The organism is Anoxybacteroides voinovskiense (assembly GCF_014196205.1).
Taxonomy (GTDB): domain Bacteria; phylum Bacillota; class Bacilli; order Bacillales; family Anoxybacillaceae; genus Anoxybacteroides; species Anoxybacteroides voinovskiense.
Window position 1 is genome coordinate 112,959 of record NZ_JACIDE010000007.1, and the last position, 46,090, is coordinate 159,048.

The window sequence follows — 46,090 nt, forward strand, 5'->3', positions numbered from 1 at the left end:
AACGCTTCATGACGTTCCATACAACCTCTTCCCCTCAATGTACTGCCGGACGCGTTCCGGAACTAAATAACGAATGCTTTTCCCTTGTTTTACCCGCTCGCGAATAAGCGATGACGATACAGCAAACTCAGGAATTTCGACTTCGATAATCGGATACAATGTGCGTAAAGAAAAGCCTGGACGCTTCACTCCGACAAACGTGACGAGCTGAACAAGTTCGTCAATACAATACCAATGCGGTAAATATTCTACCATGTCTGCACCGATGATAAAATAAAATTGATCGTTCGGATACATCTCTTTCAATTGCCGCATCGTATCATACGTATACGATGGTCCTTGGCGCATTAACTCAATCGTTTCCATTTTGAATTGCGGATGGTCAGCGATAGCTAGTTGTAACATCCGCAACCGATCGCTGCTGTTTGTCACTTGTTCGTGCTGCTTATGTGGCGGGATATGATTCGGCATAAACCAAATTTCCGATAACGTTAATGCGTGCAGCACTTCGTTTGCCATTAGTAAATGGCCGTTATGCGGCGGGTCAAATGTCCCGCCAAAAACACCAATTTTTCTCATTTTCCTTTCTCCTTATGAGCAGGAGTGTTACCGCGGCAATACAATTTGTTTGTTTTCTTTAGACTCTTTGTACAACACGATCGTGTTGCCAATCGTTTGAACAAGTTCGGCGCCTGCGCCACTTGCCAGCTGTTCGGCAACTACTTCGCGCGCTTCTTCGCAGTTTTGCAGCACACTTACTTTAATTAGCTCGCGCGCTTCTAGCGCATCGGCAATTTGTTTCACCATATTGGCATTGACCCCACCTTTTCCCACTTGGAAAATCGGTTTTAAATGATGAGCCATTGCCCGCAAAAACCGTTTTTGTTTTCCTGTTAACATGTTTTTCCTCCTAACTGTTGAATGACGACTTGTTTCATTCGTTCGACATTTGGAAATACTCCCGTCCATTTTTCAAACGCAAGCGCTCCTTGATAGACAAACATGCCGACGCCATTTTGCACAATTGCCCCTTTTTTCCGCGCTTCTTTTAGCCATTTCGTTTCGAGCGGATTATAGATAATGTCGCTGACGATCGTTCGTTCGTTTACATGTTCTAGCGACAACGGCATCGCGTCTACGTTTGGCGAAAGCCCGACCGATGTCGTATTAATAATAATATCATATTGCGAAAGCCGTTCTTCTGCTTCTGTCAACGAATAGGCGCGTCCGTTCACCGAAATATCGCTTTCTTCGAGCAGCCGCTCCGCTTTTTCTTTCGTGCGGTTGCAAATATCAATCTGCTCTGCCTGTGCAGTTGCCAACGAAAAATAAATGCCCCTCGCTGCACCGCCAGCTCCGATTAATAAAATGCGTTTTCCTTGAATCGTTGTATTTGTTTCTTCGACAAGTGCCCGAACAAATCCTTGGCCATCTGTATTATAGCCGATGAGGCGGTCATTTTCACGAACAATCGTATTCACCGCCCCGATGCGCTTTGCCATTTCATCCACTTCATCCAACAGCGGAATAACGGCGGTTTTATGTGGAATCGTGACATTGATCCCAGCAACTCCAAGTGCTTTCATTCCCCTAATCGCGTCCGCAAGCGCCTCTTTTTCGACATGAAACGCATGGTAATACGCATCGATACCAAGCGTTTGAAACGCATCGTTATGCATCAGTGGCGATAACGAATGGTGAATCGGACAGCCGATGACCCCGTAAAGTTGCTTCACTTCTCCTCTCCCCCTTAGCATTAAATAAGCGACTTACGCAATAATACGTTTACCCCTTTTGGAACGTACGCAATCACTTGCGCCCCTGGCTCATTGCACGTCACCCAGCCAAGCCCAGAAAAGACGATATCCGTTTTCGCTTCTTTAATCGTAAACGAATGGGCGACAAGCGGCGGAAACGTGTCCGCATCGCTTTTTTTCGGCGGCTGAAGCAACTCTCCAAGCTGTTTTTCATACAGTTCGTCGGCGTGTTCGCGCTTCGTCCGGTGAATAAGCAAGTCGTTGGCGAAATAGCAAACAAACGAACGACGACCACCTTTGACATAGTCAAGCCGCGCCAATCCGCCAAAAAATAGCGTTTGTTGTTCGTTTAGTTGGTACACTTTCGGATGAATTTCCCGCTTTGGCGTAATCGTTTTTAAATCTTTCTTATCGACAAAATGCGCCATTTGCTGATGGTTAATAATCCCTGGCGTATCATAAATAGCCGCTCCATCGTCGAGCGGAATTTCAATCATATCAAGCGTCGTCCCCGGAAAGTACGACGTCGTAATGACATTCCCTTCCCCGGTCACTTCGCGAATCATCCGGTTAATAAACGTCGATTTGCCAACGTTCGTACAGCCGACGACGTAGACGTTTTTCCCATCGCGGTATTGCTCAATCGCTTCCATCACCCGCTGCATACCAATTCCTTTCGCCGCACTAATTAAGCAAACATCGATTGGTTTCAGTCCTAGTTCTTTCGCCGACTGCTTCATCCATTGAATCAACTTCGGATACTTGACCGACTTTGGCAATAAATCGACTTTGTTGCCAACAAGTAAAATCGGATTGTTGCCGACAAAGCGATGTAACCCCGGTAGCCAACTTCCGTTGAAATCAAAAATGTCAACAAGTTTGACAACAAGCGCTTCCGATTGGCCGATTTCGTGCAATATTTTTAAAAAATCGTCGTCTGTTAACGAGACGTCTTGAATCTCATTGTAATGCTTTAAACGAAAACAGCGCTGGCAAATAATTTCTTCTTTCTCCAATGCTGAAGGAGGCGCGTAGCCAAGTTTTGTTTCGTCTTCCGTCTGAATGTGTACTCCGCATCCGATGCAGCGCATTGTTTCACTCCTCCCAATAAATCATTCCGCGTCGTTTCATGACGTGCAATAGTTGCCGTTCAATTTTTCGGTTAAATTTTGTCCAAAACCCGTCCGTCTGCGCCACCGGAACAACTAAAATCGTATGCAGCCCAAGCCGGTTGCCACCTAGTACGTCCGTCAACAGCTGGTCGCCGATAACGACGACTTCTTCTTTCGCTAGCTTCATCGTTTGTAGTGCCTCGCTAAAGGCGCGCGTCAACGGCTTTCTCGCTTCAAAAATAAACGGAATGCCGAGCGGTTCGGCAAATGATTGAACGCGTTTTTTATTATTGTTCGACACGATGACAACTTGAATGCCGCTCTCTTTCATCGCCCGAAACCATTCGACTAATTGTGGTGTCGCTGACGGTCTGTCCCATTCGACAAGCGTATTATCTAAATCGGTAATAATCCCTTTAATTCCTTTTTTCTTTAGTTCGTTTGGCGTAATCGCGAATACGCTTTTCGCGTATTCGTTCGGCAAAAAATAATGAAGCACCGACTGTTCCACCTCTCATTTCCATGTTTCGCCTTTTCCCATCATACATAATTTTCGACAACGTTTCAAAACAAAGTTTGACACATTTATACAAAATAGAAAAACTTTTCGACAAAATTCTTCATTCCCACAACTTGTGGATAACTATACCCACATCACCCACAAGCTTTTTATCTCGTTCTTTTACGTTTATAAACACTATTTCCACACGTTATCCACTTTTTACTGTGGATAACAGAACGGTTGTTCTCTCCTTACAGTCATGGTAAAGTAAAAGTAACTTACCATTATATGTATCGCATACGATTTTTATTCCACTGTTAAAGGAGGGTTCTTGCCATGAAACATTTATCGGACGATTTGCTCATTGAATCTTATTTTAAGGCAGTCGAGTTAAAGCTGAACCCTGAATTTATTGAGTTAATCGAAAGAGAAATTCACCGCCGCTCGCTAGGACATAAAATTAAACTTTCTTCATAACGGAGCTTTTAGCTCCTTTTTGTTTTTTCCGTCCAAAAACCGAGCCGCTCGCCTACTTTCACATCCATCGGCGGAACGATCCGTTCGTCAAGGATCATGCTCCCTTTTTCAAATAAAAGCACAACGGTTGAGCCAAACGAAAAGTACGCCATTTCTTCCCCTTTGACTAAATGCTCATTCGGATGGGTCCATTCAATGCTGTTGACAAACATAGCCCCTACTTTCACGACCGCGACATGTTTGCCGCCCGCGCCAATTTCCGTAATGACCCGATAATTTTTCGCCAGCGGTTTTCTCCCGTATTTCAATCCGAGACGATTCACCGGATACGAACGGTTGCCGAGCTCCCATTGTTTCGTCACCGTCCCGGAAATCGGGCTATGAATGCGATGATAATGGCTTGGGCTTAAATATAAAACAATAAATAGCCCGTTTAAATATTTTTCCGCCGCGGCTTCGCTACCAAGCATTTCAGCGATGGAATACGTTTTTCCTTTGACGACGATTTCTTTTTGCTCACTAATCACACCAATATCTTCAATCACCGCATCAACCGGGCTGACGACACTATTTGGCATAGGGTCAATCGGGCGTACGCCTGCTTTTAGCTTTCGGATAAACAGTTGCTGCAACGTTTTATAATGACACAAATTTTTCTCCATTTCTTCTTGATTAATTTGATACACTTTTGCATAAGATGGAATGAGCCATGCACTTACGCGCGACTGGGTAAATCGCGACAGCAATTTCGCAGAAAGCGCATGGTTTGTCAATTCAATCATCAGACGGTACAACCATTTGAACAAACGATATTCCCTCCAATTTATTCTAGAATGAACTTTTACTACTTCCCATATTATAAATAAAATGAGTATAATGGAAGTATATCTTGTTGTTTCGTGCGATAGAAGGAGCGTGAAAACATGTTTTTATCCGATTATATTGATCATACGTTAAAAAAGCTAAAAGCGAACACGGCAAACATCTTAACCTTGACAAATTTGACGTTAGGCGGCTTTTCTGTTTTATTCACGTTAAAAGGGCAATTAAACGCGAGCTTGCTGTTCATTTTTCTTGCGGCACTCGCTGACCGATTTGATGGGACGGTGGCACGAAAGCTCGGAATTGAGTCCGAACTTGGAAAACAATTGGACTCAATGAGTGATATTATATCATTTGGAGTGGCACCTGCACTATTGCTTTATCAAAGTTTAATGCAAGATTTTGGCGTACCAGGGGCGTTTTTCACGATTTTATATATCGGCTGCGGGGCGTTTCGCTTGGCACGCTTTAACATTACGGAAAATAACGGCTATTTTTCCGGGTTGCCGATTACTGCTGCTGGAGTGTTATTAACGTTTAGCTATTTCGGTGTTCATTATTTTCCACCGCAATTTTTCTTTTTTCTTCTGATCACATTATCGTTTTTAATGGTGGGAACATTTAAGCTGAAAAAAGTATAAGCTGCCAATGGGCAGCTTTTTCTATTTATAGAAATTTTATTATTCGTACCTTTTTCCCTTTTCAATCTTCCGTATTAATTATATGATAAATTTGAACAATGGCGCGATTGTTCTAGGGATATGCTTGAATGTGGTGATGAATTAACGGGGGGATCGTTTTTGGACAAAACATCGATTATCGGAATTATTCTCGGAATTATTGCCGTCGGGGTTGGGATGTATTTTAAAGGGGTTAGCCCTGTCGTCTTGATTAACCCTGCTGCGTTTTTAATTATCATCGTCGGAACAGCGGCATCGGTCTCGATTGCCTTTCCTACTCGCGATATTAAGCGGTTGCCGAAATTATTTGGCGTCATTTTTAAAGAACAAAAAATCCCAACAGTAGAAGAGCTTATTCCGTTGTTTGTCGAATGGGCAAATATCGCTCGCCGGGAAGGATTGTTGGCGTTAGAAGCGAAAGTGGCAGAAATTGAAGATCCGTTTTTGCGCAACGGGCTTAGTTTAGCGATTGACGGACAGACGCAAGATTTTATTCGTGACGTCATGTCGGAAGAAATTGCGGCAATGGAAGAACGCCATCAAGCGAACGCCGCCATTTTTACCCAAGCCGGGACGTACGCACCGACGCTCGGGGTATTAGGGGCGGTTGTCGGGCTTATCGCTGCGTTAGGACATATGGATAACGTCGGCGAACTTGGACACGCGATTAGTGCCGCGTTCGTTGCGACGTTAATGGGGATTTTCACCGGATACGTCTTATGGCACCCGTTTGCGAACAAGCTGAAGCGAAAATCGAAGGAAGAAGTAAAAGTAAAAGAAATTATGATTGAAGGGGTGCTGTCGATTCTAGAAGGACAAGCGCCGCGCGCAATTGAGCAAAAGCTTGCTTCCTATCTCCCAGAAAGCGAACGGAAAAAAATATTAGGACAGGGAGAGGCAAAAAATGAGTAAAAAAAAGAAGCATCACCACGAGGAACATATTGACGAAACGTGGCTCATTCCGTACGCCGACCTTTTAACGCTGCTGCTGGCGCTCTTTATCGTCTTGTTCGCCAGTAGCCAATTAGACCAAAAAAAATTCCAAGAAATCGCCCGCTCGTTTAGTAGCGCGTTAGCGGGCGGTCTTGGCGTCTTTGATTTCCCAAGCCCGGTCGAACAAAACAACCCGCAAACATCTGTTCCGAATAAAGAGCGCTTAACGAAAAACGAGCAAGAAAACCTCGTGGAACAAGAAGGATTGCGGGAACTGCAAGCAAATATTAATAAATACATTGAAGAGAAGCATTTACAAGCCAATTTAAAAACAGCGTTGACCGAAGAAGGGCTGCTCGTGACGATTTCTAACGACGTCTTATTTGACTCTGGTAGTGCAGACGTAAAACCGCAATATCGCCAAGTGGCGCAAGAAATTTCCCGTCTGCTCGTCATGAATCCACCGCGCAATATTATTATTAGCGGCCATACGGATAACGTTCCAATTCGCAACTCAAAATTTGCTTCCAACTGGGAACTAAGCGTCATGCGGGCGGTGAATTTTATGAAACTATTATTGGAAAACAAACAGCTCGATCCGCGCATGTTTAGCGCCAAAGGATACGGGGAGTTTAAACCAATTGCCTCTAATGCGACTCCTGAAGGAAGAATGAAAAACCGCCGCGTCGAAATTTTAATTGCGCCAAATACCGCTTCTTCCAGCGCACGTTAAAAAGCTGACATTTTTGTCAGCTTTTTTACATATCGCTAAAAGAAGTTCGACTTCAAGCAGCGCGAAGCAGAAGCAGTTGGCAAGCGAATCGCTTGCCAACTACGGCAGAAAAGTTAGGAATAGAGCGCTATCAAATGGTTTTGTTAATCAACACACCTGAGTTTAAAGTTTAAATGAAAATTTAATCACCCCTGCTTTTACCATCGCTTCAATGACAATGACGATCGCTGGACCGATAAATAGTCCAAGGAAGCCAAGCAGGCGAAAACCTAAATAGACGCTCACTAACGCAGCAAGCGGGCTAATGCCTAGGTTCGACGAGAAAATTTTTGGCTCAATCGTCCGACGAATGACGGTAATAACGACAAATAGCACAATTAACCCAATGCCGGTTGCGCCATGCCCGTTGGCGAGATTAAAAATGCCCCACGGCACTAATACCGACCCTGTCCCTAAAATCGGCAAAATATCGACAATGACGATTAACAGCGAAAAGAGAAGCGGATAATCGACCCGCAACATAAGCAAGCCGCCTAACGCAAGCAAAAACGTAATGACGCTTAATAAAAACTGCGCTTTAATAAACCCAACGCCGGCACGGCTTAATTGGGTCATAATAATCGTCAAGCGCTGTTTTGTGCGCTCGGACAAATGGTTTTCCAGCGCTTTTTTTAAACGAGGCCAATCTAGGCTAATAAGAAAAAGCGCGACTAAGTAAACGAGAAAATGAATCAAAAATTCCGGAATCATCGTCACGTAACGAATCATCGATTGCGTCAAATTCGTCGCAAACGACAAAAGCATATTTTTCAACGTCTCGACGCTATTTTCGAGCGAAACAATAATTTCGCGCGGAATTGAGCTAGAGTATGATTGCCATTTGCGGATCAGTTGATTGACAACCGTTGTCATCTCTGATAAAAGTGATGGCATCTTTTGTGAAAACATAATTGTCTGCTCGACGAGAATCGCGATGATAAAGTAAGAAAGCCCTCCAATCGCAAGCAAAAAAAGCGAAAAGACGAGCGCGACGGCATGAACCCGCTTTAAACGGCCTTTTTGCAGCTTTTGCACTGCTGGTTCTAAGAGAAAGGCAGTAATAAACGCAAAAAGGAGCGGCAAACTATACGGTAATAAAAAGAAAGCGAGTGCCACTAGTATTGCAACGACAAGCCATTTTTTCATCATGCTTCATTCAACCCATTTCTTTGTTCAACTTTTCCTACTCATTACTATAACGAAAGGAAGGCGGACAATCAATAAAAAACGGTCGCCATCGACCGCTTCAAAATTTCCCTGTCCATTGGAACGCTAACACGAGCAAGCCAAGCGCCCATACATAAATAGCAAACATTTTTAGCGAATGTTTTTGTAAATAACGAATCATCCAACGCACCGCGATATACCCAAAAAACGCAGAGGAAACCGTTCCGACAACTAACGCACTGAGCGAAATCGTTTCCGCCTGTCCTTCTAATAAATCGATCGACTGAAGCACAATCGCCCCAGCAATCGCTGGAATCGATAATAAGAAAGAAAAGTACGCCGCCGTTTCCCGATCGAGCTTGCGAAAAAGCCCTCCAACAATCGTCAGCCCAGAGCGAGAAATCGCTGGGAAAATAGCTGCTGCTTGAAACGTACCGATCACAAACGCATCCGTATATGTAATATCTTCCATCCGCTTATAGCCGTGCTTTATTCCATCCGAGAACCAAAGAAACATACCGGTAATTAAAAACTCCCAGCCGATTGTCACTCCTGTTTTCGAAATCTCTTCAAAATAATCTTTAAACAACAACCCAACAACGACCGCTGGCACTGTACCAACGATTAACAAAAACGTAAGCTTGCTGAACGGTTTGCGAAGCATATAAAGCAGTTCCTCTTTATAAATGACAAACACAGCGAGCAAGGTGCCAATATGAAGCATTGTATCAAGGAATAGTCCAGCTTCGTCCAATCCAAATAAATGCCGCCCTAAGTACAAATGACCGGTGCTGCTAATCGGCAAAAACTCTGTCATTCCTTGGATAAATCCTAAAATCAATGCTTCTAGTTTGGTCATCCTCTTCTCTCCTATCCGTTATTTTTTCGCCGGCGATAAAGCTGAACGACAATGTATAGCGCCATCACGATGAGCGCACCAAACGCTACCGGTCGCAAATACGGCTGCGCAATTTCATCAATTTTTTGCCAATTGCTACCTAACTTTTCCCCTAGAAAAATGAAAAAAATCGACCATGGAATAATTGCACCGATCGTATAGATAGTAAACCTTGTCGCCGACATGTTCGCAATCCCTGCTGGAATCGAAATCGCGTGGCGAACGACTGGAATGAATCTTGCTGTAAAAATAACGCCAGGACCGTATTTGCGGAACCATTCTTCCGATAAATCAAGATGCGCTTTCTTAATCAACAAATACTTCCCATATTTATCTAAAAACGGACGCCCTCCGTATAACCCCATCCAATAAAGGAATAGCTGGGCAATCGTTCCGCCGATTGTACCAGCAATCACGGCGCCAACAAACGACACTTCTCCCCGCGACACTAAATAGCCAGCATAGGCTAATACGATTTCGCTCGGAATGACTTCAATCATTAACGCAAGAGCAATTCCGATATAGCCAAGGTCGATAAGAAACGTAAAAATAGACTGTATGAACTCGTGCATCGTTTTTCCTCCTATGTATAAGCCAAGCTCTTATTACACCATATTCAACAGTAAATTATACTATACGGCCAACCGGAAAAAAATAAAAAATTCGGCCACCTCATTCATGAGGTAGCCTCGTTTTCATTTATGCGCTTTTCACGACTTCGTTCACGTATTGCGTCGCTTTTTCTTCGTTATACTGCCCTTCCCATTTCGACATGACGACAGCTGCCAATGAGTTGCCAACGACATTTACCGCTGTCCGCGCCATATCTAAAATCCGGTCGATACCTGCGATAAACGCTAACCCTTCGACAGGAATACCAACTGTCCCTAGCGTCGCCAATAATACAACGAACGAAACGCCTGGCACGCCCGCAATCCCTTTCGAAGTGACCATCAAAACTAATAAAAGCGAAATTTGCTGCGAAATTGGCATATCAATACCATACAGCTGCGCAATAAAAATTGCCGCTAGCGCTTGATAAAGCGTCGATCCGTCTAGGTTGAACGAATAGCCGGTCGGAATGACAAACGAAGTAATTGCTTTCGGACAGCCGAACTTCTCCATTTTCTCCATAATTTTCGGCAATACCGTTTCTGAGCTTGCCGTGCTGTACGCTAATACAAGCTCGTCTTTTAAAATTTTAATCATATGCCATAAGTTTACTTTTACTAGTTTAGCAACAATGCCAAGTACGACAACAACAAAAAAGACCATCGTTCCATACACAACAAGCACGAGTTTACTTAACGGAATAAGCGATTGTATCCCAAATTTGGAAACCGTCACACCGATTAAGGCAAATACACCAAACGGCGCAAATTTCATAATTTGATTTGTGACGTAAAACATCGCGTCGGCTACACCTTGGAAAAACTGTAGCACCACTTTTCCTTTCTCACCAATTGCCGCAACCCCTAATCCAAACATGACGGAAAAGAAAATAATTGCGAGCATATTTCCAGTCGAAAGCGCCTCAAAAATGTTTTTCGGCACGATGTTAACGACCGTGTCAATCATCGAGTGGCTTTGTACTTCATGTGTTGTATCGACATACGCTTGAATGTCTGTTTTTTCAAGCGTCTTCATGTTCACGCCCGTACCTGGATGGAAGAGGTTTGCCGCAAGCAACCCGACAACGATTGCTATTGTCGTAATAATTTCAAAATACAAAATTGTTTTTCCACCCAATTTTCCAAGTTTTTTAATATCGCCAACGTTAGCAACACCAACGATTAAACTTGATACAACAATTGGAATAACAATCATTTTAATTAAACGAAGGAAAATATCGCCGATCGGCTGCAAGTACGTCGCAACCTCTGGATTCCCATAGAAAACTGCTCCTACCGCAATCCCAAGAAGCAGGCCAATAAAAATTTGCCATGCCAATCCTATTTTTTTCATTTGTCTACCCCCTTTTGGACATAAAATAACAAAGCTATTCTAATATGTTCATTTTGTTATGTCAAGAATATTCATATAATACTGTAATTTATTTCCTTTTATTTTTAAAAAGTGGTCAAACACGAACAACTTCATGCGTTCATATATATAACTAACGGCCTTGTGCCTAATTTGAGGAGGGTGGGGTGGAAAGATGTCGGGCATTTTGTCTGCACTAGCGTATGTCATTAAAGAGATAATGTTTTTCGTTTCTTATATTAAAAACAACGCATTTCCCCAACCGTTAAGCGCGCAAGAAGAAGAGATGTATTTGCAGCGAATGGCAGAAGGCGATGAAGAAGCTCGCAATCTCCTAATCGAGCACAATTTGCGGCTTGTTGCCCATATCGTAAAAAAGTTTGAAAATACCGGTGAAGAGGCGGAAGATTTAATCTCGATCGGGACGATCGGGTTAATTAAAGCGATTGAAAGCTACTCACAAGGAAAAGGAACGAAACTAGCCACATACGCAGCGCGGTGTATTGAAAATGAAATAATTATGACAATAGTATGCGTTATAAAATGTAAAAAGAACGCTGTTTAAGCGTTCTAAAATAAGTGAATTTCGATATTTTCTTTGTCAATGACGCGGATTTCTTTGACAACTTTGCGGATCAATGTCTGTTTGATTTCAAAGTCAATTTCTTCTTTGTGATTCAAGAAAAAGTCAATTGCTTCTTGCAAAATGTGTTCGTTCGGCTTGCTTTCTTGCATTTCTTTGAGTTGTTGTTCCAGCTGGTTGTATTGTTCAATCAGCTCTTTTTCTCGTTGCTGCAAGTTGCGTATTTCTTCTTTCACTTCTTCAAGGTCGAATTCGTCGTCATCAGACATTGTGACAAGCGACAGCAGGCGTTTGCGTCCTTTCCGCGCTCGGTCAATCTCTTTTTCTAGCCTTTCTAGTTCTTTCTTTTCATAGCTATTTTCAACGTCAGCGACCGGTTGGAATTCTTGTATTCGTTCTGGATGGTTGAATAGATCAAGAAGGTAGTTCCATACTTCTTGTTCGATTTCGTCCGCGCGAACGACCATTCCGCAACCACGGTGTTTTGCGCCAGCTGTGTTTTTTCTGTCCGTGTATTCGCGATGATATTTCCCCCAGTTTTTCATCAATCGCCCGGTCATTGTGTTCCCGCATTGTGTGCAACGTAACAGCCCTGAAAGCAAATATTGACGTTTCGATGCTTTCGTATAGCGCCTTCGCGCTTGATCTAGCAGCATTTGCGCTTGCTGAAATTGCTCTTCTGAAACAATTGCCGGAACATCCACATAGATCCATTCATCTTTGCTCCGCAAGCGCATCGGCACTTTTTCATTGCGATACTTATTCGCCAGCATGCCTTCTGTATTCCACTTGTTTTGCGGTTTTCTCCCTGCATACGTTTCATTCATCAATATTTGCCGTACCACTTGCCGATGCCACACCGTTTTTCCCGTTTTTGTCGGTATTTTTCTCTCAGTCAAATGCAATGCAATGCCGTTTACGCCTTTGAAACGCTCTTGAACGAAACTGTCAAATATGAAGCGAACGATTTCAGCTTCACTTTCATTTATTTTGAGTTGTCCCGTCTGTTTATCATAATCATATCCATATATTCGGTCATTCTTCACAACTTTTCCTTGTTTCGCTTTTCTTTTCCGCCCTGCCATCGTCCTCTCACGAATTTTCGCTTTTTCAAATTCGGAAATAGCGCCGCGCATCGCAAAAAATAACTTTCCCTCAGGAGTATTTGCATACTCGCCGTTCACAAAAAGCAATTCGACATTATGCTTTCTAAACTCATCATCTAGCAGCAGCTGGTGCATGAGATTACGCGCCAGCCGGTCGGGATCGTACACAATGACGGTATCGATCATTCTGTTTCGTATATCGTTGCGCAAGCGTTCCAGCCCTGGACGCTCAAGAAATTCGCCGGAAAAGCCTTCATCGGTGTATATCATTACATCGTCCGTTTTCGCCTTTTTCTTCGCTTCTTCGATCTGATGAGCGATTGAATATCCTTTCTGTGCCGATTCTTCCGTCGATACTCTTGCGTAGATAGCTTTCATTTCTCTTTGCTATCTCCCTTCTATATATCTTCACTAAATAATGATAGCAGGCTTGAATATTGTTGTCAGTATGCTTTCCCTTTATAACCCGTACATTCATCGCGCATACCTCCCTTGTTTGAAGATATGCTGGCGCTGGTTGTACGAATGAAAAAAACAGATAGCATGTGCAAGCATGCTATCTGTTTAATCTAAAACGATTCCGTATTTCTTATAGCAAAGATTCTTGATTCGGCTGACTTCCCGTTTATAGTGTTCAATTAGAATCGTGCTATTTTTTTTGTATCCTTGTCTAAGCAAAAAACACTTTCGATTGTATTCCTTCACAAGCGCGTATAGTTCGTCAGGATGAACGTTGTACTTGTCCAAGTTCGCGCGCCTCCTTCAGCGCTTCTTCGAAATAGTACGTCACTTCACGGGCAAATTTGCCGATAAAAAAGCCGATTGCTACAAACATTCCGAATACCGCCGTCAGCTCTCGATTCGTGAAAGCTGCAATCATTCCAGTTGGATTGACTGTTAGGACGATGACAAAAACAGCTGGGATTGAAAGGATCGTATAAAACAAGCTCCACAACAAGTCTTTTTTCTTCATGCTGCACACCCTTCCTCGACTTTTCGCAGCACCGATTCAAGCAGTTGCAACGTTTCGTTTTCTTTGTAGTCGATGTTTTCGCGTTCAGCTTGTCGTTTTAGTTCTTGCGTATAGAACGATAGAAAAGAATGCAGCATAGTAGCTTGTTCATCGTTGAATTCGATGTTGTATGAATCACATTCCCCTTTTTGCTCTAATTGCTCGCTAAGCGCAGCTGTAATCGAATCATAGCAAGCAACTTTCCTTTTTCCCTCGAAAAGCCCGTAATTTCGCTTGAGCGCTTTTTTAATCTCTTTTCGCATGATATTCATATGCAAAAGCAGCATAGCAAATTCTTTGTTTGTGAGATTCATTTCATTTCCCCCTATCGTTTTTTCGTATTTCGTCTAAGTATTCTTGTAGCTTCCGATTTTCCGTTTCCGTCAGTTCGTCCGGCTTCATCATGAAAAATGAGTTTCGGCCGATCCTAATTCGTCGGTCAGCAAATTGTTTCACTCGTTCCCAGTGCATACAGACGGACGGAAGTAAAATATAGCCCATGCGATTTACGATGTCTTGCGCGATTTCAAGCTGCTTGAAAAAATAGAATTTCTGCGTGATTTTTGCGAACTTCACGACTGGAATAGACGGAAAATGATACAACAATGTACGCGGATCTTTTTCTTTATAGTGCTGCGGCACCAGTGAGTAGTTCATGGGCAGCCCTCCTAACTGTTCCACGCGCTTTGTCGTGTATTTCCTCTAAAGTTTGAAAAAATTCGTTCCCCTCTCGTTCTTTTTCTGGAAGAGGAAAGCCTAGCACCATTGTGTCGGTGTCATATAGACCGAGCTTAAAAATCTTTTTCGCTTTCCACATCGGCAAAAACTGTTTGTGCATAAATTCGCCCGTCTGATAGTCGGTGAAGTGAATCGCAAACCCACGGTCGCCGATTTTTCGAACGTTGATAAGCACTTCAACAATTTGCCGAATACGGCTGTCCACGTTGTTAATTGACGGCGAACAGTAAATTTGCACGCTTTTCATTTTGCGTGTAAACATCATGACTTCTGTTGCGATCGTCGCGCCGTATTTCGACCATTTGCGGTTTGAAAACGCCATTTGCGCTTCGTCCCAGCAACAAATGCTGCCTTGCGCTTCTGCTACCTTATACCAGTCTGTATAGTGTTCAAGAGGAATCGAATCTTTCAAGCCGTAGTTTGAAAAAAGTTGAATATCACCGCCACGCGCACGCACTTTTTCTCGCCAATGATGCGCCAAAAGCGACATCATCAACGTTTTCCCAGCGCCGAGAGGACCTTGGATAAAGAAATGATGTGCCATTACCGTTTTCCTCCCTTCTCAACGCCATTCGGCGCGACAATGACCGGCTTTGGCGGTTTCGGAATAAGCGCTTCGATTGTATCAATGTAATACTGCGGATCAGCGACAAGCACTTTTCCTTGCATGATAAAGTTGATAATTTCTCGATACGGATCGCTATTTCCGTGTAAATATTCATTTTTCGATAGACTTTCAAGTAATAAAATCGCTTTAATTTGCCATTCTTGCAGCTCTTGCGCTTTTGTCGTCATTTCTTCAAGTACTTGTTTTACGTCTGATATGTGCTGCACTTGCGGAAACAAGTCATCGGAAATGACACTTTGTAGTTTTTCAGCATTGCTTGTTCCTTGCATATGCGATCACCCCTTTACAAGTTCGACAAGCTCATTGACCTTCTTTTGAAGACGCTCGATGCAAGGATAATTCCATTGCTCATCTATGCTCGCCATTTCTTCGATCGTGTCGATCATGCCTTTCAATTCAAAAATGAGAAATGCAACTTGATTCGACATGATTACTTCCCTCCAGCGCAGCTTGAAATACCAAGGATGATGAATGCAAAGAACACAAGCCCGAATAGAAGTATTTTCGTTAAGTCGAATTGACTTTGCGGCTCTGGCTGGCGATACGACGTTATTTGCCGTAATACAATGCTTTTCTCCAGCTCAGCAAGCCGTTTTGTTTCCTGGACGGAACGTGACGGTGCGCGATAGAAAAAATGTCGTCCTTCGATTCCTGTCGTTACCTCGCAATCGTGAATCGGAACGCAATACTTTCCTGTGACATATATCGCATTGTCGCGAATTTCATCGATGCGTTGAATGTCGCTTGTTTTTTGTTCGTCGTCGAACACTATGAGAATGTCGTTTGTTTCCGGAAAAAACTCATCTTTTTCTTTTCGTTTGAAGAATGCCATTAGATGACCGCCTTTCTTTGTTGTTTTTTCTTTCTATTTGAAAACTGGACAACCTTCCAACCGAAAAATGCGACAACGCCAACGCCACTTGCTGCTCCAGCGCCTAGCGTAAACATGTAGAAAAACGCATCTACCACCATTTCACACCTTCTTTCAGAGAATAATAGAGCCGCATAACAGAACGGAAAATAAGCAACGAGCCGAGAATAACCACTGACATAAGCGCCGACGAAATAACGAGCTGCCACGCTGTCGGCAAGTCTCCAAACACAGAAAGATACTTTCCGACATTCAGCCCTTGCGCCGTTATTTGTCCGACCGCCCGCAATTTGTCTATCGCCATATCTAAAAACGTGATAGGAGGATTAAAGATTTTATCAATGAAACTATGAATCGAATCTTTAATATTCATTGTTACTCCCCTCCTACCCGAATGGACGATAGCAATTTAATCGCTGCAACGGCGGTAAACATCCATAGAATAAAAAGCAATATATACGCGATCGGTTCAAGTTTGAGTGGCTGCATTGCGGTAAAAATTTTTCCAAGCATGTCTGAATAGCCATTTCCGCTTCCGCCGCGCGGAACATATACAAGGCTGGCAAGCGTTTTGGCAAAACCGACGAATAATGAAACAATCATTTTTGCCAGCTCAAAAAAGAGCAAAAACAGTTTGACCGCCAGCACGCCAATTTTGTAGAGAAAATACAACAAGCCATCAATCAGCGCATAAATAACCTCGAAAAAGCCGACGAACAAGTCAACAATCCCTTGAAAAAGCTTTTTCAACAATCGCCCGATCCATTTAATCCCTGACCATATCACGTCGAATAACTTGCCGAACGCGTCGCCTAAAATTCCGCCTATCGCAAAAGGAAGAAAATAAATCATCGTATCACCTGCGGATTACGTTATATAAAAAGCTGATAAGTCGTTCGCCAAACATGATGACAATGAAAAGAAATAAAACGGGCGTGAGATACACCATGTAGCGTTGAAAGACTATTTCTAATACAGCTTGCAAAATATCAAAATTCATTGTTTCACACGCCCTCCTTTAGCATTCGCAAGCATTTTTTTGATAAATTCGACGAGCGGTCGCCAAAAGACTAAGACAAATGACAATAAAATCAACGGCGCTGCCCATGCAAGGATATTAATCACCGTCTGTATAAAATCATTGAACGAAAACGGAAAGTCGATTTTCGTTTCCCCCACGGTCGGCACTTGTACCGCCTTGCCTTCTGTACCAAACTCTCCGATCGGCACTAATTTTGCATCATAGCCGCCGAAAAAGTTCAGCTTCATATCTTTTTTCGGAATGATGACTTTCTGCGTCGCTGCGTCGACTACTGTATATTCTTGTCCATTTATCAGCACTTTCACTGTCCCTTTTGTCGGGCTTGTCCATGTGACGACATAGTCGCCGTTTTCGTTTTGCGTTGTCGCCACGCCAGTTAAGACCGGAACAGGCTCGGACGGTGTTGTCGTTTCAATCGTTACCCCTTGCGACTCATTTCCAGCTGTATTGACCGATGTCACCTTATACGAATATGTCGTGTCTGGTGTGACGGTCAAGTCCGTCCAGTACGTTCCGTTCGTTTCAAACATCGGCGTATAGCCGTCCGATGTCGTCGCGGCGGAAACAGCTGTCGCGCCAAAGAGTTGATCCCAGAACGATTGCTGCTCTATTTTTTTTCGATAGATTTTTACATGATGAAAAAACTCGCTTTCCGGCGATGTCCATGACAATTTCACACGATCATATTTTGCATCGGCTTGGAGGTCGGTGACATCTTCCGTCGGAATTGTTGTTTTTGCTGTTGCTGTTTGTCCTGACGATGAATATCCTCCATTGTATTTCGATACAATTTTTACTTCGTATGAAGTGTTTGGATTCAGATTAGTAAATGTATAAGACGTTGCGTTTTTGTCTAAAGAAGTAATAAAATTTCCGTCTAAATAAAGATCATTTCCGATAAATCCTGAATCGGTAGGGTTTATCCATTGTGCTAAAATTGAATAAGCAGAAGGGAATAATTTTAATTCTGTAACATCTGGTGGTGGTAGGGTTTTAACTGTTATTGTTACACCATTTGATTCATTTCCTGCTGTGTCATATGTCTTAATTTTTATTTCATACTCTCTGTTTGGTTGCAAGTTTGAAAAAGTATATGTTCTATATTGTTTGGATACAGAACTTTGAAAAACTCCATCTATATACAGCTTTACTCCATCAAAATCTTCATCAGAAGGATTTTCCCAAGTTAAAATAGCACTGTCTGTTGTTGTATATACTGATACATTTTTTATCTCTGACGGGGGAGTTTTATCAATTTGTTTTCCAAAAACATCAAATTCTTGAACTTGATATGTTTGGTTGTAAGCCGATCCTTCTACTGCTACATATCTAGCACGTACTGGGTTTGAAAGATTTACGATATTTCCTTTTTTATCAGCAGGATACACAGTCATTATGTTTTGTCCTGCCTCGTTTATAAAATATATTTCCATGTTTGCATATGAATTTGCTTTAAGATAGTACGATACGATAGTTTCCTCTTTTCCAAAGTCATAAAAAAGCAAAGAGGTTGGACTATCTCTTTTATCAAGAAAAACATTTGTAGATATATTTCCATCTGTAGCTTCTTTCGCAGTATAATACCACTGATTAATTTCCTTTCCAACATACATAGCTTTACCGTTTAGTATTCCTCCCTCGTATGCATACGCAAAATTAGGGAAGAAAAAAAGAATAGAGGCGATAGCGATAAGCAACTTTCGCAAAATTATCCACTCCCATCCGGATCATCAGGGTGTTTTTTGTAGTATTGAGTTCCTTGCCAGTCGCTTTGGTTTGGTATTGGCGCGTTGCCGCCATTGTCGCCTGGGCTTGGCGGTGTGTCGTTGTTTTGGCTTGGTATTGGCGCATTGCCGGTGTCCGGTGTGCCGCTTTGGTCTTTTGGGATCGGCATTGGCTGGTCATCCGGCTGTTGCGGGTGTCCCGCGTCCCATCCTCCTGCGTCGGTGTTCCCCGGCTCTGGCATTTTGTCGGGCAATGACGGCAAGGTGTCGATTGGATTCACGATGTCAAAACCGCCTGAGTCGTCGTTTCGAAACGGAATTTCCGGCGCTTGATTTTCGATATTTTGTTTCGTGAATCCTGACGTATCAAGCCCAGAATCAGGCATGCTTGACACTTGATTTTCAATCCCGCCTGTATCGACTCCCGACAAGTCCGCAGGCTCTGCCGGTGGCGACGGCGCTGTCCCCAACATCGTCTGCATGTCCGTCACAAGTCGTGGCACAATCGTGTCGCGAAACGTCGCGGCGACTTGATCCCAATTCGGCGCTGGAGGAATTGCACTTTTTATTTCATCTAACTTCCCCATGTATTGACTCCATCCAGGACAATTGAACAGGTCGCAGCCGATGCAGTTGTTTCCTGCTGAATCAGCCCCTAAAAAAACGGTATGATACGCAAGAGGGTTGTTCGACCATGCCTCTAAAGCATGAAACTCCCCCACAGAAGCCACAATTTTAAACCCTTTTGCGCCACTTGGAAAATTATAATCAGAATATCCAGCAAGTGCCGATTGTCCTAATAGATTTCCCTGCGCGTCAAACCATTGTAAAACACCTTGTCCCGATCCTTGGATTTTTACGCGCGTAAAATCGTCATCGTGATAAATATTGTCCGCCCATAAAATTGCGTCTGGTGTTTGTGAGCCGTAATATCCATATACGCACTCGCCGTTTGAGCATGCAGCATCCGCAGCCTCCGCCTGAATCGGCGCTAGCGCGATAAACAACGCGAACAGAAGTCCCCAGTTGATTATTTTCTTAATCATTTAATACATCACACGCCTTCCATACTAAAAAAGGAGGATTGCTCCTCCCTTTTTAGTGTTACTTCGCTGTTGCGCGACCAAAAAGCCCTTTAATAAATCCAATAATTTTTGGAGCAAAGCCTAATGCAATCGCCAACAATACAAATGGTCCGACCCAGCCGATAATTGAATTAACGCTGGTCAAAAGATCAGAAATAGAAAATGGTAAAGAAAGACCTGAAAGATCAATAGCTGCACCTAAAGTCATTATAAATTCCTCCCTCAATTTAGTTTTTATATTTCACTAGCAAATGCTAGTTGAAAACTTTAGTAACGTCGGATTTCATAGTCATCGTCTTTTTCTTGCTTCCCGACTTGGTCGGTATTTGCAAAAGATTTTTTCATGATTACGACCAACAGGGAAATCGCCCCAGCTGCCGTCATAATCATAATCATTGGAGCAACGTAAAAAAGTAACCATTTCACGTAATACCAAAATTCATCTAAACGCGCTGGAGTGAAAAATGTTTGGAATTCCGGCATATCATCACGACCTCGATCTGATCGCCACGATCACGCCGTGAAGTAGCATTCCAACAGCAACAATCGCGACAACTAACATGATGAAGGGAGCAACTGTTTTTAATAGAAATCCAAAAACGCCCCAAAAGAACGCCCAGTCAAAAACATTTCCAATACTTGACACTGTTACTCCCTCCTTATCGCGCAGATTTATAGATTGCTATCGAGATGAAAAGAAGCGTTAGAAAAATAGCCCATGCGCTGAGCGCAGTGAGAATGTCGCCATTTCCGAATACGACTTTAAACGCATACGCTACAAGTGTTCCTGTGCTTACCATCGCCGTTTTACCCCTTTCACTGTTTCAACAAGAAACATCGTGACTGGGAAAGCGACGAGGCAGGAAGCCATCAGCACGAGGTAGGTCGCCAGTATCTCTTTTGGACTTGCCGCAAATAGAAGGCTATACATGTCTACCTCCTCATAAATCGTTCCAGCACCATGAAGATCATCATGGCAGCAAGAAGAACGGAAATGATGACATCACCTAAGGTGATCTCATGAATGATGACAATATTGCCTTCTTTCGTTTCAATCAACGTATGTTCGCGCATTTCCACATAATTGATATTCGATGTCGGCTCATTCATGCTTATCACCCCCACAATTCAAATGTACAGAGAATTTTGTCGTTTTCATATCACCAAAAAAATTTGGTCATATGATGACAAAAATCGAGTGAAAAATAGCTTCACTCGATTTTATTCGTCAAATGTAAATTTTTCATCTTATGCGAAAAAATATTTTCAAAAATATAGAAAGGTGACGTGAATTTTTGTAGATGTTATATACATCTTTAAGACGTTGCACGTATTTTGGGGAATTTTCTGCCCGTTTTTGTAATTCCCGTTTCAAGCGTCTGAATCCATTCTTCAAGTTCTTTCATGCCGCAGCCGAGATCGAGAAGCTCGCGCGGAAACTCAGAAAATTTTCTTTTCCAGCGTTTCATGCGAATAAGCGCTTTCTTTGATTCTCCGAACGAATAGACGCGGCGCTCTTTTCGCGTGGAATATTGTTGCGTTCCGACATACATACACAAATAAATGTATTGTTTACCGTTCGATTTCACTTGCGAAAGGTACGCCATACGCTTCCCTCCATTCCTGGATCATTTGTTTGCGTATTTTCGAAAGACTTGTTACTTTCATGTCGGTTTCATGCTGCATGTAGTACAGGTAAGGATTTTCGTCGTGATGAGAAAGAAACGCAATGATTAACGTGAGAATGAACGCAAGCCACTTCATTTTTTCGCCTCCTAACTGGATAGATAATAAAGGAAAATGTACATCACAAAAGCAAATACGAACGATAACAATGCCGACTTGAGAAAATCACGCATGTTTTCACCTCAACTCAAGCGAAAGTTGCTCATATGTTTCCATAAACTGTGGGGAAACTTTTTCAATTTGACTAACCCGAACATCCCAGCAGCCACTTTCGTTGCAGACGAGCAATGTTGTTTCGTCAATATAAAAAAGCGCGTAATAATAATCGTATTTTGATTGATTCACGCTAAACAGTAAGATGTTGTTTATTTTTCCTTCGTATCTTAGAAGAAAGCCGTCTTGCATCACAAAACGGCTTCGCTTTTTTTCACCTACTTGTTTCACAAACTCTCCTGGGAAAAGCTGAGTTCCGGCAAGCTGGACAGGCTCGTGTTTTATTTCCTCATCGTTGGGCTTGACATACATCGCACCGTTAAAGTACCCGATTTGCATTGTCCTTCCTCCACTCGTCAATCTTTTTAATAATGTCATTTGCATCGCAGCAATGATAATAATATGTTTCTCGCTCGTACCCGCAAGCTACAATCGACAGCAATTCCCTGATTATTTCAAGATCTTCCTCGTTCAAAATCATTTTCCCACCTATTTCACTTTTTTGTCGTAATGCGTATTAAAACGGCAAATGCTCACCGTCATATGACCATTCGCAGCATGCACCAAAATTTTTAGGGTTTCTTGCGTACGCTTTAGCCTTTTCTTTAGAAATCTCATCTAATATTTCATTAAAAATACTTTCGATTTTGATACCTTTAACATCACGTAAGAACTCTTGTAGATTTGCTTCTAACAATTCCATATCAGCATAATCAAGTTCTACTTTTGATCCGATGATTGTATGAGAAAATTCAAAGCATTTAGATTCGCAAAGGGGACAAGCAATAGGCTGCTTGTCCTCTTCAACTGAAAAACCTTCGCCGCACGTTGAACAAGTGTATATGTCCAGTCGCATTTTCAGTCCTCCTTCTCCTCACAAAACACATAAAAGCCGCAATAGCACTTCAATTTTGGGATGATTTTTACGCTCCATACCTCGAATCCGCAATCATCACAAAAGAAACGATACATCGCTTACAGCTCCCTCACGTAATCTAAATAAGCTTGATACCCTTCACTAACAGCAGAAATCATTCGAGAATAGAAGATATGTGTTTCGCGCGATACGAATCCCCCTTGATAAAGAATGGCAAGTGCATGTTGCAAATACTGGTCAATGAACACAACTTCTTTTTCGTTTAAGAACATCTAGAGCGCCTCCTCATTTCTTTCATGCACCGATATTCATGATCCAATTCTGAGAGCGTCAACTCGTAAAGCTGTCGCCCGTCCTCCATTTTCACTCGTCCTAGTTCAATGAGCTGTTCGATCCGTTTGTCTTTGACGCGCTCGATCGCTTCGCGTAAATACGATTTAAACGGCTTTGACATTCGGATCACCCCACTTTCGTTGGCGATGCAGCCAATCGATGAAGCCGGCTGCCTCATGGAACGCTTTTTCAAATGGAACACGCTCAGCAAGCATTTTTATTTTGTATGGTTGCTTGTCCTCCGGCATGTAGTTCGCACGCCATGCAATCGCCAGTTCCCCTTCGCGTTCGATGAACAAATACGCGCCCAAGCCATAGCGATACTCGTACAGTTCGCCGTAGCGATAGATGAGAAAACCTTTTGCACGCGCCATTTCATTCTCTTCCAAGCGCTTTATTATCTGTTGTTTATGCTGCTTAATTTGTTTCTTTAAATCCAATGGCAATGTGCCTTCTTCATATATCAAACTTAGTTTTTTGTTTTTTGTTTTTATTTGAATATTTAGATTATCTATTTGATAAAAAATGTTATATAACATATAAAACCTCCTTATAAGTTACCTAGTTACTTCAGGTTACTTAAAATAGGGTATTTTCCTATATATCGCTCTATAGGAGATTTACCTAGAAATGAGTAACTCATTGTAACTAAGTAACTAAATCTCTTCCTCAACAAAGTTACTAGTTACCTTGAGTGACTTATTTTCCGGTATTTCCGTAAAATATTCGCCTATAGGAGATTTGCTAGAATTCGGGTAACTCGAGGTAACTTTGTAACTTTCGGTTGAAAGACCGATGCCGAAAAAGAACGTTTTGTTTCCGGTGGATTTCCGTTTTTCGAATCCTCGCAGCACTAAACGAGCCGAAAACTTTTGCTTTTTCATCGCAATTTCGCTGTTTTCTTCGCACCAGTCGATATATTCTTTGTACAGCTCGTTCAATTGCACTTTCGCTCCTGGATGAATCACGCAGCAATCGTTCAAGAAATTGCTGAGAAGGTCCATTTCGTCTTTGTATTCGTCTGTCGCGTTTTTGATTTCATCCGGCTCTCCTAAGCCTTCTTTTTGCCATTTCAGACACCCTTCAACCGCCCATCGTAAAATGCCAGGAAGCTCATTCATGAGCTTTTCCGGAAGATGCTTGTCCACTTTCTCTTTCGGAATAGTGTACGTGAACGGCACAAGGCGAATGCGCCGCCAAATTCCTTCATCATCGCCTTTAATGATCGGTTTGTGATTCGTTGTAAAGAAAATTTTGAACTCTGGAACGAACTCAAAAAATTCCTTTCTCAAAAATCGAGCTGTGATCGGCTCACCGCCTGTTAACTGTTTAATGAGCGATTCACTCAACCTTTGACCATCCTCGCTTTCGACAGCTGATACAAAACGCGAACCGTGTAGACGCGCAATATCATTATTTATACCTGAATCGTTCATTTTCGCCGTAAATGTATTTGAGTTCGTTTGCTTTGCGTAATCGCCTAATAGCGCCTTCACCGTGTTTATGAACGTCGATTTTCCGTTTCTCCCTGTTCCCCAAAGGAAGAAAACAACCTGCTCGCTTATATCACCTGTCAGTGCGTAACCAATCGCTTTTTGAAGGAAATTGATAATGTCGTGTTTCACTTCCTCGCCATCGCGAAAGATGGATTCAAGAAAGGCAATCCATGTCGGGCATTTCGCGTTCGGATCGTAATGGATGTTTGTATTTTTCGTCATCATATATTCACGTGCGTGAGGTAAAAGTTCACCTGTTCGTAAATCCACGACTCCATTCGCGCAGTTCAGCAAAAACTTATCTTTGTTTAACTCCTCCTGGCTAATTGGCAGCATCGCCTCGGCACGGGCGATGGAATTGAGGAATACCGAACTTTTTTCACTCGCTTTCGCCCATCTTAACAATTCATTGCGCGCGTCGTTATTTTCCTCTTGCGCTGCTTCCGCATACATTTCGCGAAATGTGCGAATCGCAATGCGTTCAATTTGCTTCTTTTTATCATTAATCCACGTTTTTCCGTCCCATATGAGCCACTCTTCAAATTCAACGCAGTAGCGCAAGTTTTGACCGTTGCGTGCGACAAGGCGCTCAGCGTTTCCCATTTCCGTTAGGTTGAACTTTTTCGGTTCTCCTTCTTTCCGCGCTTGCGCTTGAGAAGTCATCGGCGGAGAGGAATAGTTCGTTCCGCTTGGCTCATGTTTCAGCGCGCTATTCAACGTATTTGAAAATTCACGCTGGTCTAACGGAGGGAGGAAAAAATAGCGATTTAGGAAACTAGCTATTTCGTGCACTTGCTCTTGTGTGTAGCCAAATTCAACGAGCCGGCAGCAATGCGCGTACAGCGCGTTGTTTCGCCCTCCTTCGTGCATCGGAATCGGAAAAGGACGTTGCGTTTTATCAATCTTTTTTAATCTCTCAAAGTATATCGGCATCGGCGAAAGTTCCCCGTCTGCAATATGTACCCATTCGCGTCCGCCTGTATTTTCGCTTGGAAGAACTACTTGACCGCGCCCGGAAAGACGATAGTCACCGACAAAGCCGCCAGCCATAAGCACTGTCGCGTCTTGTCCTTTGATTTTTCCGGTCGAACGAAAGAAAAACTGAAAGCCTCGTATTGTTCGAATCGCATGAAATTTGTATCCTTCGCGCAAAAGCGCCTTAAAAATTAGCTCCCCTTCTGTCTGTTCGTCGATGTCAATCACGTCATAGCCGTCTGGAATGACAAGCCCTGTCCAACCTTTTTGCCGCAACCAAGAGCGAATCTCGCCTTCTGTCATGCCTGGACGATTTAGGTCTTGCCAGCCTTTCATGCACGGTCGTTTTGCGACGCTATACGCCTTGTTTGGATCGTTTTCCGTGTTCATGCGCGAATAGCCGACTAGACGAATGATTTTCAACGGCTTTTTCGCGGACGGAAAAAGCCGTTCAAGTCCTGCTTGTAAGTCAATCGCTGCTTGCATTTTCGTTCCTCACTTTCCTGTCGGGAATGTGTATTTGACTTGATCTGTCCAAATGTCATAGAAAACAACCATTGTGTGCCCGTTTTCGTCGCGGATGAGTTTACCAGCAGGAAAAACGGAAAAATCTTCGACTTGAATTGCACTCATATCAAACGTATCTTCAATCCATCGCATGACCGCAGGAACGTATTTTTCCATCGGATTTTCATTTGTCTTTGCTTTTTTCATTGAAAACACCGCCTTTTTTTGAATTGCGAGGCTCTCCAAAAGAGAGCCGAATGTGGAAAAATGCCGCGAAACGTGCTATATTTTCAGTAAGAATATTTTTTCTGTGCCTTGCAGTAAGTGTTGCCGCACTTGCTGCTTTTTTTATGAAGCTTTTTCATTGTCGCTTTCCTTCACTTTTTGATATTGTTCTGGAAGGACTTTTGCTAAATAGGCATACACTTCTTTTTCAAGTTGGTTGAACAATGGACCTTTTACAACGGTGATTTTCACCCCGATCCCCTCCCCGTTAAGACGACAATTTCGCTGCAAAGTCGATTTTAATTCCGCGCTGCTGCATCTCTTTGATTATTTGTTCCAGCTCCGCGCGGCGTGCTTTTTTGACCTCGATTCCTTGCAACTTTTCAACGATGAACAAAAACTCTTTCGCCTCAAGCGCAGCCGTTTCATAATCTTTTTGAAAAATCGCATCGAGCATATAGTCAATGCACATAATCGCTTTGTTTTTATGCTCAATCTCTTCAACAAGCGTTTTTTTGAGCATTTCGACACCTTCTTTCGATTTTTAGTTTGATTTACAATGATTACAAACAAATGCAAGTTCTTGCTTCATTCGCTCGCACGCGTCGCGGCGATACTTTCCGTTCGGGCTGTACCAGATTCTTTTGAAGGATTTCAAAAAAATCACCTCCTTTTTTCAAGCTGGAGTGGACGAAACTTCGCGTACTGCGTAGCGAGAAGGTAAAAAAATTTCCTCTTTACGCTTTTTGTACAATTTTGCAATTTGCTCTGCGCGTTCTGCGCTTACATGTCGATGTCCATTTTCAATTTGCGAAAGATACCCAGCCGAAATATTAAGCTTTTCTGCTGCTTTTTCAATGCTTAAACCAGCTGCAATTCTAGCTTCTTTTAGCAAGTTCATTATTTTCACCTCCAATGTTACTTTGCGTATTGCGTTGTTCAATTATATATTACTTTTCAAAACGCAAAGTGTCAACGCGTTTTGTAAAGTTTTTTAAAAAATATTTTTGTTTGCGTTTTGCAAAGGTATAATATTTTTTGAAATGATAGGGGGATTGTCATGAATCAAAAATTTGGAGAACGATTAAGAAAATTGCGTTCACAAAAAAAACTTAGTCAAAAAGAATTTGGAAAGATTTTTTCGCTTGCCGAATCAACAATTTCAGGATATGAAAACGGCTCAAGAACACCAGACATTGAATTAATAGCTAAATTCGCTGATTTTTTCGGAGTGTCAATAGATTACCTTTATGGTCGAACTGACAATCCACATGAAATTGTTGAGAGTAAAGAAGGTAGAAACCTCTTTTTCTTCGACATGGAGGAATTAAGCGAACAAGAAATCGAGGAAATAAAAAAACATATTGAATTTATAAAATGGAAAGCAAAACAGGAAAGGGGAAATTAAAATGGCTAAGAAAATGCCGTCGAGAAGGGAAAGGCAAAATGCGGTCATTTCTTTATTTACCTTCCCAGCTTTTATTATTTCGTTTTATTTAATGATGAAAGGTATTATCGGACTCGCAGGGGTAATAGTTACCTTATTTATTGCCCTTATTATAGGTTCTTGGACAGCAAGTTATGTGCCCGATATGCGTAAAAAAGAAAATAAAAATAAGAATCCATATACCGGACTCCCTCAAAAAACCGCAGAGAAGAAGCCTGCCAAAACATCCACATCTAAGAAAACTACATCTACAGCTTCTTCCAGTCAAACAACAGGAAAATATAACGTTCGTCCTGATAATGAGATTATTTCTTTACCATTACATGACCTTAATGGTTATGAATTTGAACGTCTTTGCTATCTATACTTCAAAGCAATAGGCTACAATCCTGAACTTACTCCTCCCTCACAAGACAAGGGAGTTGACTTAATTCTTACGGATAAGAAAGAAAAATTTAAAATTGCCGTGCAATGCAAACACTATATAAATTCGGGAAGACAAATTACGGTTAAAGAAATTCGCGAATTAGTTGGCGCAAAGCGTAATCATCGGTGCATAAAAGGATGGTTTATTGCTACTACAACTTATACGAATGCAGCACTTGCAGAAGCTGATACACATCATATAGACTGTTTTGCAATTGAGTTTGTTGAAAATAAAATTGTAGCATGGAAAGAGCGAGAAGCAGCAAAACGCCAAGTGGCTATTGCAAGAAAATAAATAGTTCGTTGTTATCTAATCAAAAAAGGGGTTACGAAATTGCGAACCCCTTTTTCTTTTTTGGTTAAATATTGAATAACTTCTTAAAAAAATAAGGGTGTCCTAAGTTATTTAATGATTATCTTTTTTATGTTGTAATTATAAACAAAGTCAGATAGACTAACTGTTTTTGGTGATATTCAAACCTCAGTTCTAATTGGTATATTTAAAAAAAAGATATTAAGGAGTGAACATATATGTTTTCAGTAGAGTTCCCGTTTTCTGTGCAAGATCTACTTCAGACAACGATATCCTTAATACAAAGTACCGGACCATTCCTTTTATTAGGGATAGCATTCATTTTTGCCCCTCGATTAGGAAGTTTAATTACCGATTTATTTCGAGACGATTCTTACATTAGGATGGAGCTGAGAAATCGCAAACATCAAAGATACTGGAGAAAGGAACTAATGAAGATGAATCCTGAAGAACGAGCTCTGTATATTGATCCAAGTCATCCTAAATCAAAAAAATGGCTTTAATCACTAACATTTTGTGAAAAAAAGGTTCCACAAATTACCTTTAATTAACAATAAATTTAGGTGATAAAACATGATCGATTTTTCTAAAATCAATTTACCTTTTTCCGTGAGCGATTTATTTTCTTCTACAATGAGTCTTTTAAGTTCCATGTCGGGGTTTATTTTATTAATTTTTGTTTTCAGTATATCTCAAATATTCGTTAATTTCGTGACTATTTCCCTCATGAATAAGCAACAATCCACGACACAAAAGAAAAAACGGAAATCAACGAAAGGAAGAAAGCGAAGCAGCAGCCGAACAACTAGCAGTTCAACTAAAACAAGAAAAAATTTGAAAGTCGTATGAATATATCCCTTGGTCAAACTTAGGGATTTTTCTTTTTCTTGTAAATAAGAACATATGTTTGTATAATGAAAGAAAAAAACTTGTGGGGGATGAGGTAGAATGTACTTATATAAGCCTTGCGACTTAGAAAAGCGTATCTCGGAGGCGTATCAGCAAAACGGGATCATCTATCCTTCCCAACTCGATGAAGAGTATATCGCAAGGAAATTCGATATTTTGCTTGTCGAGTCAAAATTCGGATCGTTTGCGGAATACTGCGACGACTTGAAAATTGTAGCGCTTCATCACGACTTGGACTCGCTCAAGCGCCGTGAAGTTTTTTTTCATGAAGTTGGTCATTTGTTTTTACACGCGGGCGACCAGTTGAAAATGAACGGCTCATTTCGTTCTTTTCAAGAATCACAAGCAAAACGCTTTACGTTATTTGCAGCGATCCCTTATCATATGCTTACATATATCGATTTTTCGAAAAAACGCGACTTTATCATTTATGAAATGCAAGAAACGTTCCGCGTACCGGCTGAAATATGCGAAAGCCGTCTGGATTACATTGGAAATAAAGTGTTAGAGGCTGCTTGTTTGTGAATGTTATTTATTACCGCTTACTATTGTCATTAGAATTGAAATTTTAATGCATCTACGTTCGCTGAAAAAAACGAAAAAAGACGTGTCGCTCCATGAACCGATCGGGCAAGACCGCGACGGAAATGAAATTAGTTTAATTGACGTACTTAAATCAGAAGGGGAAGATGTCGCGGACGAGATTCAATTAAACATGGAAATTGAGCAAGTGCGAAAGTATATTGACGTATTAGATGACCGCGAAAAAGAAGTCATCGTCAGCCGGTTCGGGCTAAATTTGCAAAAAGAAAAAACGCAGCGCGAAATCGCCAAAGAACTCGGCATCTCCAGAAGCTACGTCTCCCGCATCGAAAAGCGCGCACTCATGAAAATTTTTCATGAGTTTTATCGGAATGAAAAAGAGAAGAAACGGTAACGAAAAATGGAGGCTGCTGCACGCAAGCCTCCATTTTGTATTGATCAAAGCTAAGATAGCTCAATCGCCTTCTGACCCACTCCCCCTAATTGACCAAGTTGAAAATTATCTGGAAGGTAAATGCAAGGCTTTATAGACGAATATTCACTCAGTTTTCAATCGCCTTTTCTGAAAAGATTTGATACTTTTCGTCAGAGAGTTTTACGAGAAGAATATTTTTATCCTCTTTTACACTATATATTGGTGTTCCGACTTCTAATAAGTTTGACGAAAAATTCTGTTTTGGCAACGTTTCTTTATCAACGTAAACGTCAAATAGCCCCCACCTTTTTTGAAGGCCGAGGCTTAGGGTATTATTTAGTTAGCTGATCAAAAGCAATACATGAAACAGGGAGTGTGGTTGACCAAGGAAGCATTTGATCCAATGCGTGCTTGTCTGACAAATCCATATTGGGAAGCTTCTCAAAAAGATAACGAAGGTAGTAATATGGATGTAAATGATTCGCTTTCGCTGTCTCCACTATGCTGTAGATGATGGCACTTGCTCGTGCACCTTGTGGTGTATTCGCGAAAAGCCAATTTTTCCTTCCGATAACCACCGATTTGATCGAGCGTTCGCTGCGATTATTATCGATCTCCAGTCGCCCATCCTCTAAAAAGGCCACTAATTTATCCCATTGGTTCAGACAATACGCAATGGCTTTTCCTAGTGCGCTCTTTGGCAACACGTGCTGTTTTTGCTTTTGCAGCCATGACAAAAAAGCGTCTAAGATAGGTTTGCTTTGCTTTAGACGTTCTTCATACCGATCTTTAGGATCTAATTTTTTTAATTTACGTTCCACCGCAAACAGTTGGTTACAGAAATTCAGACCTTCCGTTGCGGTCACTGGTGTCACGCTATTGGCAGGCATGGATCTTATGGCGTCTGTAAATCCTCTACGCGCATGAGCCCAACAACCAACTAGGGTTACGTTTGGAACTTGATGGTACCCTGCGTATCCATCCACCTGCAAATAGCCTTGAAAACCGTTCAGGAAATGTTTCGGGTTTTCCCCTGCTCTCGTTTCCTGATACTCATAAAGGATGATAGGAGGTCCTTCTACCCCTGTCTGGTACTGCCACAAATAGGAAGTGGAAGTAGCTGGTCTTCCAAGTTCATGAAGAACCTGAAGGGTGGTTTCATCGGCATGAATAATATCCAGCTCCAGAAGATGTTCATGCATTCGATGATACAGCACACTCAGCCATTGTTCCGCTCCTTTGACCATCCAATTGGCAAAGGTTTGACGAGAAAGAGGGATGCCCATTCGCTGAAACTGTTTTTCTTGGCGGTATAACGGGAGCCCTTCTACATATTTTTGCGTCATAATATGTGCCAAAATAGAAGGAGAGGCGAAACTGCCCGGAATGACCGATTTCGGTCTAGGCGCTGTTTGAATCGGCGTTTCGATCTCATGGTGCTCACAATGACGACAAGAATAGACATATTGCACGTGCTTCACCACTTTTAATTCCGCAGGAATATAGACAAGTTCTTGGCGCACTTCCGTACTCATTTCATGCAGCGTTCCACCGCAACACGAACAGACCTGCTCTTCATCGGGTAAACGATATTCGACCGTTTCCACCGGCAGGTTTTCCAGCATCGCTTCGCCGTGACCGCGTGTTTTCCGACGGCGCTGATAACGAATGGACTCTAACGCAGGTTCCGGCAACTCAAGGTTCGATTCGTTTTCTACCTCGTTGAATAGTTCCAATTGACCAAGAAGGGTTTTTTCGCTCGAAACGCCAAAGCGTTTGTGCTGCAGAAGGCGAAGTTGTTCTTCGTACCATTTTAATTTGGCTTCCAACTCCTGTTGCTTTTTTAGTTCCGCCTGTAATTCCGCATTTTGCTTTTCCAGCATTTCTAAGCGTTTAAGGAGATCTTCTATTGTAAGATGAGAATGAGGGAATTTCGCTGTTGTTTTCATATTTTCATTATACAACAAAACAGCGGAATTCCCTGAATTTTTATTAGTTAAATAACTTTCTTTGCGGTTACTGCCGAATGGGCTTGTTTCTGGTTCCATGATAGTCCATCGAGCAGCCAGCGTAATTGGCGTGGACTAATTTGTAAAGGTTCCGAGTGATGCTCTGAAGGCCAATCAAACGTTCCTCGTTCGAGTCGGCGATAATATAGCCAAAATCCGTTATGATCCCAATGAAGAATTTTTAATTTATCCCGCCCACGATTGCAGAACACAAAAAGGCTAGAAGAAAAGGGATCGAGCTGGAATGTTTCTTGGACGATGGCTGCCAACCCGTCGATGGATTTTCGCAAATCCGTACTCCCTCGAGCGAGGTACACACGGGTCACCGTGGCCGCATTCAACATAACGTTTTCAACACCTTCACCACATCAGCCAAAAGCGAAGGGTGAAACCCTTGCTTCACCTCGATCGAACATTCGCCGATTTTCACTTGGATGGAGCCGTCGTCGCTCGATGGATTTACCATGACAACGGATGTCCACGTGGTAGAAGGTTTAGATGGAACAGTTGGGTCTTCCATCCGTTTGAGCCAATACTTCAACTGATGAGCCTTTAAACCATGTTGTTGACACCATTTGGCTCGTGAGAGACCGCTTGCCCTGTAATCGGCGATGCGCTGTTCCCATTCACGTCTCAATTCGTTTTTATCCATACCAAAACTCCTTTCATAAAGATTTCTAAAGAAATTATGGCATGGATATAGGGGCAAAACTAGGTGGGAAGAGTTTGACGCTTATGGTAGAAAACTACAAAACTTAACAGAAACAACGGACTCGTTTATCTCATTCCAACAAGAGCGAGACTTGGAAACCATCTAATCGATGTACACAAACGACAAAAGCGACCCCTTTTTAGAGGCCGCTCTTATTATGCTTCTACGCTTACTTCTGCAGTAATCACTAATGCAATTGATACTGTAATGACAATCCCCATCACCATTGCGAACATCCCAACTTCCTCCCTCTCGCCGGTTCTTTATCTTTATTTTACACGGAAAAACGCTCAACTCGAGCAGGAGGTTTTGAATAATTTGTGAATTTCAAAACGTGAATAATTAAAGGTTTCTATATACCTTGCAAAAAATCTTTCCCGCTACGTTCAGATAAAACGCAAACACGCCGGAAGGGAAGCTGTTTTTTTCAATGCGCTTTACACCCCACTACGTTCAAATAAAACGTAGCAGCGATCGAAGTAATCAAAATGATTGAGGAAGACTTTACATCCCACTACGTTCAAATAAAACGGGGTTGCGTTTGCTTGTAGATCGACTGATCCCTTACTTTACATCCCACTACGTTCAAATAAAACGATGTCCGCAAAATCACTTCTTACTCGAATGATATGCTTTACATCCCACTACGTTCAAATAAAACCTGGAGTGCTACTGCGGAGTGCTACTGCACTCACCTTTACATCCCACTACGTTCAAATAAAACTTTTGACAAAGCGGACTTTTTCTCCCTCAATGACGTCCTTTACATCCCACTACGTTCAAATAAAACACCGATTCAGAAGCGTCTGTTTATCATCGTTGACGACTTTACATCCCACTACGTTCAAATAAAACTAGAAAAATACTTAGGTATTCCTAATTCTTTATATGTCTTTACATCCCACTACGTTCAAATAAAACGTTTTCGTTGTTGCGTGATTTCTGTAAGCAATGACTCCTTTACATCCCACTACGTTCAAATAAAACAGTCCTGTTTTGTTCGAGCAGTTTACCGTCATACTCCTTTACATCCCACTACGTTCAAATAAAACGAACAAAAGCAACTTTCAAAAAAAACTTGTCCGAAAACTTTACATCCCACTACGTTCAAATAAAACGCAATTGCCACATATGACCCAAATGCTGCCGAACCGGCTTTACATCCCACTACGTTCAAATAAAACGCGAATCGTTACGCAACAAAGCGCTGTCTGTTGCGACTTTACATCCCACTACGTTCAAATAAAACACGGTCGACGACTTCCTTCCCCTTTTTTAAGGCGTCTTTACATCCCACTACGTTCAAATAAAACATTCCAACCTGCGCTTGTTTATCAACGGGAAACGTTCTTTACATCCCACTACGTTCAAATAAAACCATTTCTGACGTTCTTTTTCAACTGCAATTTCTTCCTTTACATCCCACTACGTTCAAATAAAACACGTATCAATGTATCGGTTTGAGCCACAACCTTTTACTTTACATCCCACTACGTTCAAATAAAACGCTAGTTCGTGTGCTTGTATCCAAGCCGACACGTCCACGCTTTACATCCCACTACGTTCAAATAAAACCCATGCAACTTCAAACATACGCAACATCTTTACACAACTTTACATCCCACTACGTTCAAATAAAACAAAACAGGGCGTTCTCGTAGCAAAATCTCGCAGATGACTTTACATCCCACTACGTTCAAATAAAACTAAAATCCCTTGATCGTCAACAATGACTGTCACATCTCTTTACATCCCACTACGTTCAAATAAAACTTTTAAGATAATCTTCCGTCACTTGGTTAATATCAAATTTACATCCCACTACGTTCAAATAAAACTTGTATGACAGAAGAAAAATTTTTTGTACCATTTACTTTACATCCCACTACGTTCAAATAAAACCACCACTAGCAATAGCATGTAAAGCGTCTGAAATCAACCTTTACATCCCACTACGTTCAAATAAAACTGTCTTACGAAAATTTGTTCTGGAGGTATAAAAAACTTTACATCCCACTACGTTCAAATAAAACGTTGCTATGTATATTTCTTATGTTTCTTATTCTTCCTTTACATCCCACTACGTTCAAATAAAACGAATACGCTTCATACATGATAACACCTACTTTTCAGCCTTTACATCCCACTACGTTCAAATAAAACCAGCGAGCGGAATATAGAAAACCGCGTATGTAGTGACTTTACATCCCACTACGTTCAAATAAAACCCTAAAATCCAAAAGTAAAAAGTGTTGTCATATCAACGATTTTGGGAAATCGTTGATATGGCAATCTTCTTCGTTTTGCAGTAAAGTGCCAGTTGTGTTTTTCTTCTTCTTCAAAAATACCGCATTTTTCGTTGATATCTCAAGCATTTTGACCCATTTTTTAAAATTAGAGGTTCACTGCAAATGTTAAAGGAAGAGTTCATCAAAGTTTTTCTCCTGTCCAAACACTTGCTTTTTGATGTTCTTCGGATTAGCCACCTCGTAAATATAAATGGAATCCTCATCTTCATCAATGATTTGATCGATTTCATTTAAGCATTTCATTAACAAACTCTTAGTAATTTCCCCCTCAAACACAGAGTTTTGTGTCCACGTTAAGTATTCCCTTAATTTTTTACACACTTTATTTACACGCTTTTCTCCAACATCGTACGTAATGATTACAAACATAACTACCACCATGCCTTCAACGGTTTATAAGGCTCATCGCCAATGAAATGTTTAATGAGTTTGTAACATTCCAGACGAATAAAATACCGATAACTTACTTTTCTCTTCAGTTTTCGATGCTGTACTGTTGTTGATAGTTTCTCATCCCACTCTTTAATAAAGCGCTTTTTTCCTTCCTCATTTAACAAAACCATTCCATCGAGAAAATCAAAATGCTTCTGGGTGATGATGCGATTATTAATGCACGAAATAATCACAACATCAACGAGTAATGGCTTGAAAATCTCCGATAAATCTAGACATAAAGAGAATCTCTTCGTTGACGGCTCATGTAGAAAACTAATCGTCGGGTCTAGTTGTGTTTTGTAAATTTCTGATAAAACAGTCGTATAACAAAGCGAATTTCCAAACGAAATAAGGGCATTAAGCGGGTCTTGCGGTGGCTGTTTCGTTCGTTTTTCAAAGATAAAATCTTGATTCAAAATTGCATTAAATGACTGATAATAATGTTGGCGAATGCGTCCCTCTATTCCCATCAGTTCTTGAATTTTCGTAGCACTATCCATCTTTTTCGCTTCTTCTTCGATGTCTTTTACATATTGCTCCGTTTTTTCTTTGTATCGTCGAATATTCCGTAACATATGATGCACAGCACTTTGCAAAAACGACCTCGCCATATATAGTCGTTTCTCGTGATCGAGATAATGAGCACTTTGTTGTACCACCGTAAATCCTGAAACTTTTTTATTTCTTGGACAAAACGTTCCCGCATAAAAACCATAATAATTAAATACATGAAGATGAACATCGTGTTGGCTCAATAAATTTAATAACGACGAGTTTAAATCTACTTCCCCAAATACATATAAATTGTCCGTTTGATGGACAGGAAGGCTTTTTTTATTTTCGTCTTCATCGAAGAAGTATAACGTATTATCTTTACGTTTCAGCCTCCCGTTAGAAAAAATATAGTGGTCTCTTAGCATTAATCATCACCCTCTAACGCAAAACAAAATTCATAATACGCGCATTTTGTACAATAAGGCAGTTTTTTTAGCTTCGGTGGGGAAGACGAATGAACGATTGAATAAATTTCCTTTATCGCCTTTTCAATCGCTTTTTCATCTTTTTCCGTTAGTTCTACCTCTTCTGTTCTTCGTTCTTTCGTATAGCTAATTAGCCCCTTTTTCTCAATGCCCCGCTTCTTCAGTTCATACAAGTAATACAGCATTTGAAACCGATCCGCCTCTGACATTTTACTTGAAAGCTTAATTTCGCGAACGTACTCTCCATCCAAAGCATCTAACTTAAACGAATCATCCACTAAAATTTCCCTATCCTCCAAACGTGGATAAGCTCGCTCATGTAAAATCTTCCCCTCAATGACACGTTCATGTTCGTTTTCCATCGCAATTCCTTTGGAAAATAACCACAGCTTCCGCTTACACACTTTGTAATACTGCATTTGCACACCACTAACCATCAACATAAACCCCTCTTAAGAAAAATTGGAAGAAGGTTTGTCCAGCAAAATTCCTTTTCCCTTCCATTGCTCACGGTTGAAATCGTATTCAACATCAGCGATATATATGTGGTCAAATGGCTTTGGCAAGCGCTCCGACACATATTTTTCTGCTACATATCGCTGAACGCTAACCGTTTTCTTTTCAATTTCCATCCGTAATTTCAAGCGTTTTTTCCATTCTTTTTCTTTTTTATATTGCTCGAATAGATGATCGATTTGATCATATATCTTCCGAGTAATGACTTGAATGTTTTGAATATCACGTAGCTTTTGTTGCGCCTCACGTTTATCCATTCCGTATGGATCAAGATTATCAAACATGTATAAGGCATCTTCAAATTCTTTCAAAAATGAAGTTCCCGTTAATCGTTTTCGGTCATATAGTTGCGCTACCATTTCTACTTTTGCACGTTCATCGATAATTTGGTTATCATATGGTTCTAACTGCCGAATACTTTCATTCACAAGATGCTCGTTATACACTTTCGGAACGCCAGAGATATTTTCTGTGAAAATATGAATATTGCAACCGTCATGGTCTAACGCTCTCTTCCGATAACAACGTCCAAAACGTTGGAATAAGCTATCTAATGTCGACATTTCGGTAAATAAATAGTCAAAGTCGATATCAATACTTGCCTCGACAAGTTGGGTGGTAATCCAAATTCCTTTTTCATTATTTTCGTTAAATTCTTTAATGCGTTTTTCTAGTAGTTGGCGATCTTCTTGTGTAAATTGTGAATGAAGCAAGTAGACGGGAACATGAGTCTCGCATTGTAAGAATTTATCGTAAAGACTCATTGCCTTACGAACTGTATTGACAATGACAAGTATTTGCGATGTTTCTCCCAAGTTCAATATTTCCCCAATCGCTTCCTCAATCCCCTCGGCACGCAAGCAAATGCGGTGGCGGTGTACGCTTGTATCAATGAACTCCTCGATCGCAATCTGGTCGTCGTCAATCACATTTCGCTGTTTTAGCTCCTCCAAATATAACGTGGGAAGCGTGGCAGTCATAATCATAAATTTTCCACCTACACGGTGGATCATTTCGAGTGCTTTAATTAGCATCGATGCAATCCTCGGCTCATATGCTTGTATTTCGTCAATGACCACTTTTGCATTCGCCATTGCAGCTAGTTCTTTTTCAAACCCTTTATAGTAAAAAGGAAACTTTAAAATTTGATCGATTGTTGTAAGCAATAACTTCTTCGCATAATGTTCAGACTGTTGTTTTAATTCTTCCCAATTTTCCTCTTTGTCTACTAAATAATGTACGCTCGTGGAGTGCAGTAATCCAACCGCATCGTAGCCCATTTTTTCTTTTATTCGATCATAAATCGCATTTATACTTACCCTAAGCGGCAATGTAAAAAATGCTTTATCCTCTCGAATCCACAAAAGTGCTGCTTCTGTTTTCCCCATTCCCGTTTGAGCAATCGCAATCACATGCTTATCATGATGTTGTTCAGCAAATTGCTGCAAATCGTTTTTACGAAATCCTTGTTTATGCATATATTCATTAAGATTTATATAGATCGATTTTTCCACATCTCTTTCAACATCAATATGCGCAGACGCCGCATGGTCTAAACGATGTAACAACCCTTTAATCATGACATATTTCCAAAATTCTTCCCCGTCATGATATGTATAGCGGTTTAATAACCGGTCAACGAATCGATATGAAAATTTTTCTGTGATCGGTAAATTCATATGTTCACTTAGTTGAGATAACTGATTTTTTATATCGTTCTCTAAAACATGACGAATGATTTCTTTCTCTGGATGCTGGTCACGCTCATGATGATAACCAACCGCGTGAATGAGTAGTCGCTCTTCTTCTTTTGTGAGGTCTAGCTGTTTTAGTGGGATACATCCTACTGATAAATAATTGTGAGGTACATTTGTTTCCATATCCGTTTCTAACACAGATTCACGAATTGCCTGGCGGATTTTATTTTGAAATACCGTGTTCACTTTACCAACATCATGATATTGTACAGCGATTTCTAACAGCTTCCACATTCGCTCGTCCATCAGCATGAGTTTATGACCGTAAGCGTTTTTTAACAATTTTAAATTATGGAGGAGACGATCCGTATGTTCACGAATCGTCTCTTTCCCCTCGGATTTTGCATAGAAAGTCATTGTTCTTCCTCCTACAAATGATAAAAGACTAGTTCCCCGTCTTCATCAATCCAGACCCCTTCTGGTGCCTCAATCCCTTTTTGCACATAACCAACATTAACTTTTTCCCACTGCCGAATCCCGTTAACAATTTCATATTTCCAGTTGAGTTGATAAGGAATGCTTTTTGTTTCTCGATCAAGCAGATAACTAGGAATATAAGCATTCCATTGTAAAGTTTCCTCTTCTTCCAGCTCTTGCACTTCCACGAGTTTATATTCATCAATCCGAACTAAATCTTCCCAACGACCAAGGCTGTAATGAGTCGCACTATGCTCGATGGCATGAATGATTTGCTCTAAGATGTGTTGCTCTGCTTGGACATGGATTAATAAATGGACATTGTGCAACAAATGCGTGTACATTGGCATCGTTGTAATTTCGTTTTTATCGTAAGAAAACTCCGTTCGAGCCAACCCATCTAATACAAGTGGGAAGCTTGATAGTTCTCTCTTTTTGAAAAAGTAATATCGTTGATAATCAAGCAACTTCGCTTCATACGTTCCTTGCACGCTCAATCGCATCGGAATGAATTGATTGGCATCAAGCAAAGCATGAATCATTCCTTTTACGGTCGAATATGGCGGAAGCGGATATGTTTCCGCCACTTTGGAAGCAAACGGCTTTTTGTAGCACGCTGTTTCTTGAAATAGTTTTAATCGTAACGCTTTCATACTTAAACACCATAATACAATTGAATTTGTTTTGAAACATATTGGAAAAACGGTTCGACAGGCATCACTTGTTCGCTAAATAAATCGTAAAATTCCCCTTCATTTGCAAACACACCGCTTAATATGCCAATTTTTGTATCTTTTCCGATTGCTTCCCCTGCAAATGTTTGTTCCATTGTTTCTTTAATTAGCTTTGTTTGTATAGCCCATCCATTCGTTATCGCACTTAGTTGAACGCGTCCAAGGAAAAATGGATTTGCGACGTTATACATCCCGCCGATAACAAAAAGCGGAGCTAAATTTTCTTGCCGCCCGCGAATGTTGCGGTTTAACACTTTTAAAACTTCAAGCAGTTGAAGTACACGGTTTGCTTTTTCTTCGTTTGGAAGTTCAATCTCTCCATCTACACCGACACGGTTTAAATCAATGGTGAGCGTATATGTGTAAAAACTATGATGTTGTTCAATATTGGCTAAGTTAGCATCTTGCCCAATCCGACTTGCTAGCCCCATGTTATTTAAAAACTCTAAGTCACTTTTATACGGTTCAAGCGAAATCGCATGGCTCAGACGAACAACAGCGGGACGTTTTTGTGAATTTTTATCCGTTTTTAAATATCCAAATAAGTCCATTTCAACAGAGTCGTTAATCGTCACATCTTTTTTAAATTGAACAACCCCGCTCGCTTTGTCGACAGTATCTAAATTCCACCCAAACAGCTCATTTCCAAGGCGAACAATATCGTAACGAATGCTTTGGCGTGACGCATACGTATATACTTCCCCATCACCGCGATGGAATTTTTTCAGCTCTGAAATATTAGCAATTCCTTCTCCGTAGTTTAATGAGTTTGCTTGAAAAACGACGGTCATCGTTAACGCTTTTTTCATGCTTGAACTTCCTCCTGTTCTTCTTTATATTGATTTGCTAATAATCCGGCAATAAACGCATTCGCAACTGTCGAAAAGTCTAAATCCCGTTCATGCAGTGCATTTAAGAAAATAGGCGAAATCGGGCGATCTGCCGCCATATAAATACGCAGAAGCGTGTCCATAAAATTTTTTCTATTTCCTGCTTTAGCAGCGTTTAATAAACGGTAAGCAATGCTTGTTACTTTTTTCTCCGAACCGCTCGAACGCATAATCGCATCACGGATTTCCCGTCCTTGCATAAACAACGCGCTCACTCTTTTATCTGTCGTGGCCACATCTCTCACTCCCTTTTTAAACTGCAAAATTCGATTCCGCTCCCGCACAGCAATGTACGGACCAATCGTACTTCTTTCATTTTTAACACAATCGCGTAAATAGTGATAGATGACATGAATTGGATCTGCCCCTCGCAACACGTATTGTACGAACTGCTCGCGATAGTCATATGGTTTAATGTAATCAAGTCTATCGGCATATTGTTTGAAATAATGAGCTAGGTATATAGGCAGATGATAATAATGCAAGTGTGTTTTTTTACTACTATAGTCGGAGAAAAATTCTAAAAAAAACAAATGATCGACCGCATACTCCGATTCTTTTTTTACACTTTGAACAAGCTGACTAACAATCTTGTTGAAAGGTTCTCTTTTTTTCTTCAACTGACTAAAATGATTGTTTTTCTGTAAAACTTCCGCGAAAGTTGCGTCCGTCTGAACAAAACCTGCATACAATCGTCGTTCTGTTTGTTCATTTATCCCTTCATTTTTGAAATAAACGGTCGAGCCAATTGGTGCGAATAAAAGCACAAGTTTAGCTAATGAAGACAATGGTTTAGGTTGCTGACTATCAAAATGCCAACTGAAGTTAAACGCGTTATCTTTCGCAACACCGATTGGAGAAAATACCATTTCTTCGAAGTTGTAAAAAGCAAAACGTTCGTTAAAAAGTAGACATTTATTTATTTTCGTTCTTACATATTCCCTTATTTCTTCTACTGTTTTCTTTTTCCACTCCCTTTTCAACTGTTTAAATGGCTGATAGTCGTTATATGTTTCTAGAAAAGTGTTCATTTCTTCTGAAGAATAAATAGTTTTTATTGTTTGTTCAAATCGTAAGTCATTAAGAACAGGAACAACATAACTTTTATAAAATTCCTCAATATGTCCATCTAAATCTAAGTTGTTTTTTGCAACGTTCAAAAAAGATACTTGTCCAAAAAATGATTGTAGTATAGCTGCTTTAAAGTAATTGAACGTTAATTTTTCGTTGACCTTTTGCTCATTCATAATTTTTTTAAATTCATTGATATACTCTAGAAGTTGATTTGTGTGCTCAGCTTTTTTGACATCTTTCACCTTCTCAAGTATGTCTTCAAGCAGAGGATACGGAAAATATTTAAGTATCTTTTTTCCAGTATCTGATATAGATTTCTTAATAATTGATACGGCGTTTTTAAACTGATCTTCTTTTTTTACTTGTTCAATATAACTATCTAACTTCTCGCATTCCCTTCTAGCAACACTATACTCCTCCAATAAATACAGAAAATATGCCTTTGGCAATTGCGGAAGTACATCGGTATCCAATTCAATTCCCCATGGCTTAACCGTCACGCTATCTTTGTATTCATCGCTAATGATTCCGTTTTGTCGCCCATATTCAAACACACGATATAGCCCAACAAGCCCCATGTTGATCATCCATTCGCCCATGTGCAGTTCAATTCTCATTATTTCACCTCCTCCACTTCGAGCATTCCAAATCCTTGATTACGCCGCTTGGACAAACCAAGCTGATAAAGCAACTGTAAATCAGCAGGATCTCCGCTCATCTTAAATAAGCCATGATACGTGGTGAAATATAAATGCTGTTGTTCCCCATACTTTTCTACAAATTGACGATTAGATTCTTTGATGACCATCTTTTTAAATCGAATAGGCTGTATCGCCAACGGTCTGCATAATCCCCTTCCACGATATTCATATAAAATTGTATTTGCTAAGTAATTGATATGTTTTTCATAATTTAGATCATCTGGTGCGATTGGCGATTTATTTTCATCTTCTACTAACAAAGGTGAGAGCGTTCGGAAGACAACCGTAGGTGATGTAATCTTTCTTTCATCTCCCATGACTATTTTTCCCCGAATCAATTCGTATCCTTTATACTCAAACCTTTTTTTGCTTTGCAAACCGTTATACACGTGAAGCAAAAATTCATAATCAGGTGAACTAATAATAACGCGTAGTTCATCTAACTCAATTTCATTGCCTTTGAAGTGAAAGTTTTTCAAAAAAGGCGAGAAAACGAAAGGTTTTGTTGCATTTGCTTGCGCATATAACCGCTCATAATACTCCTCACTGGATGCTCGTATACTTTCTTTAAGGATTGAAACAATCGCCATCCGATAATGAAGCGGAATTTTTTTCACTTGAAATGAACAAATAATTCTCATAGCACACCTCCCTCCTCTCCCATTTTATCGAAAAGAAACGGAAAATGTTGTCGCTTTTTGTCAAATATAAACATTTTCCATAAAAAAAACAGCCCTTTCTAGGGACTGTTATTGTCTTTATGTTTCTAGCAACAGAGGCTATCGTCCCTACAAAAAAATATTCAAAAACGACTCCTACATACACAAAAAACCGAGTGCTATGATCCATAAATATAAGGAGATGCTCATAATATTATCCTTCCTTAACTTCTTCAACTGATTTTTTATCTTAACGCATTTTCTAATTGCTATATGCCGACAATAAGTTAAAATTCCACTATTATTCCATTGGAGTCACCGATAAGCAAAAAAGGACAGGAACCCCTGCCCTTTTCGAAGCGAAAGTGAAAGCGAATCGTTTAAACGAATAAGGAAAAGCAAATAACAAGGACTAAGGAAAACTCGCCTCAGTCCCTCGTTAGCTATACTCCTTTACATTTCTGTTTGATTAAAATATAATAAGGTCAAGAAATGTATAACCACCGAAAAGTTCGCATACGCTATTACTAAGCTATGCCCATCATAGCTTACGGGTACAACCGTATAGACCGCGATAATCGGTCACCGGTAGAGGAAAGTAATCCACCTACAGCTTGGCGGCAGGGTGGATTACTACTTTTTTGCGTTCATTTTATCAACAATAGTAATCACTAGTGTGATGAGCAATACCATAAACGTTGCCGTTCCAAGGTCAAAACTGCCTTTCACAGTCACACCCCCTTTCTGAAGGGGATTATGTGTGACCGACCACCCTGCCTATACGATTGTACCTAAAAATTAGGATACCATAAGCCTTCTCTAATCACTAGTGGACAACACCTATTGCCGCTTGCTTTTTTCGTTCAAAAAATAAAAAGAGCACTCCATTGTGCTCCCAGTTTTTCAGAACTTACGATGATTTGAACCTCTATATATAGCGGAAATCATTGTACCCTCACTCGTTTCCATAAGCGTTTTTCGATGTAGTATGTAGGGATAATAATCACCGCCCAAATGGCAAAGTAATTGAGTAAGACAAGCAGCGGGTTGCTGGTGCCGCGTTCTTTGCGAAATTTCCCATCGCGAAATTCTCCGTCCGGCGGGGTTGGCATCCCTTGTACAGCAAAAGTTGGTGCGTTTTGTTCAGCAAATTTCGGTTTAAAATCCCCTTCGCTCGGTTTTACGTGTTGCGAAATCCAATACATTCCGCCCGCCAAAAGAGCAACCGTCAACACGCTAGAAACAAGCATGCCTTTTCGCCACGTTCCGTCCTTTGCCTTGAACATTTTTTTACTAACGCCCATAATCCACTGCCAATGCAAGCCAAGGTGAAGACCGACGAGGGCAAGCGTCGTGTTGGCGGAAAGGTCGTGAATCCCGCGAACGAAGTGATTCCCTTCTAGCGCGAGGTTCGGAAACACGACGCGCGAAATCAAAATTCCCGATACAATAACCGCCGCCATCGACAGCAACAACAACACATTTAAGAAAAAACCGATTCTCGTTTTCTTCGGAAGTTCGGCAGAAAAAATTTTTTTCGTCGTGTTGATCACCCAGCGATAGTTCAACCCGATATGCACAAGAATCGCGATGCCGATCACAGTCCCAGCAATTTCGTGAAACGGCAAGCCGTTGAACACCCTCGGGTTCATTAACAACACAAACGTCAGCGCGAGCAATAAATCAAGCACGATTTTTACATAATTTTTCCTCACTTCATTTCCTCCTAACCTTTTCTACTTTTAGCGAACATCGCTCGTACTGTTTACAGTTTACTAGCCGATGGTGAAAATTGCGTGAAAAGGGAGGGGAAATTTCGCATCGCCCCCATCTTAGATAGATGTCAAATATGTGGCGGACTCGTGAGAAATATTCTATCGAAAATTCAATTTTCATCTACAAAATTCTCCATTTCCTTCTTTATTACGCCCACTTCCGTCAAAAATGTGCTGCAAAATTCAATTTCCCACATTTGCATTTCCCTTATTATGATCGCTATCCTCAACTATCCGCTTTTTCCACACGAAACAGATCGCTTCCATACCGTCTTTCACATTCGCGAAAATGAAGAACTGTTCCTTTGGAGCCGTCACCTTGAATTTCATGTGCTTGATTTGTCACAATTTATGGTAAAATGGAAGAAATACTGTCGGGAAGTGAAGCAATCGCCTGAATGGCCTTGGTTGACGATGTTGTCGGCGGTGGACAGCCGGACGAAAAAAATCGATGAAGAGATGGTTCACGAATTGGAGGGAATCGCGATGACAGAGCAAGAAATTTTAGAAGCGTTAGAAGAATGGCAAAGTTTAAGTGTTACCCCCGAAAACCGTTATGCATACGAAATGCGGCTGAAGTGGCTCCTTGATCAGCTATCGAACATTCGCAGCAGCCGAGAAGAAGGACGTCAAGAGGGGTTACAGGAAGCGATTAGAAAAATGAATGAAAAAGGTATGAGCGTCGCGGAAATTGCGAATATCCTCGATATAACAGAAAAAGACGTACGTGAACACTTGAAAGGTTGAGCCATACGAAAAACGCCAGCGTGCTATATAGGTGCACGTTGAAGCTTTAACATTTTTATCATTTACGTCGTTATTTTTCGACTGTCGGGCGACCGAACAACCAGCCGCTCCCCAGACA

The 46,090-nt window shown here is 41.1% G+C and carries 62 protein-coding genes, 2 pseudogenes and 1 CRISPR repeat array (1 of these 65 running past the window's edge); of the genes and pseudogenes, 10 read left to right on the plus strand and 54 right to left on the minus strand.

Translation table 11 applies throughout. The features are described 5' to 3' along the window. The 6 genes in view from yqeK to GGR02_RS06695 are tightly spaced (at most 27 nt apart) and all read right to left on the minus strand, a layout consistent with a single transcriptional unit that may run on beyond the window. Window positions 1-20, minus strand: partial view of a bis(5'-nucleosyl)-tetraphosphatase (symmetrical) YqeK gene (gene yqeK, locus GGR02_RS06670; protein ID WP_183183957.1) — the beginning only. The gene continues 562 nt to the left of window position 1, outside the view; 20 of the gene's 582 nt are visible here — the first part of the coding sequence; it begins with the start codon at window positions 18-20; the stop codon falls past the left edge of the window. Next, entirely contained in the window at window positions 7-579 is a 573-nt protein-coding gene (locus GGR02_RS06675; protein ID WP_183183958.1) for a nicotinate-nucleotide adenylyltransferase, read from the minus strand. Before GGR02_RS06675 ends, yqeK begins: the two co-directional genes overlap by 14 nt. Before the next feature lie 27 nt (window positions 580-606). Next, entirely contained in the window at window positions 607-900 is a 294-nt protein-coding gene (gene yhbY, locus GGR02_RS06680) for a ribosome assembly RNA-binding protein YhbY (RefSeq protein WP_183183959.1), read from the minus strand. After that, window positions 894-1,736, minus strand: a complete 843-nt coding sequence (gene aroE / locus GGR02_RS06685) for a shikimate dehydrogenase (protein WP_183183960.1) — start codon at window positions 1,734-1,736, stop codon at window positions 894-896. Before aroE ends, yhbY begins: the two co-directional genes overlap by 7 nt. 20 nt (window positions 1,737-1,756) lie before the next feature. Continuing rightward, window positions 1,757-2,848 (minus strand): ribosome biogenesis GTPase YqeH, encoded by a 1,092-nt coding sequence (gene yqeH / locus GGR02_RS06690; protein ID WP_183183961.1) that lies wholly within the window; start codon window positions 2,846-2,848, stop codon window positions 1,757-1,759. 4 nt (window positions 2,849-2,852) lie between these two features. Further along, entirely contained in the window at window positions 2,853-3,368 is a 516-nt protein-coding gene (locus GGR02_RS06695; RefSeq protein WP_183183962.1) for a YqeG family HAD IIIA-type phosphatase, read from the minus strand. A gap of 339 nt (window positions 3,369-3,707) precedes the next feature. Here GGR02_RS06695 and GGR02_RS06700 point away from each other — a divergent pair, with 339 nt between their 5' ends. Beyond that, window positions 3,708-3,848, plus strand: a complete 141-nt coding sequence (locus tag GGR02_RS06700; RefSeq protein ID WP_066326297.1) for a sporulation histidine kinase inhibitor Sda — start codon at window positions 3,708-3,710, stop codon at window positions 3,846-3,848. An 8-nt stretch (window positions 3,849-3,856) separates the two neighbouring features. Here GGR02_RS06700 and GGR02_RS06705 read toward each other — a convergent pair whose 3' ends face one another. Beyond that, window positions 3,857-4,654: a phosphatidylserine decarboxylase gene (locus tag GGR02_RS06705; protein ID WP_183183963.1), complete on the minus strand. Its 798-nt coding sequence runs from the start codon at window positions 4,652-4,654 to the stop codon at window positions 3,857-3,859. 117 nt (window positions 4,655-4,771) lie between these two features. On the opposite strand from GGR02_RS06705, the gene pssA reads away from it, so the two are divergent. The 3 genes from pssA (at window position 4,772) to motB (ending at window position 7,016) form a co-directional block, all read left to right on the plus strand. Beyond that, the gene (pssA, locus tag GGR02_RS06710) at window positions 4,772-5,311 is read left to right on the plus strand and encodes a CDP-diacylglycerol--serine O-phosphatidyltransferase (protein ID WP_183183964.1); all 540 of its coding nucleotides are present in this window, start codon (window positions 4,772-4,774) and stop codon (window positions 5,309-5,311) included. Window positions 5,312-5,470: 159 nt separating this feature from the next. Continuing rightward, the gene (gene motA / locus GGR02_RS06715; protein ID WP_183183965.1) at window positions 5,471-6,262 is read left to right on the plus strand and encodes a flagellar motor stator protein MotA; all 792 of its coding nucleotides are present in this window, start codon (window positions 5,471-5,473) and stop codon (window positions 6,260-6,262) included. After that, complete coding sequence (gene motB / locus GGR02_RS06720; RefSeq protein WP_183183966.1) at window positions 6,255-7,016, plus strand: flagellar motor protein MotB; 762 nt, start codon at window positions 6,255-6,257, stop codon at window positions 7,014-7,016. Before motA ends, motB begins: the two co-directional genes overlap by 8 nt. Window positions 7,017-7,178: 162 nt before the next feature. On the opposite strand, the gene ytvI is transcribed toward motB, so the two are convergent. The 4 genes from ytvI to GGR02_RS06740 form a co-directional block, all read right to left on the minus strand. Continuing rightward, window positions 7,179-8,201, minus strand: a complete 1,023-nt coding sequence (ytvI, locus tag GGR02_RS06725) for a sporulation integral membrane protein YtvI (RefSeq protein WP_183184016.1) — start codon at window positions 8,199-8,201, stop codon at window positions 7,179-7,181. Between the two features lie 100 nt (window positions 8,202-8,301). Beyond that, entirely contained in the window at window positions 8,302-9,081 is a 780-nt protein-coding gene (locus GGR02_RS06730; protein WP_183183967.1) for an undecaprenyl-diphosphate phosphatase, read from the minus strand. A gap of 11 nt (window positions 9,082-9,092) precedes the next feature. Continuing rightward, window positions 9,093-9,692, minus strand: coding sequence for a DedA family protein (locus GGR02_RS06735; RefSeq protein ID WP_183183968.1), 600 nt, complete (start codon window positions 9,690-9,692; stop codon window positions 9,093-9,095). Window positions 9,693-9,819: 127 nt separating this feature from the next. Further along, window positions 9,820-11,085: a cation:dicarboxylate symporter family transporter gene (locus GGR02_RS06740; protein ID WP_183183969.1), complete on the minus strand. Its 1,266-nt coding sequence runs from the start codon at window positions 11,083-11,085 to the stop codon at window positions 9,820-9,822. 193 nt (window positions 11,086-11,278) lie between these two features. Between GGR02_RS06740 and GGR02_RS06745 the strand changes: the two are divergent. After that, window positions 11,279-11,659: pseudogene (locus GGR02_RS06745) on the plus strand (sigma-70 family RNA polymerase sigma factor); the annotation flags it as partial. Window positions 11,660-11,673: 14 nt separating this feature from the next. On the opposite strand, the gene GGR02_RS06750 reads toward GGR02_RS06745, so the two are convergent. The 31 genes from GGR02_RS06750 to GGR02_RS06895 all read right to left on the minus strand — a co-directional run bounded on the left by GGR02_RS06750 (window position 11,674) and on the right by GGR02_RS06895 (window position 27,105). Further along, on the minus strand, window positions 11,674-13,170 hold the full coding sequence (locus GGR02_RS06750) for a recombinase family protein (RefSeq protein WP_183183971.1): 1,497 nt from the start codon (window positions 13,168-13,170) through the stop codon (window positions 11,674-11,676). Window positions 13,171-13,513: 343 nt separating this feature from the next. Beyond that, complete coding sequence (locus GGR02_RS06755; RefSeq protein WP_183183972.1) at window positions 13,514-13,765, minus strand: hypothetical protein; 252 nt, start codon at window positions 13,763-13,765, stop codon at window positions 13,514-13,516. Beyond that, window positions 13,762-14,118, minus strand: a complete 357-nt coding sequence (locus GGR02_RS06760) for a hypothetical protein (protein WP_183183973.1) — start codon at window positions 14,116-14,118, stop codon at window positions 13,762-13,764. Before GGR02_RS06760 ends, GGR02_RS06755 begins: the two co-directional genes overlap by 4 nt. A gap of 1 nt (window position 14,119) precedes the next feature. After that, the gene (locus tag GGR02_RS06765; protein ID WP_183183974.1) at window positions 14,120-14,461 is read right to left on the minus strand and encodes a hypothetical protein; all 342 of its coding nucleotides are present in this window, start codon (window positions 14,459-14,461) and stop codon (window positions 14,120-14,122) included. Beyond that, entirely contained in the window at window positions 14,430-15,086 is a 657-nt protein-coding gene (locus GGR02_RS06770; protein WP_183183975.1) for an ATPase, read from the minus strand. The genes GGR02_RS06765 and GGR02_RS06770 overlap by 32 nt, the downstream gene beginning before the upstream one ends. Then, complete coding sequence (locus GGR02_RS06775) at window positions 15,086-15,439, minus strand: hypothetical protein (protein ID WP_183183976.1); 354 nt, start codon at window positions 15,437-15,439, stop codon at window positions 15,086-15,088. Before GGR02_RS06775 ends, GGR02_RS06770 begins: the two co-directional genes overlap by 1 nt. 6 nt (window positions 15,440-15,445) lie before the next feature. After that, the gene (locus GGR02_RS06780; protein WP_183183977.1) at window positions 15,446-15,598 is read right to left on the minus strand and encodes a hypothetical protein; all 153 of its coding nucleotides are present in this window, start codon (window positions 15,596-15,598) and stop codon (window positions 15,446-15,448) included. 2 nt (window positions 15,599-15,600) lie between these two features. Next, entirely contained in the window at window positions 15,601-16,002 is a 402-nt protein-coding gene (locus tag GGR02_RS06785) for a hypothetical protein (protein WP_183183978.1), read from the minus strand. Continuing rightward, window positions 16,002-16,142 carry a hypothetical protein gene (locus GGR02_RS06790; protein ID WP_183254016.1) on the minus strand — a complete coding sequence of 47 codons (141 nt, stop codon included), beginning with the start codon at window positions 16,140-16,142 and terminating at the stop codon, window positions 16,002-16,004. The genes GGR02_RS06785 and GGR02_RS06790 overlap by 1 nt, the downstream gene beginning before the upstream one ends. Further along, the gene (locus GGR02_RS06795; protein ID WP_183183979.1) at window positions 16,133-16,414 is read right to left on the minus strand and encodes a hypothetical protein; all 282 of its coding nucleotides are present in this window, start codon (window positions 16,412-16,414) and stop codon (window positions 16,133-16,135) included. Before GGR02_RS06795 ends, GGR02_RS06790 begins: the two co-directional genes overlap by 10 nt. A gap of 2 nt (window positions 16,415-16,416) precedes the next feature. Further along, window positions 16,417-16,893, minus strand: coding sequence for a hypothetical protein (locus tag GGR02_RS06800; protein ID WP_183183980.1), 477 nt, complete (start codon window positions 16,891-16,893; stop codon window positions 16,417-16,419). Window positions 16,894-17,037: 144 nt separating this feature from the next. Then, a complete protein-coding gene (locus GGR02_RS06805; protein ID WP_183183981.1) occupies window positions 17,038-18,477 on the minus strand; it encodes a fibronectin type III domain-containing protein in 1,440 nt (479 codons plus the stop codon). A 314-nt stretch (window positions 18,478-18,791) separates the two neighbouring features. Further along, entirely contained in the window at window positions 18,792-19,853 is a 1,062-nt protein-coding gene (locus GGR02_RS17460; RefSeq protein ID WP_229706110.1) for a hypothetical protein, read from the minus strand. Window positions 19,854-19,911: 58 nt separating this feature from the next. Beyond that, window positions 19,912-20,100, minus strand: coding sequence for a hypothetical protein (locus GGR02_RS06815; RefSeq protein WP_221210737.1), 189 nt, complete (start codon window positions 20,098-20,100; stop codon window positions 19,912-19,914). 59 nt (window positions 20,101-20,159) lie between these two features. Beyond that, window positions 20,160-20,375: a hypothetical protein gene (locus tag GGR02_RS06820; RefSeq protein WP_183183982.1), complete on the minus strand. Its 216-nt coding sequence runs from the start codon at window positions 20,373-20,375 to the stop codon at window positions 20,160-20,162. 4 nt (window positions 20,376-20,379) lie between these two features. After that, a complete protein-coding gene (locus tag GGR02_RS06825) occupies window positions 20,380-20,538 on the minus strand; it encodes a hypothetical protein (RefSeq protein ID WP_013876578.1) in 159 nt (52 codons plus the stop codon). A 13-nt stretch (window positions 20,539-20,551) separates the two neighbouring features. Then, a complete protein-coding gene (locus GGR02_RS06830; protein WP_183183983.1) occupies window positions 20,552-20,692 on the minus strand; it encodes a hypothetical protein in 141 nt (46 codons plus the stop codon). After that, window positions 20,686-20,823 carry a hypothetical protein gene (locus GGR02_RS06835; RefSeq protein ID WP_183183984.1) on the minus strand — a complete coding sequence of 46 codons (138 nt, stop codon included), beginning with the start codon at window positions 20,821-20,823 and terminating at the stop codon, window positions 20,686-20,688. The genes GGR02_RS06830 and GGR02_RS06835 overlap by 7 nt, the downstream gene beginning before the upstream one ends. A gap of 2 nt (window positions 20,824-20,825) precedes the next feature. Further along, window positions 20,826-21,002 (minus strand): hypothetical protein, encoded by a 177-nt coding sequence (locus GGR02_RS06840; RefSeq protein ID WP_183184021.1) that lies wholly within the window; start codon window positions 21,000-21,002, stop codon window positions 20,826-20,828. A gap of 206 nt (window positions 21,003-21,208) precedes the next feature. Next, the gene (locus GGR02_RS06845) at window positions 21,209-21,499 is read right to left on the minus strand and encodes a hypothetical protein (protein ID WP_183183985.1); all 291 of its coding nucleotides are present in this window, start codon (window positions 21,497-21,499) and stop codon (window positions 21,209-21,211) included. After that, a complete protein-coding gene (locus tag GGR02_RS06850; RefSeq protein ID WP_183183986.1) occupies window positions 21,465-21,656 on the minus strand; it encodes a hypothetical protein in 192 nt (63 codons plus the stop codon). Before GGR02_RS06850 ends, GGR02_RS06845 begins: the two co-directional genes overlap by 35 nt. 99 nt (window positions 21,657-21,755) lie before the next feature. Continuing rightward, on the minus strand, window positions 21,756-22,130 hold the full coding sequence (locus GGR02_RS06855; protein WP_183183987.1) for a hypothetical protein: 375 nt from the start codon (window positions 22,128-22,130) through the stop codon (window positions 21,756-21,758). Window positions 22,131-22,308: 178 nt separating this feature from the next. Beyond that, window positions 22,309-22,647 (minus strand): hypothetical protein, encoded by a 339-nt coding sequence (locus GGR02_RS06860; RefSeq protein ID WP_183183988.1) that lies wholly within the window; start codon window positions 22,645-22,647, stop codon window positions 22,309-22,311. 119 nt (window positions 22,648-22,766) lie between these two features. Further along, window positions 22,767-22,940: a hypothetical protein gene (locus GGR02_RS06865; RefSeq protein ID WP_183183989.1), complete on the minus strand. Its 174-nt coding sequence runs from the start codon at window positions 22,938-22,940 to the stop codon at window positions 22,767-22,769. Beyond that, entirely contained in the window at window positions 22,931-23,122 is a 192-nt protein-coding gene (locus GGR02_RS06870; RefSeq protein WP_183183990.1) for a Fur-regulated basic protein FbpA, read from the minus strand. Before GGR02_RS06870 ends, GGR02_RS06865 begins: the two co-directional genes overlap by 10 nt. Further along, window positions 23,106-23,540 carry a hypothetical protein gene (locus GGR02_RS06875; protein ID WP_183183991.1) on the minus strand — a complete coding sequence of 145 codons (435 nt, stop codon included), beginning with the start codon at window positions 23,538-23,540 and terminating at the stop codon, window positions 23,106-23,108. Before GGR02_RS06875 ends, GGR02_RS06870 begins: the two co-directional genes overlap by 17 nt. Before the next feature lie 117 nt (window positions 23,541-23,657). Then, on the minus strand, window positions 23,658-25,958 hold the full coding sequence (locus GGR02_RS06880) for a phage/plasmid primase, P4 family (protein WP_183183992.1): 2,301 nt from the start codon (window positions 25,956-25,958) through the stop codon (window positions 23,658-23,660). A gap of 9 nt (window positions 25,959-25,967) precedes the next feature. Then, window positions 25,968-26,186, minus strand: coding sequence for a hypothetical protein (locus GGR02_RS06885; RefSeq protein WP_221210738.1), 219 nt, complete (start codon window positions 26,184-26,186; stop codon window positions 25,968-25,970). Between the two features lie 141 nt (window positions 26,187-26,327). Next, window positions 26,328-26,456, minus strand: coding sequence for a hypothetical protein (locus GGR02_RS17465; RefSeq protein WP_260174994.1), 129 nt, complete (start codon window positions 26,454-26,456; stop codon window positions 26,328-26,330). 16 nt (window positions 26,457-26,472) lie between these two features. Continuing rightward, complete coding sequence (locus GGR02_RS06890; protein WP_183183994.1) at window positions 26,473-26,727, minus strand: hypothetical protein; 255 nt, start codon at window positions 26,725-26,727, stop codon at window positions 26,473-26,475. Window positions 26,728-26,880: 153 nt separating this feature from the next. After that, window positions 26,881-27,105 (minus strand): helix-turn-helix transcriptional regulator, encoded by a 225-nt coding sequence (locus GGR02_RS06895; RefSeq protein WP_019416842.1) that lies wholly within the window; start codon window positions 27,103-27,105, stop codon window positions 26,881-26,883. 159 nt (window positions 27,106-27,264) lie between these two features. Here GGR02_RS06895 and GGR02_RS06900 point away from each other — a divergent pair, with 159 nt between their 5' ends. The 4 genes and pseudogenes from GGR02_RS06900 to GGR02_RS06915 all read left to right on the plus strand — a co-directional run. Next, window positions 27,265-27,612, plus strand: a complete 348-nt coding sequence (locus GGR02_RS06900; protein WP_183183995.1) for a helix-turn-helix domain-containing protein — start codon at window positions 27,265-27,267, stop codon at window positions 27,610-27,612. Between the two features lies 1 nt (window position 27,613). Then, entirely contained in the window at window positions 27,614-28,372 is a 759-nt protein-coding gene (locus tag GGR02_RS06905) for a restriction endonuclease (protein WP_183183996.1), read from the plus strand. Between the two features lie 966 nt (window positions 28,373-29,338). Further along, on the plus strand, window positions 29,339-29,824 hold the full coding sequence (locus GGR02_RS06910; protein ID WP_183183997.1) for an ImmA/IrrE family metallo-endopeptidase: 486 nt from the start codon (window positions 29,339-29,341) through the stop codon (window positions 29,822-29,824). Window positions 29,825-29,852: 28 nt separating this feature from the next. Beyond that, window positions 29,853-30,236 (plus strand): annotated as a pseudogene (locus GGR02_RS06915) (sigma-70 family RNA polymerase sigma factor); the annotation flags it as partial. A gap of 353 nt (window positions 30,237-30,589) precedes the next feature. Here the strand turns inward: GGR02_RS06915 and tnpC are convergent. The 12 genes from tnpC to GGR02_RS06975 all read right to left on the minus strand — a co-directional run bounded on the left by tnpC (window position 30,590) and on the right by GGR02_RS06975 (window position 45,165). Next, on the minus strand, window positions 30,590-32,140 hold the full coding sequence (gene tnpC, locus GGR02_RS06920; protein ID WP_183184018.1) for an IS66 family transposase: 1,551 nt from the start codon (window positions 32,138-32,140) through the stop codon (window positions 30,590-30,592). Between the two features lie 113 nt (window positions 32,141-32,253). Next, window positions 32,254-32,610, minus strand: coding sequence for an IS66 family insertion sequence element accessory protein TnpB (tnpB, locus tag GGR02_RS06925; RefSeq protein ID WP_183183998.1), 357 nt, complete (start codon window positions 32,608-32,610; stop codon window positions 32,254-32,256). Beyond that, the gene (gene tnpA, locus GGR02_RS06930; RefSeq protein ID WP_183183999.1) at window positions 32,604-32,918 is read right to left on the minus strand and encodes an IS66 family insertion sequence element accessory protein TnpA; all 315 of its coding nucleotides are present in this window, start codon (window positions 32,916-32,918) and stop codon (window positions 32,604-32,606) included. The genes tnpB and tnpA overlap by 7 nt, the downstream gene beginning before the upstream one ends. Window positions 32,919-33,413: 495 nt before the next feature. After that, window positions 33,414-35,206: a CRISPR direct-repeat array (repeat unit 29 nt; unit sequence CTTTACATCCCACTACGTTCAAATAAAAC). A 186-nt stretch (window positions 35,207-35,392) separates the two neighbouring features. Further along, a complete protein-coding gene (gene cas2 / locus GGR02_RS06935) occupies window positions 35,393-35,656 on the minus strand; it encodes a CRISPR-associated endonuclease Cas2 (RefSeq protein ID WP_012574449.1) in 264 nt (87 codons plus the stop codon). Window positions 35,657-35,658: 2 nt separating this feature from the next. Continuing rightward, window positions 35,659-36,642, minus strand: coding sequence for a type I-B CRISPR-associated endonuclease Cas1b (gene cas1b / locus GGR02_RS06940; RefSeq protein WP_183184000.1), 984 nt, complete (start codon window positions 36,640-36,642; stop codon window positions 35,659-35,661). After that, window positions 36,642-37,139: a CRISPR-associated protein Cas4 gene (gene cas4 / locus GGR02_RS06945; protein WP_183184001.1), complete on the minus strand. Its 498-nt coding sequence runs from the start codon at window positions 37,137-37,139 to the stop codon at window positions 36,642-36,644. Before cas4 ends, cas1b begins: the two co-directional genes overlap by 1 nt. 15 nt (window positions 37,140-37,154) lie before the next feature. Next, entirely contained in the window at window positions 37,155-39,332 is a 2,178-nt protein-coding gene (gene cas3, locus GGR02_RS06950) for a CRISPR-associated helicase Cas3' (RefSeq protein WP_183184002.1), read from the minus strand. Window positions 39,333-39,343: 11 nt separating this feature from the next. After that, complete coding sequence (gene cas5b / locus GGR02_RS06955) at window positions 39,344-40,045, minus strand: type I-B CRISPR-associated protein Cas5b (protein ID WP_183184003.1); 702 nt, start codon at window positions 40,043-40,045, stop codon at window positions 39,344-39,346. A 2-nt stretch (window positions 40,046-40,047) separates the two neighbouring features. Beyond that, window positions 40,048-40,935 (minus strand): type I-B CRISPR-associated protein Cas7/Cst2/DevR, encoded by an 888-nt coding sequence (gene cas7i / locus GGR02_RS06960; RefSeq protein WP_183184004.1) that lies wholly within the window; start codon window positions 40,933-40,935, stop codon window positions 40,048-40,050. Further along, window positions 40,932-42,707, minus strand: a complete 1,776-nt coding sequence (gene cas8a1, locus GGR02_RS06965) for a type I-B CRISPR-associated protein Cas8b1/Cst1 (RefSeq protein WP_183184005.1) — start codon at window positions 42,705-42,707, stop codon at window positions 40,932-40,934. The genes cas7i and cas8a1 overlap by 4 nt, the downstream gene beginning before the upstream one ends. Continuing rightward, window positions 42,707-43,432, minus strand: coding sequence for a CRISPR-associated endoribonuclease Cas6 (gene cas6 / locus GGR02_RS06970; RefSeq protein ID WP_183184006.1), 726 nt, complete (start codon window positions 43,430-43,432; stop codon window positions 42,707-42,709). The genes cas8a1 and cas6 overlap by 1 nt, the downstream gene beginning before the upstream one ends. Window positions 43,433-44,394: 962 nt before the next feature. Next, window positions 44,395-45,165 (minus strand): DUF4405 domain-containing protein, encoded by a 771-nt coding sequence (locus GGR02_RS06975; RefSeq protein ID WP_183184007.1) that lies wholly within the window; start codon window positions 45,163-45,165, stop codon window positions 44,395-44,397. 147 nt (window positions 45,166-45,312) lie between these two features. Here GGR02_RS06975 and GGR02_RS06980 point away from each other — a divergent pair, with 147 nt between their 5' ends. After that, window positions 45,313-45,972 carry an Rpn family recombination-promoting nuclease/putative transposase gene (locus tag GGR02_RS06980; protein WP_229706112.1) on the plus strand — a complete coding sequence of 220 codons (660 nt, stop codon included), beginning with the start codon at window positions 45,313-45,315 and terminating at the stop codon, window positions 45,970-45,972. Window positions 45,973-46,090 lie beyond the last annotated feature (118 nt).

Bases quoted from the DNA above. Each gene is read 5' to 3' on its own strand.
- GGR02_RS06675 (WP_183183958.1), bottom strand. From the start codon at position 579: ATGAGAAAAATTGGTGTTTTTGGCGGGACATTTGACCCGCCGCATAAC.
- yhbY (WP_183183959.1), bottom strand. From the start codon at position 900: ATGTTAACAGGAAAACAAAAACGGTTTTTGCGGGCAATGGCTCATCAT.
- yqeH (WP_183183961.1), bottom strand. From the start codon at position 2,848: ATGCGCTGCATCGGATGCGGAGTACACATTCAGACGGAAGACGAAACA.
- GGR02_RS06700 (WP_066326297.1), top strand. From the start codon at position 3,708: ATGAAACATTTATCGGACGATTTGCTCATTGAATCTTATTTTAAGGCA.
- pssA (WP_183183964.1), top strand. From the start codon at position 4,772: ATGTTTTTATCCGATTATATTGATCATACGTTAAAAAAGCTAAAAGCG.
- motB (WP_183183966.1), top strand. From the start codon at position 6,255: ATGAGTAAAAAAAAGAAGCATCACCACGAGGAACATATTGACGAAACG.
- ytvI (WP_183184016.1), bottom strand. From the start codon at position 8,201: ATGAAAAAATGGCTTGTCGTTGCAATACTAGTGGCACTCGCTTTCTTT.
- GGR02_RS06730 (WP_183183967.1), bottom strand. From the start codon at position 9,081: ATGACCAAACTAGAAGCATTGATTTTAGGATTTATCCAAGGAATGACA.
- GGR02_RS06735 (WP_183183968.1), bottom strand. From the start codon at position 9,692: ATGCACGAGTTCATACAGTCTATTTTTACGTTTCTTATCGACCTTGGC.
- GGR02_RS06740 (WP_183183969.1), bottom strand. From the start codon at position 11,085: ATGAAAAAAATAGGATTGGCATGGCAAATTTTTATTGGCCTGCTTCTT.
- GGR02_RS06750 (WP_183183971.1), bottom strand. From the start codon at position 13,170: ATGAAAGCTATCTACGCAAGAGTATCGACGGAAGAATCGGCACAGAAA.
- GGR02_RS06755 (WP_183183972.1), bottom strand. From the start codon at position 13,765: ATGAAGAAAAAAGACTTGTTGTGGAGCTTGTTTTATACGATCCTTTCA.
- GGR02_RS06760 (WP_183183973.1), bottom strand. From the start codon at position 14,118: ATGAATCTCACAAACAAAGAATTTGCTATGCTGCTTTTGCATATGAAT.
- GGR02_RS06765 (WP_183183974.1), bottom strand. From the start codon at position 14,461: ATGAACTACTCACTGGTGCCGCAGCACTATAAAGAAAAAGATCCGCGT.
- GGR02_RS06770 (WP_183183975.1), bottom strand. From the start codon at position 15,086: ATGGCACATCATTTCTTTATCCAAGGTCCTCTCGGCGCTGGGAAAACG.
- GGR02_RS06775 (WP_183183976.1), bottom strand. From the start codon at position 15,439: ATGCAAGGAACAAGCAATGCTGAAAAACTACAAAGTGTCATTTCCGAT.
- GGR02_RS06780 (WP_183183977.1), bottom strand. From the start codon at position 15,598: ATGTCGAATCAAGTTGCATTTCTCATTTTTGAATTGAAAGGCATGATC.
- GGR02_RS06785 (WP_183183978.1), bottom strand. From the start codon at position 16,002: ATGGCATTCTTCAAACGAAAAGAAAAAGATGAGTTTTTTCCGGAAACA.
- GGR02_RS06790 (WP_183254016.1), bottom strand. From the start codon at position 16,142: ATGGTGGTAGATGCGTTTTTCTACATGTTTACGCTAGGCGCTGGAGCA.
- GGR02_RS06795 (WP_183183979.1), bottom strand. From the start codon at position 16,414: ATGAATATTAAAGATTCGATTCATAGTTTCATTGATAAAATCTTTAAT.
- GGR02_RS06800 (WP_183183980.1), bottom strand. From the start codon at position 16,893: ATGATTTATTTTCTTCCTTTTGCGATAGGCGGAATTTTAGGCGACGCG.
- GGR02_RS06805 (WP_183183981.1), bottom strand. From the start codon at position 18,477: ATGACTGTGTATCCTGCTGATAAAAAAGGAAATATCGTAAATCTTTCA.
- GGR02_RS17460 (WP_229706110.1), bottom strand. From the start codon at position 19,853: ATGATTAAGAAAATAATCAACTGGGGACTTCTGTTCGCGTTGTTTATC.
- GGR02_RS06815 (WP_221210737.1), bottom strand. From the start codon at position 20,100: ATGACTTTAGGTGCAGCTATTGATCTTTCAGGTCTTTCTTTACCATTT.
- GGR02_RS06820 (WP_183183982.1), bottom strand. From the start codon at position 20,375: ATGCCGGAATTCCAAACATTTTTCACTCCAGCGCGTTTAGATGAATTT.
- GGR02_RS06830 (WP_183183983.1), bottom strand. From the start codon at position 20,692: ATGGTAAGCACAGGAACACTTGTAGCGTATGCGTTTAAAGTCGTATTC.
- GGR02_RS06835 (WP_183183984.1), bottom strand. From the start codon at position 20,823: ATGTATAGCCTTCTATTTGCGGCAAGTCCAAAAGAGATACTGGCGACC.
- GGR02_RS06840 (WP_183184021.1), bottom strand. From the start codon at position 21,002: ATGAATGAGCCGACATCGAATATCAATTATGTGGAAATGCGCGAACAT.
- GGR02_RS06845 (WP_183183985.1), bottom strand. From the start codon at position 21,499: ATGGCGTACCTTTCGCAAGTGAAATCGAACGGTAAACAATACATTTAT.
- GGR02_RS06850 (WP_183183986.1), bottom strand. From the start codon at position 21,656: ATGAAGTGGCTTGCGTTCATTCTCACGTTAATCATTGCGTTTCTTTCT.
- GGR02_RS06855 (WP_183183987.1), bottom strand. From the start codon at position 22,130: ATGCAAATCGGGTACTTTAACGGTGCGATGTATGTCAAGCCCAACGAT.
- GGR02_RS06860 (WP_183183988.1), bottom strand. From the start codon at position 22,647: ATGCGACTGGACATATACACTTGTTCAACGTGCGGCGAAGGTTTTTCA.
- GGR02_RS06865 (WP_183183989.1), bottom strand. From the start codon at position 22,940: ATGTTCTTAAACGAAAAAGAAGTTGTGTTCATTGACCAGTATTTGCAA.
- GGR02_RS06870 (WP_183183990.1), bottom strand. From the start codon at position 23,122: ATGTCAAAGCCGTTTAAATCGTATTTACGCGAAGCGATCGAGCGCGTC.
- GGR02_RS06875 (WP_183183991.1), bottom strand. From the start codon at position 23,540: ATGTTATATAACATTTTTTATCAAATAGATAATCTAAATATTCAAATA.
- GGR02_RS06880 (WP_183183992.1), bottom strand. From the start codon at position 25,958: ATGCAAGCAGCGATTGACTTACAAGCAGGACTTGAACGGCTTTTTCCG.
- GGR02_RS06885 (WP_221210738.1), bottom strand. From the start codon at position 26,186: ATGAAAAAAGCAAAGACAAATGAAAATCCGATGGAAAAATACGTTCCT.
- GGR02_RS06890 (WP_183183994.1), bottom strand. From the start codon at position 26,727: ATGCTCAAAAAAACGCTTGTTGAAGAGATTGAGCATAAAAACAAAGCG.
- GGR02_RS06895 (WP_019416842.1), bottom strand. From the start codon at position 27,105: ATGAACTTGCTAAAAGAAGCTAGAATTGCAGCTGGTTTAAGCATTGAA.
- GGR02_RS06900 (WP_183183995.1), top strand. From the start codon at position 27,265: ATGAATCAAAAATTTGGAGAACGATTAAGAAAATTGCGTTCACAAAAA.
- GGR02_RS06905 (WP_183183996.1), top strand. From the start codon at position 27,614: ATGGCTAAGAAAATGCCGTCGAGAAGGGAAAGGCAAAATGCGGTCATT.
- GGR02_RS06910 (WP_183183997.1), top strand. From the start codon at position 29,339: ATGTACTTATATAAGCCTTGCGACTTAGAAAAGCGTATCTCGGAGGCG.
- tnpC (WP_183184018.1), bottom strand. From the start codon at position 32,140: ATGCTGGAAAAGCAAAATGCGGAATTACAGGCGGAACTAAAAAAGCAA.
- tnpB (WP_183183998.1), bottom strand. From the start codon at position 32,610: ATGTTGAATGCGGCCACGGTGACCCGTGTGTACCTCGCTCGAGGGAGT.
- tnpA (WP_183183999.1), bottom strand. From the start codon at position 32,918: ATGGATAAAAACGAATTGAGACGTGAATGGGAACAGCGCATCGCCGAT.
- cas2 (WP_012574449.1), bottom strand. From the start codon at position 35,656: ATGTTTGTAATCATTACGTACGATGTTGGAGAAAAGCGTGTAAATAAA.
- cas1b (WP_183184000.1), bottom strand. From the start codon at position 36,642: ATGCTAAGAGACCACTATATTTTTTCTAACGGGAGGCTGAAACGTAAA.
- cas4 (WP_183184001.1), bottom strand. From the start codon at position 37,139: ATGGTTAGTGGTGTGCAAATGCAGTATTACAAAGTGTGTAAGCGGAAG.
- cas3 (WP_183184002.1), bottom strand. From the start codon at position 39,332: ATGACTTTCTATGCAAAATCCGAGGGGAAAGAGACGATTCGTGAACAT.
- cas5b (WP_183184003.1), bottom strand. From the start codon at position 40,045: ATGAAAGCGTTACGATTAAAACTATTTCAAGAAACAGCGTGCTACAAA.
- cas7i (WP_183184004.1), bottom strand. From the start codon at position 40,935: ATGAAAAAAGCGTTAACGATGACCGTCGTTTTTCAAGCAAACTCATTA.
- cas8a1 (WP_183184005.1), bottom strand. From the start codon at position 42,707: ATGAGAATTGAACTGCACATGGGCGAATGGATGATCAACATGGGGCTT.
- cas6 (WP_183184006.1), bottom strand. From the start codon at position 43,432: ATGAGAATTATTTGTTCATTTCAAGTGAAAAAAATTCCGCTTCATTAT.